Annotated in this window: 56 protein-coding genes (1 of these 56 only partly in view); 39 read left to right on the top strand and 17 right to left on the bottom strand. The window is 66.2% G+C overall.

The features are described 5' to 3' along the window. The 6 genes in view from flhB to SF06_RS04250 are tightly spaced (at most 10 nt apart) and all read right to left on the bottom strand, a layout consistent with a single transcriptional unit that may run on beyond the window. Positions 1-129, bottom strand: the 5' portion of a protein-coding gene (gene flhB / locus SF06_RS04275; protein ID WP_039560119.1) for a flagellar biosynthesis protein FlhB. Its footprint begins 1,014 nt before the window's first position; the window shows 129 of its 1,143 coding nt (coding positions 1-129); its start codon is at positions 127-129; its stop codon lies beyond the left edge, outside the window. Further along, positions 122-922, bottom strand: coding sequence for a flagellar biosynthetic protein FliR (fliR, locus tag SF06_RS04270; protein ID WP_027589656.1), 801 nt, complete (start codon positions 920-922; stop codon positions 122-124). The genes flhB and fliR overlap by 8 nt, the downstream gene beginning before the upstream one ends. A 3-nt stretch (positions 923-925) precedes the next feature. Next, the gene (locus SF06_RS04265) at positions 926-1,198 is read right to left on the bottom strand and encodes a flagellar biosynthetic protein FliQ (protein ID WP_027589657.1); all 273 of its coding nucleotides are present in this window, start codon (positions 1,196-1,198) and stop codon (positions 926-928) included. A gap of 10 nt (positions 1,199-1,208) precedes the next feature. Next, positions 1,209-1,970 carry a flagellar type III secretion system pore protein FliP gene (fliP, locus tag SF06_RS04260; protein WP_407681108.1) on the bottom strand — a complete coding sequence of 254 codons (762 nt, stop codon included), beginning with the start codon at positions 1,968-1,970 and terminating at the stop codon, positions 1,209-1,211. Then, positions 1,970-2,350, bottom strand: a complete 381-nt coding sequence (gene fliN / locus SF06_RS04255) for a flagellar motor switch protein FliN (RefSeq protein ID WP_039560117.1) — start codon at positions 2,348-2,350, stop codon at positions 1,970-1,972. The genes fliP and fliN overlap by 1 nt, the downstream gene beginning before the upstream one ends. Then, the gene (locus SF06_RS04250) at positions 2,347-3,180 is read right to left on the bottom strand and encodes a FliM/FliN family flagellar motor C-terminal domain-containing protein (RefSeq protein ID WP_027589660.1); all 834 of its coding nucleotides are present in this window, start codon (positions 3,178-3,180) and stop codon (positions 2,347-2,349) included. Before SF06_RS04250 ends, fliN begins: the two co-directional genes overlap by 4 nt. A gap of 415 nt (positions 3,181-3,595) precedes the next feature. Here SF06_RS04250 and SF06_RS04245 point away from each other — a divergent pair, with 415 nt between their 5' ends. The 10 genes from SF06_RS04245 (at position 3,596) to SF06_RS04200 (ending at position 12,777) form a co-directional block, all read left to right on the top strand. Further along, complete coding sequence (locus SF06_RS04245; protein WP_081798225.1) at positions 3,596-4,975, top strand: sigma-54 interaction domain-containing protein; 1,380 nt, start codon at positions 3,596-3,598, stop codon at positions 4,973-4,975. A gap of 16 nt (positions 4,976-4,991) precedes the next feature. Next, complete coding sequence (gene fliE / locus SF06_RS04240) at positions 4,992-5,324, top strand: flagellar hook-basal body complex protein FliE (protein WP_027589661.1); 333 nt, start codon at positions 4,992-4,994, stop codon at positions 5,322-5,324. A 19-nt stretch (positions 5,325-5,343) separates the two neighbouring features. Beyond that, complete coding sequence (fliF, locus tag SF06_RS04235) at positions 5,344-6,999, top strand: flagellar basal-body MS-ring/collar protein FliF (RefSeq protein WP_027589662.1); 1,656 nt, start codon at positions 5,344-5,346, stop codon at positions 6,997-6,999. Next, positions 6,996-8,051 carry a FliG C-terminal domain-containing protein gene (locus SF06_RS04230; RefSeq protein ID WP_027589663.1) on the top strand — a complete coding sequence of 352 codons (1,056 nt, stop codon included), beginning with the start codon at positions 6,996-6,998 and terminating at the stop codon, positions 8,049-8,051. The genes fliF and SF06_RS04230 overlap by 4 nt, the downstream gene beginning before the upstream one ends. An 11-nt stretch (positions 8,052-8,062) precedes the next feature. Beyond that, a complete protein-coding gene (gene fliH / locus SF06_RS04225; RefSeq protein ID WP_027589664.1) occupies positions 8,063-8,767 on the top strand; it encodes a flagellar assembly protein FliH in 705 nt (234 codons plus the stop codon). Between the two features lie 6 nt (positions 8,768-8,773). Further along, a complete protein-coding gene (gene fliI, locus SF06_RS04220) occupies positions 8,774-10,105 on the top strand; it encodes a flagellar protein export ATPase FliI (protein WP_039560116.1) in 1,332 nt (443 codons plus the stop codon). Continuing rightward, positions 10,102-10,527: a flagellar export protein FliJ gene (fliJ, locus tag SF06_RS04215; protein ID WP_027589666.1), complete on the top strand. Its 426-nt coding sequence runs from the start codon at positions 10,102-10,104 to the stop codon at positions 10,525-10,527. The genes fliI and fliJ overlap by 4 nt, the downstream gene beginning before the upstream one ends. A 190-nt stretch (positions 10,528-10,717) precedes the next feature. Continuing rightward, positions 10,718-11,287 (top strand): TetR/AcrR family transcriptional regulator, encoded by a 570-nt coding sequence (locus SF06_RS04210; protein WP_039560115.1) that lies wholly within the window; start codon positions 10,718-10,720, stop codon positions 11,285-11,287. A 94-nt stretch (positions 11,288-11,381) separates the two neighbouring features. Next, positions 11,382-12,263: a Tim44 domain-containing protein gene (locus tag SF06_RS04205; protein ID WP_039560114.1), complete on the top strand. Its 882-nt coding sequence runs from the start codon at positions 11,382-11,384 to the stop codon at positions 12,261-12,263. Positions 12,264-12,363: 100 nt separating this feature from the next. Further along, a complete protein-coding gene (locus tag SF06_RS04200; protein WP_027589246.1) occupies positions 12,364-12,777 on the top strand; it encodes an SMI1/KNR4 family protein in 414 nt (137 codons plus the stop codon). 95 nt (positions 12,778-12,872) lie between these two features. Here the strand turns inward: SF06_RS04200 and aguA are convergent, their stop codons facing one another. The 4 genes from aguA to SF06_RS04180 form a co-directional block, all read right to left on the bottom strand. Further along, positions 12,873-13,979 carry an agmatine deiminase gene (aguA, locus tag SF06_RS04195; protein WP_039560113.1) on the bottom strand — a complete coding sequence of 369 codons (1,107 nt, stop codon included), beginning with the start codon at positions 13,977-13,979 and terminating at the stop codon, positions 12,873-12,875. A 1-nt stretch (position 13,980) separates the two neighbouring features. Further along, positions 13,981-14,859, bottom strand: coding sequence for an N-carbamoylputrescine amidase (aguB, locus tag SF06_RS04190; protein WP_039560112.1), 879 nt, complete (start codon positions 14,857-14,859; stop codon positions 13,981-13,983). Between the two features lie 153 nt (positions 14,860-15,012). Then, positions 15,013-15,654, bottom strand: coding sequence for a TetR/AcrR family transcriptional regulator (locus tag SF06_RS04185; RefSeq protein WP_027589249.1), 642 nt, complete (start codon positions 15,652-15,654; stop codon positions 15,013-15,015). A gap of 130 nt (positions 15,655-15,784) precedes the next feature. Continuing rightward, entirely contained in the window at positions 15,785-17,161 is a 1,377-nt protein-coding gene (locus tag SF06_RS04180) for a glutamine synthetase family protein (RefSeq protein WP_027589250.1), read from the bottom strand. A gap of 455 nt (positions 17,162-17,616) precedes the next feature. On the opposite strand from SF06_RS04180, the gene SF06_RS04175 reads away from it, so the two are divergent. From SF06_RS04175 to SF06_RS04145, 7 genes are all read left to right on the top strand, one after another. Next, positions 17,617-18,975: a glutamine synthetase family protein gene (locus SF06_RS04175; protein WP_027589251.1), complete on the top strand. Its 1,359-nt coding sequence runs from the start codon at positions 17,617-17,619 to the stop codon at positions 18,973-18,975. Between the two features lie 44 nt (positions 18,976-19,019). Beyond that, positions 19,020-20,378 (top strand): aspartate aminotransferase family protein, encoded by a 1,359-nt coding sequence (locus SF06_RS04170; protein ID WP_037008451.1) that lies wholly within the window; start codon positions 19,020-19,022, stop codon positions 20,376-20,378. A gap of 160 nt (positions 20,379-20,538) precedes the next feature. After that, positions 20,539-21,636 carry a polyamine ABC transporter substrate-binding protein gene (locus SF06_RS04165; RefSeq protein ID WP_027589253.1) on the top strand — a complete coding sequence of 366 codons (1,098 nt, stop codon included), beginning with the start codon at positions 20,539-20,541 and terminating at the stop codon, positions 21,634-21,636. Between the two features lie 178 nt (positions 21,637-21,814). Then, positions 21,815-22,906 carry a polyamine ABC transporter substrate-binding protein gene (locus SF06_RS04160; RefSeq protein ID WP_052199707.1) on the top strand — a complete coding sequence of 364 codons (1,092 nt, stop codon included), beginning with the start codon at positions 21,815-21,817 and terminating at the stop codon, positions 22,904-22,906. 245 nt (positions 22,907-23,151) lie between these two features. Next, on the top strand, positions 23,152-24,303 hold the full coding sequence (locus tag SF06_RS04155; protein WP_027589255.1) for an ABC transporter ATP-binding protein: 1,152 nt from the start codon (positions 23,152-23,154) through the stop codon (positions 24,301-24,303). A 23-nt stretch (positions 24,304-24,326) separates the two neighbouring features. After that, a complete protein-coding gene (locus tag SF06_RS04150) occupies positions 24,327-25,208 on the top strand; it encodes an ABC transporter permease subunit (RefSeq protein ID WP_162172912.1) in 882 nt (293 codons plus the stop codon). Continuing rightward, positions 25,205-26,077 carry an ABC transporter permease subunit gene (locus SF06_RS04145; RefSeq protein ID WP_027589257.1) on the top strand — a complete coding sequence of 291 codons (873 nt, stop codon included), beginning with the start codon at positions 25,205-25,207 and terminating at the stop codon, positions 26,075-26,077. Before SF06_RS04150 ends, SF06_RS04145 begins: the two co-directional genes overlap by 4 nt. A 155-nt stretch (positions 26,078-26,232) precedes the next feature. On the opposite strand, the gene SF06_RS04140 is transcribed toward SF06_RS04145, so the two are convergent. Both SF06_RS04140 and argH read right to left on the bottom strand, forming a co-directional pair. Then, positions 26,233-27,354: an NnrS family protein gene (locus SF06_RS04140; protein ID WP_027589258.1), complete on the bottom strand. Its 1,122-nt coding sequence runs from the start codon at positions 27,352-27,354 to the stop codon at positions 26,233-26,235. Positions 27,355-27,393: 39 nt separating this feature from the next. Further along, positions 27,394-28,788, bottom strand: coding sequence for an argininosuccinate lyase (gene argH / locus SF06_RS04135; protein WP_039560110.1), 1,395 nt, complete (start codon positions 28,786-28,788; stop codon positions 27,394-27,396). Positions 28,789-28,985: 197 nt separating this feature from the next. Between argH and SF06_RS04130 the strand changes: the two genes are divergently transcribed. The 9 genes from SF06_RS04130 (at position 28,986) to SF06_RS04090 (ending at position 36,756) form a co-directional block, all read left to right on the top strand. Next, on the top strand, positions 28,986-30,047 hold the full coding sequence (locus tag SF06_RS04130) for a sensor histidine kinase (protein WP_027589260.1): 1,062 nt from the start codon (positions 28,986-28,988) through the stop codon (positions 30,045-30,047). After that, the gene (locus tag SF06_RS04125) at positions 30,044-30,787 is read left to right on the top strand and encodes a LytR/AlgR family response regulator transcription factor (RefSeq protein ID WP_039560109.1); all 744 of its coding nucleotides are present in this window, start codon (positions 30,044-30,046) and stop codon (positions 30,785-30,787) included. The genes SF06_RS04130 and SF06_RS04125 overlap by 4 nt, the downstream gene beginning before the upstream one ends. Before the next feature lie 90 nt (positions 30,788-30,877). Then, a complete protein-coding gene (gene hemC / locus SF06_RS04120; RefSeq protein WP_027589262.1) occupies positions 30,878-31,816 on the top strand; it encodes a hydroxymethylbilane synthase in 939 nt (312 codons plus the stop codon). Then, entirely contained in the window at positions 31,813-32,583 is a 771-nt protein-coding gene (locus SF06_RS04115; RefSeq protein WP_027589263.1) for a uroporphyrinogen-III synthase, read from the top strand. Before hemC ends, SF06_RS04115 begins: the two co-directional genes overlap by 4 nt. 72 nt (positions 32,584-32,655) lie before the next feature. Further along, positions 32,656-33,714, top strand: a complete 1,059-nt coding sequence (locus SF06_RS04110) for a uroporphyrinogen-III C-methyltransferase (RefSeq protein WP_081993397.1) — start codon at positions 32,656-32,658, stop codon at positions 33,712-33,714. Beyond that, positions 33,711-34,910, top strand: coding sequence for a heme biosynthesis protein HemY (locus tag SF06_RS04105; protein ID WP_039560107.1), 1,200 nt, complete (start codon positions 33,711-33,713; stop codon positions 34,908-34,910). The genes SF06_RS04110 and SF06_RS04105 overlap by 4 nt, the downstream gene beginning before the upstream one ends. Before the next feature lie 55 nt (positions 34,911-34,965). Beyond that, positions 34,966-35,457 carry a disulfide bond formation protein B gene (locus tag SF06_RS04100; RefSeq protein ID WP_027589265.1) on the top strand — a complete coding sequence of 164 codons (492 nt, stop codon included), beginning with the start codon at positions 34,966-34,968 and terminating at the stop codon, positions 35,455-35,457. A gap of 195 nt (positions 35,458-35,652) precedes the next feature. Next, positions 35,653-36,135 carry an Rsd/AlgQ family anti-sigma factor gene (locus tag SF06_RS04095; RefSeq protein WP_027589266.1) on the top strand — a complete coding sequence of 161 codons (483 nt, stop codon included), beginning with the start codon at positions 35,653-35,655 and terminating at the stop codon, positions 36,133-36,135. 108 nt (positions 36,136-36,243) lie between these two features. After that, entirely contained in the window at positions 36,244-36,756 is a 513-nt protein-coding gene (locus tag SF06_RS04090) for an AlgP family protein (protein ID WP_039607233.1), read from the top strand. 3 nt (positions 36,757-36,759) lie between these two features. On the opposite strand, the gene SF06_RS04085 is transcribed toward SF06_RS04090, so the two are convergent. Then, positions 36,760-37,218: a TIGR02444 family protein gene (locus tag SF06_RS04085; RefSeq protein ID WP_039560105.1), complete on the bottom strand. Its 459-nt coding sequence runs from the start codon at positions 37,216-37,218 to the stop codon at positions 36,760-36,762. Positions 37,219-37,265: 47 nt separating this feature from the next. Between SF06_RS04085 and SF06_RS04080 the strand changes: the two genes are divergently transcribed. Genes SF06_RS04080 through SF06_RS04060 form a run of 5 tightly spaced genes read left to right on the top strand, consistent with a single transcriptional unit; the run spans position 37,266 to position 41,625 of the window. Further along, positions 37,266-39,173 carry an ATP-binding cassette domain-containing protein gene (locus SF06_RS04080; protein ID WP_039560103.1) on the top strand — a complete coding sequence of 636 codons (1,908 nt, stop codon included), beginning with the start codon at positions 37,266-37,268 and terminating at the stop codon, positions 39,171-39,173. Next, a complete protein-coding gene (locus tag SF06_RS04075; protein WP_027590968.1) occupies positions 39,170-39,745 on the top strand; it encodes a mechanosensitive ion channel family protein in 576 nt (191 codons plus the stop codon). The genes SF06_RS04080 and SF06_RS04075 overlap by 4 nt, the downstream gene beginning before the upstream one ends. A 6-nt stretch (positions 39,746-39,751) precedes the next feature. After that, on the top strand, positions 39,752-40,510 hold the full coding sequence (locus SF06_RS04070; RefSeq protein WP_027590969.1) for a TerC family protein: 759 nt from the start codon (positions 39,752-39,754) through the stop codon (positions 40,508-40,510). A 28-nt stretch (positions 40,511-40,538) separates the two neighbouring features. Further along, positions 40,539-41,171, top strand: a complete 633-nt coding sequence (locus SF06_RS04065; RefSeq protein ID WP_039560101.1) for a LysE family transporter — start codon at positions 40,539-40,541, stop codon at positions 41,169-41,171. Between the two features lies 1 nt (position 41,172). Further along, complete coding sequence (locus tag SF06_RS04060) at positions 41,173-41,625, top strand: YaiI/YqxD family protein (RefSeq protein ID WP_027590971.1); 453 nt, start codon at positions 41,173-41,175, stop codon at positions 41,623-41,625. A 6-nt stretch (positions 41,626-41,631) separates the two neighbouring features. Here the strand turns inward: SF06_RS04060 and SF06_RS04055 are convergent, their stop codons facing one another. The 3 genes from SF06_RS04055 to elbB all read right to left on the bottom strand — a co-directional run bounded on the left by SF06_RS04055 (position 41,632) and on the right by elbB (position 43,606). Further along, positions 41,632-42,213 carry an RBBP9/YdeN family alpha/beta hydrolase gene (locus SF06_RS04055; protein WP_027590972.1) on the bottom strand — a complete coding sequence of 194 codons (582 nt, stop codon included), beginning with the start codon at positions 42,211-42,213 and terminating at the stop codon, positions 41,632-41,634. A 167-nt stretch (positions 42,214-42,380) separates the two neighbouring features. After that, positions 42,381-42,842 carry a thioesterase family protein gene (locus SF06_RS04050; RefSeq protein WP_027590973.1) on the bottom strand — a complete coding sequence of 154 codons (462 nt, stop codon included), beginning with the start codon at positions 42,840-42,842 and terminating at the stop codon, positions 42,381-42,383. 104 nt (positions 42,843-42,946) lie between these two features. Then, entirely contained in the window at positions 42,947-43,606 is a 660-nt protein-coding gene (elbB, locus tag SF06_RS04045) for an isoprenoid biosynthesis glyoxalase ElbB (protein WP_039560100.1), read from the bottom strand. A 293-nt stretch (positions 43,607-43,899) separates the two neighbouring features. Here elbB and hemB point away from each other — a divergent pair, with 293 nt between their 5' ends. The 3 genes from hemB (at position 43,900) to SF06_RS04030 (ending at position 48,369) form a co-directional block, all read left to right on the top strand. Then, a complete protein-coding gene (gene hemB, locus SF06_RS04040; protein ID WP_039560099.1) occupies positions 43,900-44,916 on the top strand; it encodes a porphobilinogen synthase in 1,017 nt (338 codons plus the stop codon). Positions 44,917-44,945: 29 nt separating this feature from the next. Beyond that, positions 44,946-47,132, top strand: coding sequence for a polyphosphate kinase 1 (ppk1, locus tag SF06_RS04035; RefSeq protein WP_052199706.1), 2,187 nt, complete (start codon positions 44,946-44,948; stop codon positions 47,130-47,132). A gap of 235 nt (positions 47,133-47,367) precedes the next feature. After that, on the top strand, positions 47,368-48,369 hold the full coding sequence (locus tag SF06_RS04030; protein WP_051587470.1) for a TRAP transporter substrate-binding protein: 1,002 nt from the start codon (positions 47,368-47,370) through the stop codon (positions 48,367-48,369). 27 nt (positions 48,370-48,396) lie between these two features. On the opposite strand, the gene ppx is transcribed toward SF06_RS04030, so the two are convergent. Further along, complete coding sequence (gene ppx / locus SF06_RS04025; RefSeq protein ID WP_039560097.1) at positions 48,397-49,896, bottom strand: exopolyphosphatase; 1,500 nt, start codon at positions 49,894-49,896, stop codon at positions 48,397-48,399. Positions 49,897-50,235: 339 nt separating this feature from the next. Here ppx and trxA point away from each other — a divergent pair, with 339 nt between their 5' ends. From trxA to SF06_RS04000, 5 genes are all read left to right on the top strand, one after another. Beyond that, positions 50,236-50,562 carry a thioredoxin TrxA gene (gene trxA / locus SF06_RS04020; protein WP_027590979.1) on the top strand — a complete coding sequence of 109 codons (327 nt, stop codon included), beginning with the start codon at positions 50,236-50,238 and terminating at the stop codon, positions 50,560-50,562. A 234-nt stretch (positions 50,563-50,796) separates the two neighbouring features. Further along, positions 50,797-52,056 carry a transcription termination factor Rho gene (gene rho, locus SF06_RS04015; RefSeq protein WP_027590980.1) on the top strand — a complete coding sequence of 420 codons (1,260 nt, stop codon included), beginning with the start codon at positions 50,797-50,799 and terminating at the stop codon, positions 52,054-52,056. A 122-nt stretch (positions 52,057-52,178) separates the two neighbouring features. Beyond that, a complete protein-coding gene (ubiD, locus tag SF06_RS04010; RefSeq protein ID WP_027590981.1) occupies positions 52,179-53,645 on the top strand; it encodes a 4-hydroxy-3-polyprenylbenzoate decarboxylase in 1,467 nt (488 codons plus the stop codon). 91 nt (positions 53,646-53,736) lie between these two features. After that, positions 53,737-54,708, top strand: coding sequence for a CDP-6-deoxy-delta-3,4-glucoseen reductase (locus SF06_RS04005; protein ID WP_039560096.1), 972 nt, complete (start codon positions 53,737-53,739; stop codon positions 54,706-54,708). Positions 54,709-54,960: 252 nt separating this feature from the next. Next, the gene (locus tag SF06_RS04000) at positions 54,961-55,338 is read left to right on the top strand and encodes a flagellar basal body-associated FliL family protein (protein ID WP_234702719.1); all 378 of its coding nucleotides are present in this window, start codon (positions 54,961-54,963) and stop codon (positions 55,336-55,338) included. The last annotated feature ends 132 nt before the right edge of the window (positions 55,339-55,470 follow it).

Here is a 55,470-nt window from a genome sequence, read left to right as displayed (position 1 = left end):
GGTGGCCAGCAGCGAGACCATGGTGGCCAGGTCGCGCGACCGGGTGACCTGCCCATCCTCCCTGGCCTTCTGCAGCTTCTGGGGTGTCGCCTGTTCTGTTTTTTCCTGACTGGACTGGTTCTCAGCCATCGAGGCCTCCCGGCAGCAGGATGGCCAGGTTGTCCAGCAGCTGGCGGCTGAGGTTCAGGTAGTTTTCCGGCAGGTGCGGCACCAGCAGCTTCAGACACAGCAGGCCGACCAGGATGGCCAGCGGGAAGCCCAGGGAAAACAGGTTCATGGCCGGCGAGATGCGGTTCAGCAGGCCGAAGCAGAACTGCACCAGGAATAGGCAGAACACCGCCGGCAGGGCGATCAGCAGTGCGGCGGCCAGCACCCAGGCCATGGCGTGCACGAAGGCCTGGAAGCCGAAGTAGTGCAGCCCGCTGCCCACCGGCCAGAGGGTGAAGCTCTTGTGCAGGATGCTGACCACCAGCAGATGGCCGTCCAGCGCCACGAACACCAGCATCAGCAGGATGAAGAACACCTGGTAGACGATCGACGTGGAAGACACGCCGTTCACCGGGTCGTTGTAGCGCGCCATGCCCATGCCCATCTGCGTCGAGATGAGCTCGCCAGTGATGGTGAATACGGCGAAGGCCAGCTGCAGCATCAGGCCCAGCAGCAGGCCGAAGAGGATCTGCTCGATGGTGGCCAGCGCGCCGGCAGGCGACAGCACGTCGATTTCCGGCGCGGGCGGCAGGGTCGGTAGCAGCGCGACGGTCAGTACCAGGGCCAGCAACAGGCGGGCGCGCACCGGCAGCGAGCGCTGGGCGAACAGCGGTGCGATGCTCAGCGCCGCCATGATGCGCACGAACGGCCACCAGAACAGCTGCAGGGCCAGCAGCCACTGGCTGGCCTCGAAAAGTGCCTGCCCGGAATTCATGCCTCAGCCGACCAGCCCGCCTGCCTGGCGGAAGGTCTGGATGAACAGGTCCATCAGCGTGCCGAGGATCCAGTGACCGCCGACCACCAGCATGGCCAGAGTGATCAGCAGGCGCGGCAGGAAGCTGAGCATCTGCTCGTTGATCTGCGTGGCGGCCTGGAAGATCGCCACCAGCAGGCCGCCGATCAGACTCGGAATCACCAGCACGCAGACGATCAGGGCGGTGATCTGCACGGCGTGGCTGATCAGGTCGACGGCGATTTCCGGAGTGAGCACGGCACTACCTCTAGAGGGGCTGCAGGCTGGACGTCAGGGTGCCGACCAGCAGCGTCCAGCCATCCACCAGCACGAAGACCATCAGCTTGAAGGGCAGCGAGATCATCATCGGCGAGAGCATCATCATGCCCATGGCCATCAGCACGCTCGCCACCACCAGGTCGATGACCAGGAATGGCACGAAGATCATGAAGCCGAGCTGGAAGGCCGTCTTCAGCTCGCTGAGCACGAACGCCGGCAGCAGCAGGGTGAAGTCCAGGGTAGTGATGTCGGCGGGGCGCTCTTCGCCGGCCAGGTCGAGAATGGTGGCCAGCGCCGTCTCGTTGGTCTGCGCCAGCATGAAGCGGCTGATGCTCTGCTTGGCCTGGGACAGGCCCTGCTCGAACGTGATCTGGTCGTTCTGGAACGGCTCGTAGGCCTGGGTGTGGATCTCCTGCCAGACCGGGCGCATCACCAGCAGGGTCAGCGCCAGGGCGATGCCGACCAGCACGTTGTTGGGCGGGCTGGACTGCAGGCCCATGGCCTGGCGCAGGATGGCCAACACGATGATGAAGCGCGTGAAGCAGGTCATCAGCATCAGCATCGCCGGCACCAGACCCAGCAGGGTCATCAGCACCAGGATCTGCAGCTTGACGCTGAGCGTCTGGCCGTTTGCCGTGTCGTTCAGGTTGAACAGGGTGATCTCGCCGCCGCCGGCTTCCTGGGCGAATGCCGGAAACGGCAGCAGCAGCGTGACGACCAGAATGCCGGCCACGGCCAGCAGGCGCGCCATCATGGCTTCAGACCGGACAGACCGTTGCTGTTGAGTTCGACGATACGCAGCCCGTAGTTGCCGTTGAGCACCACCACCTCGGCCTTGGCGAAGGGTGCGCCATTGACCTTCACGTCCAGCGGCTCGCCGGCCAGCTTGTCGAGGGCGATGACGCTGTGCACGTCCACGGACATCAGGTCCTGCAGGGTGACTTCGCTGGAACCGACCTCCAGGGTGACATGCACGGGGATCTTGCCGAAGAAGCTCAGGTCCTGCTGGGGCAGGCGCTGCTGCGGCTCGGCGGGCTCGGGGAGGCTGGCAAGCGGCTCGGGATCGTTGAGGCTCAGGTCGGCGTCGCTGATCAGGGTGTCCAGGTCGCTGTTCGACAGGTGTCCGGTCATGGGTTCTTCACACTTTCCAGAGAGGTTAGAAACAGGCTGCCGCTTTCCTCGAAGATGCTGCCGCGGAACAGCGGATGCTGGTTGACGCAGACCTCGACCGGCTCGCGCAAGCGGGTCATCAGAATGTCGCCGGGGCGCAGCGCCAGCACGTCGGCCAGGCTCATCTGCAGCGAGGCGAGCACACAGTCCAGGTGCAGCGGCAGCTGCTTGATCTGTGCGACGGGATCGCAGTCCTGGCGCGGCGCGGGTCGATCGTTCACCTGGCTGGTCAGCTCGTCGACCACGTCGGGATCGAGGAACAGGAACAGCGATCCCTGCAGGCCGCTCGGCGCCTGGTAACGGAACTCCGCGACGTACTCCCAGTGCACTTCCTCGTAGGCGTTCTCGTAGCGCTCCAGCCTGCCGATGGACTTGCCGCCCAGCAGCATGCGCCCGAACAGATCGGCCACTTCCCGGCCCAGGCGCTCGCCCAGGCGCTGTTCGGAAGTGTTCGGCGGCGGCAGCTCGCCGGCCAGCGAAGTACCGCCGTAATAGCTTTCGAGAATTTCCGCCAGCAGGGCGCGGTCGATGGAAAAGCCGATGCGGCCCAGCGGGCTGTTCAAACGCAGCGCGGGCTCGTGCGGATATTCCTCGTGTACGTTGACCTGGATCAATTCCAGGGTGATGCGAAAGTTGCGCAGGAAATAATCGGCAATGATGCGCGGATGTTTGCTGGAACTTTCCTTAATGAAAATCGGCACCTTGTGATAATGCCGGCCCAGCTTGTGCGGCTTGAGGCGGAGCAATTTGTCCGCCGGCACATCATGGAGCACTTTCGGGTTGCCAGTCATGGTGTGGAACATCCTGAATATAAGTAAGCGATCCGTGGTCGGGTCATGCTGTCCATCGGATTCGGGTCTCGGCGCGAGTCGCCGAGCCGCTGGCCGCGCCGTCTCGCCAGGCGCGCCTACCCCATTCCGCAACCCTATCGGCAGGGGTGGCGAAACCTTAAATCAAAAAAGATCAAAAGCCCCCGTTTCATTGATTTTGATGGCGGCTGAGGGTATTAATCGCGTCCGGTACTGGGCACAGTGGCAACTGGCTGCTAGCGTGCCACACTCGCTGCGTAAATTGCAGCCACGACCCGTACGAATAGATGTGCAAAACCTGCCGCCGCGGCAATCCCAGTTTGGCCGTTGGTCTTATTGCGCGGGAAAGAAGGTAGTCGTTGTACGTTCCTGAAACGTGACTTCCCTGGATTGGTATATGCATAACTTCAATGAGCGACCAGCAGCCGCTGAAATAACTTCGCCGGTGATCGGCGTGGTCGGCAGTCGGGACAATCACAGCTATGCATTGCTGCTGCAGCAGTTGCAGGCCGCCGGCTGCGCCGTCGAGCATTTCGCCGAGCTTCCGGCGCCGGCCGTTGCACATCAGGCACGGCTGGACATCCTCTTCCTGTTCGTTCGCGACCTGGATATCGCCGCCCTCGAAGTGCGCCTGCTGCCGCTGGTGAGCTGCCAGCGCCTGCATGTGGTGCCCATCGTCGAGTACGCCGACCAGGCCGTGGCGGCGCGCCTGCTCGAACTGGGCTGCATCGACTACCTGCTGGCGCCGTTCAGCGCCACCCAGGTCACCGCCCTGCTGCAGCGCCATGCCCAGGCCGGGCTGGCGCGCGAGGGCTTCGTCAGCCAGTCGGCCGCCGGCCGGCGCCTGCTGGCCATGGCCCAGCGTGTCGCGCTGACCCGCATGCCGGTACTGATCACGGGCGAAACCGGCACCGGCAAGGAGCTCATGGCCCGCTACATCCACAGCTTCGGTGCGACCTCCGGGGCGCCCTTCGTGGCGGTCAACTGTGCGGCGATCCCCGAGGCGATGCTTGAATCCCTGCTGTTCGGTCACGAGCGCGGTGCCTTCACCGGTGCGGTCAGCAGCCAGGCGGGCAAGTTCGAGCTGGCCAATGGCGGCACCCTGCTGCTCGACGAGATCGGCGAGCTGCCGCTCGGCCTGCAGGCCAAGCTGCTGCGCGTGCTGCAGGAACGCCGGGTGGAGCGACTGGGCGGTCGACGCGACATTGAGCTGGATGTGCGCATCATCGCCGCCACCAACCGCGACCTGCGCGAGGAAGTGGCCCAGGGGCGCTTCCGCGAAGACCTGCTCTACCGCCTCGACGTCCTGCCGCTGCACATTCCGCCGCTACGCGAGCGCCGCGAGGACATCCTGCCGCTGGCGCGCAGCTTCATTCAGCGTTGCGCCCCCCACGAAGACCCCGATCAGTTGCTGACCGAAAGCGCCTGCCAGGCGTTGCTGCACCACGCCTGGCCGGGCAACGTGCGCGAGCTGGAAAACACCCTGCAACGCGCGCTGGTGCTGCGCAACGGCCTGTTCATTCAGCCGGTCGACCTCGGCCTGGCGGTCGCCGAGCCGGCCGCAGCGAGCCTCGCCAGCGCGCCGCTCGAAGGTACCGGCGGGCGGGCCGCGCTTAAAGCCAGCGGCAAACTGGCCGAATACCAACATGTGCTGGACACCATTCGGCGTTTCGACGGGCACAAGGCCAAGGCGGCGCAAAGCCTCGGCATGACCCCGCGCGCCTTGCGTTATCGCCTCAATGCCATGCGCGAGCAGGGCATGCAGATCAACATTTGACCGGCGGGAGACGGGCATGGATTCAATCACACAGGTGCGCATGGACATGCTCACGCGCATGCAGCAGTTCACCAGCGTCGCCCAGGGCGGCGCGGTGCGCGAGGCGCTGCGTTCGGAGGAGGCTCAGCCGGGCAGTTTCGGTGTGTCCTTCGAGCAACTGATTCGCGCGGTGGACGCCGATCAGCACCGTGCCAGTGCCGCCCAGCGTGCCGTGGAGATGGGCGAAAGCGACGACCTGGTGGGCGCCATGGTCGACAGCCAGAAGGCCAGCGTGTCCTTCTCCGCCCTGCTGCAGGTACGCAACAAACTGTCCACCGCCTTCGACGAGATCCTGAAGACGCCGCTGTAAGCGTCACGAGAGCCGACCCGTGCTGCAGAACCTACTGAACAAATTCCACGAGCGGGGCTTGAAGCTCGACCCCCGCTGGTTCCTGGCCAGCCTGGCCGCGGTGGCCGCGATCCTGGCGATGCTGGTGGTCTTCTACCTCTGGCGCGACAGCGAAACGCTGCGGCCCCTGTATGGCAGCGGCGAGACCTATCAGGTTTCCGACGTCATGCAGGTGCTGGACGCCGAGGGCGTGCGTTACCGGGTGCATCCGGTGAACGGCCAGGTGCTGGTCGCCGAGTCGGACCTGGCCCGCGCGCGCATGCTGATGGCCTCCAAGGGCATCAAGGTCAGCCGCCCGGCCGGTTACGAGCTGTTCGACAAGGAAGAGCCACTGGGCACCAGTCAGTTCGTGCAGAACGTGCGCTTCAAGCGCAGCCTGGAAGGCGAGCTGGCACAGACCATCATGACCCTGCGCGGCGTGAACTCGGCCCGCGTGCACCTGGCCCAGGAGGAGAGCCACTCCTTCGTGGTCGGCAAGCGCGCCCCGGCCAAGGCCTCGGTGATGGTGCAACTGGACCCCGGCTACAGCATGGAACCCGACCAGGTCACCGCCATCGCCAACCTGGTGGCCGGCAGCCTGCCCAACCTCAAGCCCGAAGACGTGCACGTTGTCGACCAGTACGGCGTGCTTCTGACCCGCGCCCTGGCGGCCGGCGGCACCGGGCCAACCCAGCAGTGGAAGGCCAACGAGGAGTACCAGAAGAAGGTTGCCAGCAACATCGAGCAGGTGCTGGCACCGGTGCTGGGCCTGGGCAACTACCGGGTCAGCGTCGCCGCTGACATCGACTTCAGCCAACGCGAGGAAACCCAGCAGGTGTACGGTGATACGCCGCGCCTGCGCAGCGAGGTGACCCGTGACGAGCGCACCCTGGACCAGTTGGCCCTGGGCGTGCCCGGCTCGCTGACCAACCGGCCGATCGCCAACGCGCCGAACGCCGAAGGCGATGCCGAGAACCGTGCGGCCACCTCCACGCGCCTGGAAAGCAACCGCCGCCACGACTACGACCAGACCATCACACACATCAAGCACCCGGCCTTCCGCCTGCGCCAGCAGAGCGTGGCGGTGGTGATCAATGCCGACGTGGCGCCCGAGGGCGGCTGGCCGGCCGAGACGCTGACCCAGCTGGAAACCATGGTGCGTACCGCCGCAGGCTTCAACGCCGAGCGTGGCGACCTGCTGGCCCTGAGCACCCTGCCCTTCGCGCCCCTGTCGATCGTGGAGCCGGAGCTGGCCTGGTGGCAGGACGACAAGGTGCTGGAGTGGGGCAAGCTGGGCCTGGCCGGACTGGTCAGCCTGCTGATCCTGCTGTTCGGCGTGCGTCCGGCGATCCGTGCCCTCAGCCCGCGCAAGGACGACGCCGAAGCCGAGGCCGCCGCGGCACAGGCTGCCAGCGCCCAGGCCGCGCTGGTCAGCGACGATTCGCACCTGCTGGCGCCCGCTGCGCCCGAGGCACCGGCTCCCGCCCTGCCGAAGATCTTCAGCGAGCTCAACCCGCTGGCCGAGATCCGCCTGCCGGCGCCCGGCTCGGGTCTCGAGCACCAGATCGAACACCTGCAGATGCTTGCCCTGCACGAGCCCGAGCGGGTCTCCGAAGTGCTCAAGCACTGGATCGGCCGTAACGAGAAGAAAGCATGAGTACGCAAACCAGCGACAGCACCACCCCGAGCGAGCCGACGAGCCGGGTAGTCACCACGAACAGCCTGCCCAGCCCGGTCGAGCAGGCCGCCATCCTCATGCTCAGCATGGACAAGGAGGCCGCCGCCGGCGTGCTCAAGCACTTCTCCCGCGAGGAAATCATCGCCGTCAGCCAGGCCATGGCGCGCCTGTCCAACATCAAGCTGAGCCAGGTCACCGACGTGATCGGCCGCTTCTTCGAGGACTACAAGGAGCAGAGCAGCATCAAGGGCGCCAGCCGCAACTACCTGGACGACATGCTGGCCAAGGCCCTGGGCGGGGAGATCACCCGCACCCTGCTGGACAGCATCTACGGCGAGGAAATTCGCGCCAAGATGTCCAAGCTGGAATGGCTCGACCCCCGCCAGCTGGCCACGCTGATCGCCAGCGAGCACGCCCAGATGCAGGCGGTGTTCATCGCCTTCCTGCCGCCGGGACAGGCCACCGAGGTGCTGGAATCCCTGCCGGTCGAGCAGCAGGACGACCTGCTCTATCGCATCGCCAACCTCAACGAGATCAGCGGCGACGTGATTGCCGAGCTGGAGCAGCTGATCGAGCGCAGCCTCAGCGTGCTGTCCACCCAGGGCTCGCAGGTGCGCGGCCTGAAGCAGGTGGCGGACATCATGAACCGCTTCAAGGGCGACCGCATGCAGATGTTCGAACTGCTGCGCGGGCACGACGAATCGCTGGTCGACAAGATCGAAGACCAGATGTACGACTTCTTCATCCTTGCCCGCCAGAGCCAGGAAGTGCTGCAGACCCTGCTGGAAGCCGTGCCGCTGGAAGAGTGGGTGGTGGCCCTCAAGGGCGCCGAGCCCGAGCTGGTCAAGGCCGTGCTCGGGGCCATGCCGCGCCGTCAGGCGCAGCAGATGGAAACCATCAAGCGCCGCCAGGGCCCGGTGCCGATCAGCCGGGTCGAGCAGGTGCGCAAGGACATCATGTCCATCGTCCGCGAAATGGCGGCCGACGGCGAATTGCAGATCCAGCTGTTCCGTGAACAGACGGTCGAGTGACAGGTGAGCGCATGACGGTACGAGTGATTCGGGGCGACGCCCGTGGTTGGCGCGTCTACCGCTTTCCGCCGCGCCATCGTGGCGTGGCGGCCGGCGACGGCCAGGACGCGCTGACGGCCGATCCGGCCGCGCTGCAGCGCGCGCTGGCCGAGGGTTATCAGGAAGGCCAGGAACGCGGTTTCCAGGAAGGCCGCGACGAGGGCGTCGAAGTCGGCCGCGCCGAAGGCTACCAGCGTGGCCTGGAGGAAGGTCTGGCCAAGGGCCTGGAAGACGGCCGGCTGCAGGGGCGGCGCCAGTTCGAGCAGGCCTGCGCGCCGCTGGACCGCATGATGGAATCCTTCCGCGTGGCGGTCAGCGAATACGAGCGCGGCCGCCGCGAGCAACTGCTGGAAATGGTCGCCAAGGTGGCCAAGCAGGTGATCCGCGTCGAGCTGACGCTGAATCCGGCACAGCTGCTGACCCTGGCCGAGGAAGTGCTCAACACCCTGCCCGGCAATCACGAGGACGTGCAGATCCACCTCAATCCCGAGGAGTGCGCACGCATTCGCGACATCGACCCGGAACGCGCGCGGCGCTGGAAGCTGGTGCCCGACGACCGTCTGGCCCATGGCGAATGCCGCGTGGTCACCTCCGAGGCGGAAGCCGACATCGGCTGCCAGCAGCGCCTGGACGCCTGCATGGACACCCTGGCCGGGCACCTCAAGGTCGAGGACTGATCGGCCATGCTGCTGGACAGTGATGCCCTCGACGAGGCCCTGAAATCCCTCGACAGCGTTCAGTTGGCCAAGGTCAGCGGACGCCTGGTGCGGGTCTCCGGGCTGATCCTGGAAGGGCTCGGCTGTCACCAGCCGACCGGCCAGCGCTGCTACGTGGAGCAGACCGACGGCAGCCTGCTGGAAGCCCAGGTGGTGGGCTTCAACCGCGAAATCACCTACCTGATGCCGTTCAAGAAGCCGCTGGGCCTGGCCACCGGCGCGCGCATCTTCCCGATCCGCGAGGAAGCGCGCCTGCGCATCGACGATTCCTGGCTTGGCCGGGTGGTCAACGGCCTCGGCGAGCCCCTGGACGAGCAGGGCAAGCTGACCGGCCACGACCTGCTGCCGCCGCTGCCGCCGCCGGTCAACCCGCTGCGCCGCCGCCCGGTGGAAGAGCCGCTGGACGTCGGAGTGCGCGCCATCAACTCGATGCTCACCCTCGGCAAGGGCCAGCGGGTCGGCCTGTTCGCCGGCAGCGGCGTGGGCAAGAGCGTGCTGCTGGGCATGATCACCCGGCAGACCAAGGCGGATGTGGTGGTGGTCGGCCTGATCGGTGAACGCGGCCGTGAAGTGCAGGAGTTCATCCTGCACTCCCTCGGCCCGGAAGGCCTGCGCAAGGCGGTGGTGGTGGTGGCGCCGGCCAACGAGTCGCCGCTGATGCGCCTGAAGGCCGCTGATCTGTGCCATAGCATCGCCGCCTATTTCCGCGACCGCGGCCAGGACGTGCTGCTGCTGATGGATTCCCTGACCCGCTACGCCATGGCCCAGCGCGAGATCGCCCTGGCGCTGGGCGAGCCGCCGGCCACCAAGGGCTATCCGCCGTCGGTGTTCGGCATGCTGCCGGAGCTGGTGGAAAGCGCCGGCAACGGCGCCAGTCCAACGGGCAGCCTCAGTGCGCTGTACACGGTGCTGGCTGAGGGCGATGACCACCAGGACCCGATTGTCGACTGTGCCCGTGCCATCCTCGATGGCCACATCGTGCTGTCGCGCAAGCTGGCCGAGGTCGGCCACTACCCGGCCATCGACATCGGCGCCTCGGTGAGCCGCTGCATGGCCCAGGTGTCCGCGCCCGAACACCGCAACGCCGCGCGTCAGCTCAAGGAGCTGTACAGCACCTACGAAAAGATCCGCGAGCTGATCCCGCTGGGCGGTTACACCCCCGGCGCCGATGCGAAGACCGATCGCGCCGTGCAGCTGGCGCCCGCCATCGAGCGCTTCCTGCGCCAGGAAACCGGCCAGGATGCCGACCTCGACTTCAGCGTGCGCACGCTGCAGCAGCTGCTGGGGAGTCGCGGATGAAGGACCAGCTGAATACCCTCGGCAAGCTGGCCGCCATCCGCCAGATGCGCGTGCGCCAGATGCTCGGTCGCGTGCAGTACCAGCGCAACCTGTGCCAGCGCTATCGCAACAACATCAGCGGCCTGGGCCGCCTGAGCGAGTATGTCGGTGGCGCGGAGACCGGACTGCACCGCCTCAACCAGCAGCAGTACAAGACCAACCTGTACAAGATGATCGACCTGCAGCGGCGTGAGCTGGCGACCGCCGAGGAGCACCTGGAACGCCTGCAGAACGACCTGCTGCGCGCCATGCGCAGCGAAAAGGCGCTGGAGCAGTTCATCGACGCCAAGTCCGACGAGTGGAACCGCGAACTGGTGCGCCAGGAGCAGAAGATCCAGGACGCGATGGCCAGTCAGTCCTGGTGGCGCGGTACCGGGACCTAGCGGCAGGCTGGTACGGCGCCCGGCAGGAGCGAATTCATTCGCGAGCTGTTGGGTGCGGCCTGCACGAAAGAGCTCGCGGACAAGTCCGCTCCCACCAAAGCCGTGGCCCACGAAAGCGGCTACCGGCCACCCGTCGCGCTGCGCTGTCGCTCGCGCTTGGCCGACCATACTTGCCGGCGAGGTGATCGCCATGTCCGACACGAGCGCCGCGCTGATTCTCGACACCGCCCTCTCGCTGGCCGAGGCCAGGGGCTGGGAACGCCTGCAGCTGTATGAAGTGGCCGATGCACTGGGCATCGGCATGGACGCCATCGCACGCCATTACCCCGACAAGGACGCCCTGGTCGACGCCTGGTTCGCCCGCGCCGAACAGGCGATGCTGGCACGTGCCCGCGACGAGGACCTGGCAGCCCTGTTGCCCGCTGAGCGCCTCGAGGAGCTGCTGGTGGCCTGGTTGCGAGCGCTTGAGCCGCATCATGCGCTGGCAGGCCAGATGCTGCTCTACAAGCTGGAGCCGGGGCATCTGCACCTGCAACTGGGGGGCCTGCACAGCCTGAGCCGGGTGGTGCAGTGGTGGCGCGCCGGTGCTCGACTGCGGGGTGCGTGGCTGAACCGTATCGGCCAGGAATGCCTGCTCAGTGGCCTGTTCCTGCGCACCTTCTTCCGCTGGCTGCGCCGTCCCGATCCCGACCTGGCCCAGACCCGACGCTACCTTCGCCGTCGCTTCGAAAGCGCCCCGCTGCGCTACCTGCTGCATTGATCGGGCTGTCGCAGCCAGAAACATTCTGCGCTGGCAATCACCTTGGCCACTGGGCAAGATGACGCGCGTGAATCAATCAATAGGGACATCCCTGATGCAGCGTTTTCTCAGTATCGCCCTGGCTTTCTGCCTGGGCCTGACCTTTACCCTGGATGCCGACGCGGCACGTCTGGGTAACAAGAAGAGCTTCGGCTCCGCGCCGTCCCACCAGACCCGCCAGGCCGCTCCCGCCCAGCAGAATCAGGCGCAGGCGCCGGCTGCGCGTCCGGGCGCCGCGGCGCCCGCTGCCAGCGGCGCGTCCAAGTGGCTCGGCCCGCTGGCCGGCATTGCCGCCGGTGGCCTGCTGGCGGCCATGTTCATGGGTGACGGCTTCGAAGGCCTGCAGATCATGGACATGCTGATCTTTGGCCTGATCGCCTTCGTGATCTTCAAGCTGATCGCCGCGCGTCGCCGCAAGGCGCTGGCCAGCATGCCCCAGCAACAGCAGTACGCCACCGCCGGTGCGCCGCCGGTGATGCAGCGCGATGTGCCGAGCGAGGCTGCGGGCACCAATATCTTCGGTCAGTCGATCGGCGCGGGCGCCGCCGCGCCGGTGATCAATGCGCCGGCCTGGTTCAACGAGCAGCGCTTCATCGAGCAGGCGCGCACCCACTTCCTGGCGCTGCAGCAGCACTGGGACGCGGCCGAGATGGACAAGATCGCCGAGTTCGTCACCCCGCAGATGCTCGCCTTCCTGACCCAGGAGCGCGAGTCGCTGGGCGATGGCTTCCAGTCCACCTACATCGACAACCTGAGCGTGGTTCTCGACGGCGTGGACGACAACCCGGACAAGACCGTGGCCACCCTGACCTTCAGCGGCGTGAGCAAGACCTCGCGCTTCGATCAGGGCGAAGCCTTCAGCGAGAGCTGGCGCATGGAGCGCGAGCAGGGCGAGAACCAGCCCTGGTTGCTGGCAGGTATCCGCCAGAACGCGTGATCGATTGGGCAGTAGGAAGACCCGGGCTAGTCCCGGGTTTTTCTTTTGTGCGGCATTCGGGCGCGCTATAAAGCGCGCATTACCCAGAGGAGTCCCATCGATGGAAGATGTCATCGATCAGTTGCGTGAACTCAACGAGCCGGTGCCGGTGCCGCTGGAGCTGCCGGACGAGGAGACCCTGGTGGAGATCCAGGAGCAGATTCTCATCCACCTGCCCTACGAGTTGCGCGAGTTCCTGCTCAAGGTCAGCGATGTGGTCTACGGCCGTCTGGAGCCGGTGACCGCCAGCGATCCGCAGTCGCACACCTACCTGCCGGAAGTGGCCGCCAACGCCTGGGATGCCGGCGTGCCGCGCTATCTGGTGCCCCTGTGCCAGGACGGGCGCGACTACTACGCAGTCGACCCGGAGGGCGAGGTGTTCCTGTGGCGCGAGGACACCGGCGAGCTGGACGACGAGACCTGGGAGTCGGTGTGGCACTGGGTGCGCGATGTCTGGTTGGAGGGTGGGGCGTAAGCCGAAAAGCAGCGCTGTCCGCCCGCATGCCCTGCCTCGACCCGCTGGCGGCCAGAAAAGCGCTGACCGCCCTGCGTCGGGTGGGATTCCCCCAGTCAGCCGGCCCGTTGCGGAGCCGGCTGCTGCTGGGTGATGCAGTGGATGTTGCCGCCGCCGAGCAGGATCTCGCGGCCCGGCACCATCACCACCCGATGCTCCGGGAACAGTCGTCGCAGTAGCTGCTCGGCCTCGGCGTCGTGCGGGTCGTCGAACGAGGGCGCGATGATGCCGCCATTCACGATCAGGAAGTTCACATAGGAGCCGGCCAGGCGGATCGATGGATCGCGGGGCTGGCTGCCGACCGCACGGTCGACGCCGGCGCACTCCTCCTCGGTCGCGTACAACGGGCCTGGGATCGGCATGCGGTGGACCGTAAGCTGGCGCCCTCGGGAATCGCGGCTGCGTTCCAGTACCTGCAGCGCCGCGCGGCAGCGGGCATGGTTGGGGTCGGCCGGGTCGTCCGTCCAGGCCAGCAGCACCTCGCCCGGGCGCACGAAGCAGCAGAAGTTATCCACATGGCCGTCGGTTTCGTCATTGAGCAGGCCTTGCGGCAGCCAGATGATCGTTTCCACCGCCAGGTAATCGCGCAACACGGCTTCGATCTGCATGCGGTTCAGATGCGGATTGCGGTTCGGGTTGAGCAGGCATTCCTCGGTGGTCAGCAGGGTGCCTTCGCCGTCCACATGGATGGCGCCGCCTTCCAGCACGAAACCGGGCGTGGCATAGCGGGCGCAGCGCTCGATGCCCAGCACCTTGCCGGCCACCTGGCTGTCCCGGCTCCACGGCCAGTACAGGCCGCCGTTGAAACCGCCCCAGGCGTTGAAGTCCCAGTCCACGCCGCGTACCTCGCCGGTGGCGTCGATGACGAAGGTGGGACCGGTGTCGCGCATCCAGGCGTCGTCGCTGCTCATTTCCACCAGACGGATGTTCGGCTGATCACCCAGGCGGGCGCTGGCGTTCTCGTACTGGGCTTCGCTGATACCGATGCTCACCGGCTCGAAGCGGGCAATGGCCTGGGCCACGGCGCTGAAGGCGGCCTGTGCCGGCTTACCGCCCAGGCGCCAGTTGTCCGGTCGTTCCGGCCAGAGCATCCAGGTCTGGCTGTGCGGCTCCCATTCGGCCGGCATGCGGAAGCCGTCGGCCCGTGGAGTAGTCAGCGCCATGTCAGGACTCCAGGCTGCCGTCGAGGGTCTTCAGCGCGCCGTACAGGTTCGGCCGGCGATCACGGAACACGCCCCAGGCGCTGCGGATCTTCTCCAGCTCATCCAGATCGAAGCGTTGCACCACGATGCCCTCTTCGGTTTCGTTCAGTTCCTGCAGCTTGGCGCCGAACTGATCGGCGATGAACGAGGAGCCGTAGAAGGTGATGTCGTAGCCGTCCTGCTCCTCGCGGCCGATGCGGTTGCTGGCGATCAGCGGCATCAGGTTGGCGCCGGCATGGCCCTGCTGCACGCGCTGCCAGTGGTCGCGCGAGCTGATGGTGGCGTCGTGGGGTTCGCTGCCAATGGCGGTCGGGTAGAACAGCAGCTCGGCGCCCTGCAGCGCCATGCTGCGCGCGCATTCCGGGAACCACTGGTCCCAGCAGATGCCTACGCCGATCTTCGCATAGCGGGTGTTCCACACCTTGAAGCCGGTATCGCCGGGGTTGAAGTAGTACTTCTCGTGGTAACCGGGGCCGTCCGGGATGTGACTCTTGCGGTAGATACCCAGGTTCCGCCCGTCGGCGTCGAGGATGGCGATGCTGTTGAATCGGGCCCGGCCGGCCCGCTCGAAGAAGCTGATCGGCAGCACCACCTGCAACTCGGCGGCCAGCTTGCTGAAGTGGGCAATGGCGGGGTTCTGTTCGGCTTCGGTGGCCAGCAGCAGGTAATCGGCGTTCGGCTTCTGGCAGAAGTACGGCGTTTCGAACAGTTCCTGAATCAGGATGATCTGCGCGCCCTGCGCGGCGGCCTGGCGCACGAGACGCTCGGCATTGGCGATGTTGGCGTCGCGATCCCAGGAACAGGCCATCTGGGTGGCGGCGACAGTGACGATGCGGGACATGGCGGAAACCTCGCAATCCGGAGACAGGCTAAGCATGGCCCATGAAGGGCCGGTATGGATGGCAGGGATATATAGCCGATAAATATCGGTAAAAGAAGGCCGTCCGCCTGTCTTGGGCGACTAATCGGCAGAAATTAACCGATAAATATCGATCTATGCGCCTGGGGCGCTCCGCTTGCTCAGCCAGGGCGGCAGGTAGAGACCCAGGTAGGCGATGACCACCCGCAGGCCTTCCTCCCGCCAGCGGGACGTGATCTGTCCGTGCAACTGGACCGAGCTGGCGTAGACCCGGTCGGCCAGCTCGATGGCCAGCGCGAAGATGTCGATCTCCTCCGGCAGCGCCGGCAGCACGAAATGGCGCTCAAACAGGGCACGCAGCAGCCGGCCCAGTTCCAGGTCATGCTGCTGGTCGGCCTGGGTCACTTCGCTCAGGCCGTGCTGGGCGAGGATCAGCTGGCGGGCCGCCGCATCCGCGGCGTAGATATCCACCATGCGCTGTTCGAGCTGTGCCGCCAGGTCATGCCAGCTGCGCAGCGTGGCGTGGTCCACGGGAAGGGTGAGCACCTCGCGAAAGGCGGCATGCACCTGGGTGGCCAGCGACTGCAACAACAGCGGCACGTTTGGGAAGAAGTGATAGACCGACGAGGGCGGAATGCCGGCGCGTTCGGCCACCGCGTAGATGCTTAGCTCGGCAACGCCCCCCTCGGCGAGCAGGGCGCGGGCTGCGGCATGGATGGCATTGATGCGCGTCTGGCTGCTGGCGCGGGGCTTGCGGGGAAGCGGGGGGCACGACATGTAAAGGCTCTGTAACTGGGTATTCGAGTGCTGGCAGGGTATCGCCCCGCCGGTCACTGGCTCGACGGGGGCGAATTGTCGGGGAAGCGACCGGGGCATGGTGCGATGCGTGTCGCATTGCCCGGCGGCCTCAGACGGTATGCAGGTACCAGTTGTACTCCAGGTCGGAGATGGAGTGCTCGAATTCCTCCAGTTCGCTTTCCTTGCAGGCGACGAAGATGTCGATGTAGTCGGGGCTGATGTAGCGCGCGAGGATTTCGCTGTCGTCTAGCGCGCGTAGCGCGTCGCGCAGGTTGTTCGGCAGGCTGGGCTCGAGCTGCTCGTAGGAATTGCCCTCGATGGGTTCGCCCGGCTCGATCTGCTGGGTCAGGCCGTGATGCACGCCCGCCAGCAGGGCCGCCATCAGCAGATAGGGGTTGGCGTCGGCGCCGGCTACCCGATGTTCCAGGCGCACCGCCTCGGGGCTGCCGGTGGGCACGCGCAGCGCCACGGTGCGGTTGTCCAGGCCCCAGCTGGGGGCATTGGGCACGTAGAACTGGGCGCCGAAGCGGCGGTAGGAGTTCACGTTCGGGCAGAGGAAGGCCATGGAGGCCGGCAGGGTCTCCAGCACACCGCCGATTGCGTGGCGCAATGCGGCGTTCTGCTGGGGATCCTCACTGGCGAAGATGTTGTTTCCGTCGCGGTCGAGCAACGATATGTGCACGTGCAGCCCGTTGCCGGCCTGGCCCGGATAGGGCTTGGCCATGAAGGTCGTGTCCATCTCGTGGTCGTAAGCGATGTTCTTGACCAGCCGCTTGAGCAGTACCGCGTAATCGCAGGCCTTCAGCGGGTCGGCCACGTGGTGCAGGTTGACCTCGAACTGCGCCGGCGCACTTTCCTTGACGATGGCATCGGCGGGGATGCCCTGCACCTTGGCGCCCTCGAGGATGTCCTGCAGGCAGTCAGCGTACTCGTCGAGGTCATCGATCAGGTACACCTGCGTGGAATGCGGACGCTTGCCGGAAATCGGCGAACGCGGCGGCTGCGGACGGCCATTCACGTTCTCCTGGTCGATCAGGTAGAACTCCAGCTCGAAGGCGGCGCAGACCGTCAGGCCCAGCTCATCGAAGCGGTCGATCACCTGGCGCAGCACTTCACGCGGATCGGCAAAGAACGGCGTGCCATCCAGTTCGTGCATGGTCATCAGCAACTGGGCGGTGGGGCGCTTCTGCCAGGGTTCGTAGCTGAGGGTGCCGGCGATCGGCAGGCACACCCGGTCGGCGTCGCCGATGTCGAGGCCCAGGCCGGTGCTTTCCACCGTGCTGCCATTGATGTCGAGCGCGAACAGCGATGCGGGAAGATTGATGCCTTTCTCGTAGACCTTGGTGAGGCTGTTGCGCTCGATGCGCTTGCCCCGCACCACCCCGTTCATGTCGGCGATGAGCAGATCGACGAACTGGACGTCCGGATGCGCTTCGAGAAAGACGCTCGCCTCGCTGGGGTGAGCGACACGCGGAGGGGGCGACATGATCCGTACCTTTATTGTTAAAAATTTCAATCAGTCTGTGGCCTGGTTGTGAGTCAATCCCAAACCCTCGGGCCTGTCAATAGCCGGAAAAAACGCCCCGCGAGGGTGCGCGAAGGCCATTTTCGGGGCACGCCGGGTGGTCGCGTCAGATCCCTCCAGAGCCCATGGCTCGTGGGTTTCAGCCGGTATTGACGTCGTGTGGGGCGGAAGTTGTGTAAAAAAATGAACAGCGCTAAGCTCGGTAGCAAACCGAACGCGGATACGGATGTGTCCCATGCCCTGCCAGCCACTGAGCGTCGCCAACCCCTGCCACCGGCACCGGGGTGCCTGCTTACCCGTGCCGGCCCGCCTTTCAATTTCGCAACCCCCACGACCCGCGCGCGGCTCGCCAGTCAGGCGTCTGGCCGCGTCACCGCTGAACCGGCAATTTCGGCTCGGCAAAACCTGAGGCCTTTATGAGTACCGACCTCGATCAGCTCACCGACTGGCTGAAAGAACACAAGATCACCGAAGTGGAATGCCTGATCAGCGACCTGACCGGCATCGCCCGGGGCAAGATCGCGCCGACCAACAAGTTCATCGCCGAGAAAGGCATGCGCCTGCCGGAGAGCGTGCTGCTGCAGACGGTCACCGGCGATTACGTGGAAGACGACATCTATTACGAGTTGCTCGACCCGGCGGACATCGACATGTATTGCCGTCCGGACCCCAACGCCATGTTCCTGGTGCCGTGGGCCATCGAGCCCACCGCCATGGTCATCCACGACACCTTCGACAAGATGGGCAACCCCATCGAGCTGTCGCCGCGCAACCTGCTCAAGAAAGTATTGAAGATGTACGCCGACCACGGCTGGATGCCCATCGTCGCGCCGGAAATGGAGTTCTACCTGACCAAGCGTAGCGACGACCCCGATTACCCGTTGCAGGCGCCGGTCGGCCGCTCGGGACGCCCCGAAACGGGGCGCCAGTCGTTCTCCATCGATGCCGCCAACGAGTTCGATCCGCTGTTCGAGGACATGTACGACTGGTGTGAGGCTCAGCGCCTGGACCTGGATACGCTGATCCACGAGGAAGGGCCGGCGCAGATGGAGATCAACTTCCGGCACGGCGAGGCCCTGCACCTGGCCGATCAGATCATGGTGTTCAAGCGCACCATGCGCGAGGCGGCGCTCAAGCACGACGTGGCCGCCACGTTCATGGCCAAGCCGATCACCGATCAGCCGGGCAGCGCCATGCACCTGCACCAGAGTGTGCGCGACGCGCAAAGCGGCAGGAACATCTTCTCCAACGAGGATGGCTCGCCGAGCGAGTTGTTCCTCAGTTACATCGGCGGCCTGCAGAAGTACATCCCCGAGCTGTTGCCGCTGTTCGCCCCCAACGTCAATTCGTTCCGCCGTTTCCTGCCGGATACCTCGGCGCCGGTGAACGTGGAATGGGGCGAGGAGAACCGTACCGTCGGCCTGCGCGTGCCGGAATCCTCGCCGCAGAACCGGCGCATCGAGAACCGTCTGCCCGGTGCGGACGCCAACCCGTACCTGGCGATCGCCGCCAGCCTGCTGTGTGGTTACATCGGCATGGTCGAAGGCCTGCGGCCCACCCAGCCGGTGCAGGGGCGCGGCTATGAGCGGCGCAACCTGCGCCTGCCGCTGACCATCGAGGATGCCTTGGAGCGCCTGGAAAACTGCAAGGCCCTGGAGAAGTACCTGGGCAAGAAGTTCATCGCCGCCTACGTGGCGGTCAAGCGGGCGGAAAACGAGAACTACAAGCGGGTGATCAGCTCCTGGGAGCGTGAATTCCTGCTCTTTTCGGTATAGGTCGCGACGCTGCGGCGCGGGGCCTGGAGAAAGGTGTCGACACGATGAGCAAACAGACCGAACACTGGCAGGCCCTGAGCCGCGACCACCACCTGGCGCCCTTTACCGACTTCCAGGCGCTCAACCGCAAGGGCGCGCGCATCGTGACCCGCGCCGAGGGCGTGTACCTGTGGGACAGCGAGGGCCACAAGATCCTCGATGGCATGGCCGGGCTCTGGTGCGTCAACGTCGGCTACGGCCGCGAGGAGCTGGTCGAGGCGGCCGCCCGGCAGATGCGCGAACTGCCCTACTACAACCTGTTCTTCCAGACCGCGCACCCGCCGGCCCTGGAGCTCGCCCAGGAAATCGCCGCGCTGGCGCCGGCGGGCATGAACCATGTGTTCTTCACCGGCTCGGGCTCCGAGGCCAACGACACCGTGGTGCGCATGGTGCGCCATTACTGGGCAGTCCAGGGCCAGCCCGAGAAGCAGGTGATCATCGGTCGCTGGAACGGCTATCACGGCTCGACCATGGCGGGCGCGAGCCTGGGCGGCATGAAGGGCATGCACGCCCAGGGCGGTTTGCCGATCCCGGGGATCGAGCACATTGACCAGCCTTACTGGTATGGCGAAGGCGGCGCGCTGAGCCCCGAGGAATTCGGCGTCCGCGTGGCCGACCAACTGGAGGAGAAGATCCGCCAGCTTGGCGCCGACAAGGTCGCCGCTTTCATCGCCGAGCCGATCCAGGGCGCCGGCGGGGTGATCGTGCCGCCGGACAGCTACTGGCCGCGCATTCGCGAGATCCTCGCGCGCCACGACATCCTGTTCATCGCCGATGAGGTGATCTGCGGCTTCGGCCGTACCGGCGAATGGTTCGGCAGCCAGTACTACGACCTGCGGCCGGACCTGATGCCGATCGCCAAGGGCCTGACCTCCGGCTACATCCCCATGGGCGGCGTAGTAGTGCGCGACAAGGTGGTCGAGGTGCTCAACCGCGGCGGCGAATTCGCCCACGGCTTCACCTATTCCGGCCACCCGGTGGCGGCGGCGGTAGCGCTGGCCAACCTGCGCATCCTGCGTGACGAAGGCATCGTGGCGCGGGTCAAGGCGCAAACGGCACCCTATTTGCAAAGACGTTGGCGTGAGCTGGCCGCCCACCCGCTGGTGGGGGAGGCACGTGGCGTCGGCATGGTGGCTGCCATCGAGCTGGTGAAGAACAAGGAGACCCGCGAGCGTTATCGGGGACTGGAAATCGGCATGCGCTGTCGTGAGCACTGTTTCCAGAACGGCCTGGTGATGCGCGCGGTGGGGGACACCATGATCATCGCGCCGCCGCTGGTGATCAGCCCGGCGCAGATCGATGAGTTGCTCGAAAAGGCCTTCACCTGTCTGGACCTGACTCTCAAGGAGGTGCAGGGCCGGTAAAAAAGGCTCGAATCGGCCGAGCAGCCAGTTGTATCGACACGGGCTCCTTGCCAGACTTCGCGCGTGCGTAGGCCAGGCTCACCAGGGTGTGTCGCGGCAGTGGGCTCGCTCGCCAGCCACGCCATCTGAGTACTCAAAAAACAATCGGAGCAGTGAAGGCATGAAACTCTTCGGCAAGACCTTTCTCGCGCTATCCCTGACCGCGGCCGTGGCCGGTCTGGCTCAGGCCCAGGAAAAAGTGCTGCACGTCTACAACTGGTCGGACTACATCGCTCCGGACACCCTGGACAAATTCCAGAAGGAAACCGGCATCAAGGTGGTGTACGACGTGTTCGACAGCAACGAAGTGCTGGAAGCCAAGCTGCTCTCCGGTGGCTCGGGCTACGACGTCGTGGTGCCGTCCAACCCGTTCCTGGCCAAGCAGATCAAGGCCGGCGTGTTCCAGAAGCTGGACCGGAGCAAGCTGCCCAACTGGGAGAACCTCGACAAGAACCTGCTCAAGTCCCTGGAAACCAGCGACCCGGGCAACCAGTACTCCTTCCCCTACATGTGGGGCACCATCGGCTACGCCTACAACGTGGACAAGGTCAAGGCCGTGCTGGGTGACGGCGCCCCGGTGGATTCCTGGGACCTGGTGTTCAAGACCGAGAACATCGAAAAGCTGAAGAGCTGCGGCGTGTCCTTCCTCGATTCGCCCACCGAGATGCTGCCGGCGGCGCTGAACTACCTGGGCCTGTCGCCCGTCAGCGAGAGCAGTGCCGATCTGAAGAAGGCCGAGGACCTGTTCCTGAAGATTCGTCCGCACGTGGCCTACTTCCACTCCTCCAAGTACATCTCGGACCTCGCCAACGGCAACATCTGCGTGGCGGTCGGCTACTCCGGCGACCTCTACCAGTCCAAGTCGCGCGCTGAAGAGGCCGCCAACGGCGTCAACATTCACTATCAGATTCCGAAGGAAGGCGCCGGCTCCTTCTTCGACATGCTGGCCATTCCTGCCGATGCCAAGAACGTCGAGAACGCCCACGTGTTCCTGAACTTCCTGCTCAAGCCGGAAATCATGGCGGAAATCACCGATTACGTGCAGTTCCCCAACGGCAACAAGGCGGCTACTCCGCTGCTGGACGAGGCGATCCGCAATGACCCGGGTATCTACCCGCCGGAAGAGGTGATGGCCAAGCTGTACGCCTTCCCCGACCTGGATGCCAAGGTGCAGCGCGCCATGACCCGCAGCTGGACCAAGATCAAGTCCGGCCGTTGATTCATCGGCCGGCTGCTTCGGCAGCCGGCCGTTTTTCCCTGCCCACACCGACATGGCCATAAGGCCAGGAGCGTGACCGTCCGCCCCGCGCTGCATTTCAGGGGCACAGGAGAGCGACCGCCGGTCGCCGTTTCATCATTCTTGCCGCCTCTCGCGGCCCGCGCATGAGGACTTCACCATGCCCCATCGCAGTGCCCTGCTTGTCGCCTGCACCGTCCTGGCTCTGACCGGCACGGCCCAGGCCCAGTCCACGGTCCACGTCTACAACTGGTCGGACTACATCGGCGAAGACACCCTGGAGAATTTCCAGAAGGCCACCGGCATCCGTGCGGTCTACGACGTCTTCGATTCCAACGAAACCCTTGAAGGCAAGCTGCTGGCCGGTCGCTCCGGCTATGACGTGGTGGTGCCCAGCAATCACTTCCTCGCCCGGCAGATCAAGGCTGGCGCCTTCCGCAAACTCGACCGCGACCAGTTGTCCAACTGGAACAACCTGGACCCCGCGCTGCTGCGCCAGCTGGAGGTGAACGACCCCGGCAACCAGTACGCCGTGCCCTACCTGTGGGGCACCAACGGATTGGGCTACAACGTCGAGAAGGTTACGGCCGCCCTTGGCGAGGATGTCGAGGTCGATTCCTGGGCGCTGGTCTTCGAAGTGGAGAACATCAAGAAACTCTCCAGCTGTGGTGTCGCCTTCCTCGATTCCGGGGACGAGATGCTGCCGGCGATGCTCAATTACCTGGGGTTGGACCCCAACAGCCAGAATCCCGATGACTTTGCACGTGCCGAAGCCCGGCTGCTGGAGGTGCGTCCCTACGTGACCTACTTCCACTCCTCCAAGTACATCTCGGACCTCGCCAACGGCAACATCTGCATGGCCGTGGGGTACTCCGGTGACGTGTTCCAGGCCGCCGACCGCGCCGAGGAAGCCGGCAAGGGCATCGAGATCGGCTATGTGATTCCCAAGGAAGGCGCCAACCTGTGGTTCGACATGTTGGCCATCCCGAGCGACGCGAAGAACGTCGAGCAGGCCCACGCGTTTATCAACTACCTGCTGGATCCCGAGGTCATCGCCGGGGTCAGCGACTACGTCGGCTATGCCAATCCCAACCTGGCTGCGCAGGAGCTGATGGACCCCGAGGTGCTGGCCGACGAGGCCATCTATCCGCCGCCGGAAGTGTTGGAAAAATTGTACATTTCGGCCGAATTGCCGCCGACTGTGCAGCGTTTGATGACACGCAGCTGGGCGAAGGTAAAGAGCGGAAAATAAAGCCGTAAAAAGGCGCGTCCAGCGCTGGCCCTGGACGCTGCTCGATGGTTCAATTGCGCCCCTTTGACCGGGGGTGCTCTCGGGGTCTATCGGCGTTGCGAAGCAGCCGAAACGGACCGCGAGGCTTCCGGCCTTTTAACGTGGTACTGGTTGTCTGGGCGCGGAATGCAATGCTGCCGGCGTTCCGCATCGAAACTTAACATCCGACCTGGCGCCACCAGGTAATGTCGGGGGAGTGTGCATATATGGCGGTGGCCTCGAGCGCCTTCAAGAAAGCCCTCAGCGGCGATCAGCAAGCCAAGGAAATTCTGGTCAGGATCGACCGTGTCACCAAGAAGTTCGACGAGACCGTGGCGGTCGATGACGTGTCCCTGACCATCCGTCGCGGCGAGATCTTCGCCCTGCTCGGTGGCTCGGGCTCCGGCAAGTCGACCCTGCTGCGCATGCTCGCCGGGTTCGAACGACCCACCGAGGGGCGCATCTACCTGGACGGCCAGGACATCACCGATCTGCCGCCGTACGAGCGGCCGATCAACATGATGTTCCAGTCCTACGCGCTGTTCCCGCACATGAGCGTGGAGCAGAACATCGCCTTCGGCCTCAAGCAGGACGGTCTACCCAAGGAGGAGATCGCCGAGCGCGTGGCGGAAATGCTGCGCCTGGTGCAGATGAGCCAGTACGCCAAGCGCAAGCCGCACCAGCTGTCCGGCGGCCAGCGCCAGCGCGTGGCCCTGGCCCGTTCGCTGGCCAAGCGCCCGAAGCTGCTGCTGCTCGACGAGCCCATGGGCGCGCTGGACAAGAAGCTGCGCTCGCAGATGCAACTGGAGCTGGTGGCCATTCTCGAGCGCGTCGGCGTGACCTGCCTGATCGTCACCCACGACCAGGAAGAGGCCATGACCATGGCCGAGCGCATCGCCATCATGCACCAGGGCTGGATCGCCCAGGTGGGCAGCCCGATGGACATCTACGAGACGCCGGCCAGCCGCCTGGTCTGCGAGTTCATCGGCAACGTCAACCTGTTCGAGGGCGAGCTGATCGAGGACCTGGAAGACCACGCGATCATCGCCTGCCCGCAGCTGGAGCGGCCGATCTATGTCGGCCACGGCATCAGCACCCGTGCCGAGGACAAGCGCGTCACTTATGCGCTGCGCCCGGAAAAGCTGCTGATCAGCACCAGCATGCCGGAGGTGGAGCACCCGGATTACAACTGGGTGCAGGGCACCGTGCATGACATCGCCTACCTGGGCGGTCACTCCACCTACTACATCCGCCTGGCGTCCGGGATGCTGGTGCAAGCGTTCCTGGCCAACAGCGAACGGCACGTGAAACGACCCACCTGGAACGACCCGGTGTACCTGCACTGGATCGACGACAGCGGCGTGGTGCTGCAGTCATGAGCCTGGCGATGCTGAAGCGCTTCCTGCCCACGGGACGGCATGTCGTCATCGGCATCCCGTTCTTCTGGCTGCTGCTGTTCTTCCTGCTGCCCTTCGTCATCGTGCTGAAGATCAGTTTCGCCGAGGCCGAGGTGGCCATCCCGCCGTACACGGAAATCTTCGTGTGGGCGGAGAACCAGCTGCAGATCCTGCTCAACCTGGGCAACTACGTGTTCCTCAGCGAGGACGAGCTGTACCTGCTGGCCTACCTGAGTTCGCTGAAGATCGCCCTGGTCAGCACCCTGCTGTGCCTGCTGATCGGCTACCCGATGGCCTACGCCATCGCCCGCGCCGACAAGCAGGCGCAGACCATCCTGCTGATGCTGATCATGATGCCGACCTGGACCGCGATCCTGATCCGCGTCTACGCCTGGATGGGCATCCTCAGCAACAACGGCCTGCTCAACAGCGTGCTGATGGGCATCGGGCTGATCGACGAGCCGCTGCAGATCCTCAACACCAACCTGGCGGTGTACATCGGCATCGTCTACTCGTACCTGCCGTTCATGGTGCTGCCGCTGTACGCCAACCTGGTCAAGCACGACCTGAGCCTGCTGGAGGCCGCGGCTGACCTGGGGGCCGGGCGCATCGCCACCTTCTGGAAGATCACCGTGCCGCTGTCCAAGAGCGGCATCGTCGCCGGCTGCATGCTGGTGTTCATCCCGGTGGTGGGTGAGTTCGTCATCCCCGAGCTGCTCGGTGGCCCCGAGACGCTGATGATCGGCAAGGTGCTCTGGCAGGAATTCTTCAACAACCGTGACTGGCCGGTGGCGGCATCGCTGGCGGTGGTCATGCTGGCCATCCTGCTAGTCCCGATCATCCTGTTCAACCGCAACCAGGCCAAGGAACTGGAGGACAAGCCATGAAGCGCTGGAGCTTCTCCAACCTGATGCTGTGGGTCGGGTTGGCGTTCATCTACCTGCCGATGGTCATCCTGGTCATCTACTCGTTCAACGACTCGCGGCTGGTGACGGTGTGGGGCGGCTGGTCGGTGCGCTGGTACGCCAGTCTGCTGGACAACCGCCAACTGATGGGCGCGGTGATGCGTTCGCTGGAGATCGCCCTCTACACGGCCATTGCCGCTGTGGCGCTGGGCACCCTGGCGGCCTTCGTGCTGACGCGTATCCCGCGTTTCCGGGGTCGCACACTGTTCGGTGGCATGGTCACCGCGCCGCTGGTGATGCCCGAGGTGATCACCGGTCTGTCGCTGCTGCTGCTGTTCGTGGCCATGGCCCAGTTGATCGGCTGGCCGGCCGAGCGCGGCATGACCACCATCTGGATAGCCCACACCACCTTCAGCTCCGCCTATGTGGCGGTGGTGGTGATGTCGCGCCTGCGCGAGCTGGACCTGTCCATCGAGGAAGCGGCCATGGACCTGGGCGCCAAGCCCTGGAAGGTGTTCTTCCTGATCACCATTCCGATGATCGCGCCCTCGCTGGTGGCCGGCGGCATGCTGGCCTTCGCGCTGTCGCTGGATGACCTGGTGCTGGCCAGCTTCGTCTCCGGCCCGGGCGCCACCACCCTGCCGATGGAGATATTCTCCGCCGTGCGCCTGGGGGTGAAGCCGGACATCAACGCCATCGCCAGCCTGATCCTGCTGGTCATTTCGCTGTTCACCTTCCTGGCCTGGTACTTCACCCGCCGGGCCGAAGACCGCAGGCGTCGTTCCATCCAGCAACTGCTGGACGAAACGCGCCCCGAGCGCGATCCGCGCCCGCAGCCGGAAGTGGCTTGAGAACGAGGGGGCAGACCTGAAAAGTCTGCCCCCTTTTTCATGCACAAAAGCACAACCTGAAAAACCACCGTAGGGCGGACAGCGACTTCCTGGCCGCCATTGCGCCGGAACGGCGCCCTCGCGGCGCGCTTGGTGGATCGGTGAAGCGCGATTCCCTACGGGGCGCCCCGGGTCCGCCAGAGCAGCGCCGCCAGCAGCAGAAACGCCAGCGACCAGCAGGCGGCGGACACGAGCAGCCAGGGGTACGGATCGGCTCCCAGCGGTACGGGCAGGATGCGTGCCAGGGCGGCCAGGCTGAGCAGCCCGGCGGCGGGGTGGATCCAGGGGACGGCGTTGGCATCGCGCAAGCGATAGAGCAGGCGCGTGCGCGCCATGACCGCCAGGGTCAGGGTGCCGAGTGCGCCGACCGTGATGCCGTGCAGGGCGACGGTCAACGGCAGCACGTCGAACAGCAGTGCGGCACCGAACAGCAGCAGACCGAGCGCCAGCCAGGCATAGCCGAGCAGCAGCACGGCGAGGTCGGCGCGGCGCAGATGCCGCCAGGGCTGCCAGCGCAGCAACCGTATGCCTGTCAGCGCGCCGGCGGCCAGCGTTAGAGCGCCACCCACGGACTCAAGCGAGACCAGCAGGGCCAGCAGTGCGATTCCCAGCAGCACCAGCCCGGACCCTTCCAGGTGCGGTTGCACCCGCGCCTGCAGGTTCCAGCCTTGGCTTTGCGCATGGCCGGCCAGCGCCGGGGCGATGATGCGCCCGCCCATGAAGAACAGCAGGGTGGCCAGCACCAGCAGGGCACCCTGGGCCGGGTGCGGGCTGATCGACAGGCGCGGGTCGAGACTGCCCAGCACGCTGGCCAGGCCAAGGGCGATGACCAATGGCGCGACGGACTGGTTGCGCCACTTCTTCGCCGCGCCGACGAAGCGCGGCACTACCTTCCAGGCCAGCCCGGCCGCGAACAGTGCGGCGCCCAGCATCGACAGCCAGCCAGCGGGCCATAACAGCCAGCCCAGCCGCGCCAGGGCCCAGCCGGCCAGCAGTGCCAGCGTCACCCGTTGTGGTTGCGGGCCGAGCAGGTAGCCGGCGACCACCGCCAGGGCGAAGCCAAACAGCATTTCATGGGCGTGGCCGTAGGGCGTGGCCAACCCGGGTGGGGTGGGTAGCAGGCCGAGCAGGCCGAGCACCGACCAGGGCAGGATCAGGGCCGCATACAGCGCGGCGACGGCAAAGAACCAGGCGTTGGCGAACGGCTGGCGGGGCTTGCGGTCGGCGCGATCGGTCATGGTGGAGGCGGACGGCTTGGCGCCGTCCGCCGGGGCCGATCAGCGTGTGGCCAGCAGCTCGCGGCCGCGCTGCACGGCGGCGCGCACCTGCGCGGGCGCGGTGCCGCCGATGTGGTTGCGGGCGTTCACCGAGCCTTCCAGGGTCAGCACGGCGAACACGTCGTCGCCGATCTGGTCGCTGAACTGGCGCAGCTCGTCGAGGCTCATCTCGGCCAGGTCCTTGCCGGTCTGCACGCCGTACTTCACCGCGTGGCCGACGATCTCGTGGCAGTCGCGGAACGGCAGGCCCTTGCGCACCAGGTAGTCGGCGAGGTCGGTGGCGGTGGAGAAGCCACGGCGGGCCGCCTCGCGCATCACGTCCACGCGCGGCTTGATGGCCGGGATCATGTCGGCAAAGGCGCGCAGCGAGTCGCGCAGGGTGTCGGCGGCGTCGAACAGCGGTTCCTTGTCTTCCTGGTTGTCCTTGTTGTAGGCCAGCGGCTGGCCCTTCATCAGGGTCAGCAGGCCGGTCAGCGCGCCGAACACCCGGCCGGTTTTGCCGCGCACCAGCTCGGGCACGTCGGGGTTCTTCTTCTGCGGCATGATCGAGGAGCCGGTGCAGAAGCGGTCGGGCAGCTCGATGAAGTTGAACTGGGCGCTGGTCCACAGCACCAGCTCTTCGGAGAAGCGCGACAGGTGCATCATGGCCAGCGAGGCGGCGGCGCAGAATTCGATGGCGAAATCGCGATCGGACACGCCGTCCAGCGAGTTGCCGCCGATGGCCTCGAAGCCCAGCAGCTGGCAGGTGATCTCGCGCTGGATCGGGTAGGTGGTGCCGGCCAGCGCCGCCGAGCCCAGCGGCATGCGGTTGACGCGCGTGCGACAGCCCACCAGGCGCTCATAGTCGCGGCTGAGCATCTCGAACCAGGCCAGCAGGTGGTGGCCGAAGGTCACCGGCTGAGCGGTCTGCAGGTGGGTGAAGCCGGGCATGATCACCTCGGCGTGCTGCTCGGCCTGTTCCAGCAGGCCCTGCTGCAGGCGGCTGATCTCGCCGAGGATGGTGTCGATCTCGTCGCGCAGCCACAGGCGGATGTCGGTGGCCACCTGGTCGTTGCGCGAACGGCCGGTGTGCAGCTTCTTGCCGGTGATGCCGATGCGGTCGGTCAGGCGTGCCTCGATGTTCATGTGCACGTCTTCCAGGTCGACGCGCCAGTCGAACTGGCCGGCCTCGATCTCGCCCTGGATCTGCTTCAGGCCGTCGATGATCGCGTCGCGCTCGGCGACGCTGAGCACGCCGGCCTGTTCCAGCATGGTGGCGTGGGCGATGGAGCCCATGATGTCGTGGCGGTAGAGGCGCTTGTCGAAGTCGACGGAGGCGGTGAAACGGGCGACGAAGGCATCGACGGGCTCGCTGAAGCGGCCGCCCCAGGACTGGTTGGTTTTCTCGACACTCATGGAAGGCTCTCGGCTGTTCGCAACGGTCAGGGGGCCGCGCCGGCGGCCTCCCGCAAAGGATGGCGCATGATAGCAGGGTCTGCCGGCGCGCCGCTGCCGCCGGTGGCTGACGAGCCGGTCACGGAACGCCCGGGGCGTCCCTCGATTCGGTGCGCCAGATCGCTGTGCCAACGCGGCGCCCGGGCAACATGAGCGCCATGCGCCTGTTAACCCCGAAACCTGCCCCGCTCGACGATTTCTTCGTGCCCGCGCTCTGCGAGCCGGAGGCGCTGCTCACCCTCGTGTTGCTGGCCGAGCTGCTGGTGCTGGTGCTGGTACTGGCCGAACCGATGACCGTCGGCTTCGACTGGGTGCGCCTGGCCCTGGTCTCGCTGTTCGTGCAGTGGATCGTGCTGCTCTCGGCCGCCGTGCTGTGTCGGCTGCGCCCCTGGCTGGCACGTTGCCGGCCGCTGATCGCCGGTCTGGGGTGCTGCCTGGTGGTGGTGCTGCTGACCCTGGCCTGCACCGCGGTTGCCGAGCAGTACGAGCTGGGCGGCCCGCCCAGCGGGGAGCCGGCGCTTTACCTTCGTCATGCGCTGATCAGCCTGATCATGAGCACCCTGCTATTGCGCTACTTCTACCTGCAGAGCCAGTGGCGCCTGCAACAGCGCGCCGAGCTGCAGGCACGCATCGAGGCCCTGCAGGCGCGCATTCGTCCGCATTTCCTGTTCAACAGCCTGAACAGCATCGCCAGCCTGGTGGTGAGCGATCCGGCCAGGGCCGAACAGGCGGTGCTGGACCTGGCCGACCTGTTCCGCGCCAGCCTGGCCAGCCCCGGCAGCCTGGTCAACTGGCGAGAGGAGGTTACGCTGACGCGCCGTTACCTGGCCATCGAGCACTACCGGTTCGGCGAACGCCTGCAGGTGGAGTGGTGCGTCGATGGGGTGCCGGATGATCTGCCGATTCCGCCGCTGACCCTGCAGCCATTGGTGGAGAACGCGCTGATCCATGGGGTGGCCCCGCGTATCGAGGGCGGCCTGGTGCGCATCGAGGCGCAATGGCGCGCGGGGCGCTTCGAGCTGCAGGTCAGCAACCCGCTGGCGGAGCGGGAGGTGCCGGCATCGCGCGGCACCCAGCAGGGGTTGGCGAACATCCGTGGCCGACTGACGGCACTTTTTGGTCCTGACGCGAGTCTGAGCGTGGAGCGCCGTAACGGACGGCACTTTACCTGTCTACGCTATCCTTGTTTCAGTCTCACGCAGGAAGCCAGAGCCATATGAACGTCTTGATCGTCGATGACGAACCGCTCGCCCGTGAACGTCTGCAACGCCTGCTCGGAGAAATCGAAGGTTATCGCGCGCTGGATGCCGCGGCCGCCAATGGCGAGGAAGCCCTGGCCCTGATCGACAGCCTCAAGCCCGACGTGGTGCTGCTGGATATTCGCATGCCCGGCCTGGATGGCCTGCAGGTCGCTGCCCGCCTGTGCGAAAAGGAAGCGCCGCCTGCGGTCATCTTCTGTACCGCCCACGACGAATTCGCCCTGGAGGCTTTCCAGGTCAGCGCGGTCGGCTATGTCGTCAAGCCCGTGCGCCGCGAGGACCTGGCCGAGGCGCTGCACAAGGCGCAGCGCCCCAATCGCATGCAGCTGGCCGCCCTGACCCGGCCGCAAGCCGGCGGAGGTGGACCCCGCACCCATATCAGCGCCCGCACGCGCAAGGGCATCGAGCTGATTCCGCTGGAACAGGTGCTCTACTTCATCGCCGATCACAAGTACGTGACGCTGCGCCACAGCGGCGGCGAGGTGCTGCTGGACGAGCCTCTCAAGGCGCTGGAGGACGAGTTCGGTGACCGCTTCGTGCGCATCCATCGCAATGCGCTGGTGTCCCGCGAACGCATCGAGCGCCTGCAGCGCACACCGCTGGGGCATTTCCAGCTGTACCTCAAGGGCCTGGATGATCAGGCGCTGACCGTGAGCCGCCGTCATGTCGCCGGCGTGCGCAAACTGATGAGCAACCTGTAGGGCCGGCCGGGCGCTTTCCTTGATCCGCGCCGGTCCAGCCTCCGGCCGCGGCCTGTTATCATGCCGGCAGTTCTCGTTCTGGAATTGCCCATGTCCCGCGAAATCCGCATTGCCACCCGCAAGAGTGCCCTGGCCCTGTGGCAGGCCGAATACGTCAAGGCGCGCCTGGAGCAGGCGCATCCCGGCCTGCAGGTCAGCCTGGTTCCGATGGTCAGTCGCGGCGACAAGCTGCTGGACGCGCCGCTGGCCAAGATCGGCGGCAAGGGCCTGTTCGTCAAGGAACTGGAAACCGCCCTGCTGGAGAACGAGGCGGACATCGCCGTGCACTCCATGAAGGACGTGCCCATGGAGTTTCCGGAGGGCCTGGGCCTGTTCTGCATCTGCGAGCGCGAAGACCCGCGCGACGCCTTCGTTTCCAACACCTTCGACTCCCTGGATGCGCTGCCCGCCGGCAGCATCGTCGGCACTTCCAGCCTGCGCCGCCAGGCCCAGCTGCTGGCCCGCCGCCCGGACCTGAAGATCCAGTTCCTGCGCGGCAACGTGAACACCCGCCTGGCCAAGCTGGACGCCGGCGAGTACGACGCCATCATCCTGGCCGCCGCCGGCCTGATCCGCCTCGGCTTCCAGGAACGCATCCGTTCCTTCATCAGTGCCGAAGACAGCCTGCCGGCCGGTGGCCAGGGCGCGGTGGGCATCGAATGCCGCAGCGCCGACAGTGAGGTGCATGCGCTGCTGGCGCCGCTGCACCACGCCGATACTGCCGACCGGGTCATTGCCGAGCGTGCACTCAACAAGCACCTGAACGGCGGCTGCCAGGTGCCGATCGCCTGCTACGCCATGCTGGAAGGCAACGACCTGTGGCTGCGCGGCCTGGTCGGCCAGCCGGACGGCGGCCGTCTGCTGCGCGCCGAGGCCCGCGCACCGCGCCAGGATGCCGAGGCGCTGGGTGTGCAGGTGGCCGATGCCCTGCTGAAGCAGGGCGCTGCCGCCATCCTGGCCGAAGTCTACGGCGAGGCCGGCCATCCGTGAGCGCCTGGCGCCTGCTGCTGACGCGCCCCGCCGAGGAGTGCGCCGCACTGGCGGCGCAGCTGGCCGAGCAGGGCATTCACGGCAGCTGTCTGCCCCTGCTGGACATCCAGCCGCTGCCGGAAACCCCCGAGCAGCGCAGCCTGCTGCTGGAGCTGGACCGCTACTGTGCGGTGATCGTGGTCAGCAAGCCGGCGGCACGCCTGGGCCTTGAGCGCGTCGATCGCTATTGGCCGCAGCCACCGATCAACCAGCACTGGTTCAGCGTGGGCGCGGCCACCGGCCAGCTGCTGGCCGACTACGGCCTGGACGTCAGCTGGCCTGAGGGGGGTGATGACAGCGAGGCGCTGCTGGAACTGCCAGCGTTCAGCGACGCCCTAAAGGTGCCCAACCCCCGGGTGCTGATCATGCGCGGTGATACTGGCCGGGAATTGCTCGCCGACCATCTGCGCGGCCAAGGTGTGGCGGTGGACTATTTGCCACTCTACCGGCGCCACCTGCCCAACTATGCTTGCGGCGAGCTGTCCCGACGCGTCGCCGCTGAGCGGCTCAATGGCCTGGTGATCAGCAGCGGCCAGGGCTTCGAACACTTGCGCCAGCTGGCCGGCGAGGCCTGGCCGGAACTGGCTCGGCTACCCTTGTTCGTGCCCAGCCCGCGAGTTGCCGAGCTGGCCCGCGCCGCGGGCGCCGAGCAGGTGGTGGATTGCCGTGGCGCCAGTGTCGCGGCGCTGCTTCAGGCATTGCAGGCCCACCGGGCCCCACATGGATAGGACGTACACGTGAGCGAAACCGACGCGCAAAGCCCCGCTCTTCCGGCTCCCTCCGAGCAGAACGAGCCCCGCATGGCTGCCGGCCGTACTGCCCTGCTGCTGGCGATCGCCGCCCTGCTGATCGCCCTGGCGGCTGCCGGAATGGGCGGTTGGAGCTTCTGGCAGGGGCAGCAACTGCAGCGCCAGGCGCAGGCGCAACTGGCCGAGCAGCGCCAGCTGCAACAGGAATGGCAGACGGCCCGTACCGAAAGCGAACAACAGCTGGCGGCGACCGAGAGTGATGTGCGCCAGCGTCTTGAGCAGTTGCCCAGCCAAGAGCAACTGGCCGAACAGCGCCAACTGCTGCAGACCCTGCAGGGCGATCAGCAGCACCTGGCGCAGAGCCTCACCCGCCTGCTCGGCGCCAGCCGTGAGGACTGGCGGCTGGCCGAGGCCGAGCACCTGCTGCGCCTGGCCATCCTGCGCCTGTCCGCCCTGCAGGATGTGCCCAGCGCCATTGCCCTGGTGCAGGTCGCCGATGACATCCTGCGTACGCAGGACGATCCGCTGGGCTTCGCCGCGCGCGGCGAGATGATCAAGGCCCTGGAGGCCTTGCGTGCCCTGCCGCAGCCGGACCGCAGCGGACTGTTCCTGCAACTGGCCGCCCTGCGCGAGCAGGGCGAGCGTCTGCTGCACCAGCCGCCGCAGTTCAGTCAGCCCGCCCGGGAAGCGCCGCAGCAGGCGTCCGAGGAGCGGGTCTGGGAGTACATCTGGCGCAAACTGTCCCCCTACCTGCGCATCGAGCTGAACGCCGAGCAGGAACTGCGGCCGCTGTTGGCCGGGCAAAGCCTCGCGCAGGTGCGCCTGGCCCTGAGCCTGGCCCTGGAGCAGGCGCAATGGGCCGCGCTGAACGGTCAGCCGCAGGTCTACGGCGCCGCGCTGCAGCAAGCCAGCGACGTGCTCACCGGTTATTTCGATACCGCCAACCCCGCCGCACGCAGCCTGCGTCAGCGCCTCGCCGAGTTGGCCGAGCAGCCGGTGAGCGTCGACACGCCCGACCTGCGACCGGCCCTGCAGAGCCTGCAGGCCTACCTGCGTCAGCGCCAGCAGGCGCGCGGCGAGGAACAGCCCGCGACGGAGGAAGCGCCATGATCCGCGCCGTGCTGCTGCTCGCCGTGCTGGTGGCCGGCGCCAGCCTGCTGGGCCTGGCCATCGCCCAGGGCAGCGGCTACGTGCTGATCGCCTACCGAGGGATGCGCTACGAATCCAGCCTGTGGATGTTCCTGGCCCTGCTGCTGGCGTTGTGGCTGCTGGTCTGGCTGGCGCGCCGAGCGCTGCGTCTGCTGGGTGTTTCGGGCGCGCTGCTCAACCCCTGGTCGCGGCGCCACCGCCAGCGGCGCGGCCACAAGGCCAGTGAGCGCGGCCTGCTGGAGCTTGCCGAAGGCCGCTGGCGGCCGGCGCTGCAGCACCTGCGCCTGGCTGCCGAACAGGACCCGCATCCCTTGCCCTATTACCTGGCCGCCGCGCGGGCCGCGCAGCATCTGGGTGACTACGAGGAAAGCGACGCCCTGCTGGAGCAGGCCCTGAACCGCCAGCCCCATGCGGAACTGGTCATCGCCCTGACGCATGCCGAGCTGCAGGAGCAGCGCGGCAACCTGGAAGGGGCCGAGGAAACCCTGACCGCCATGCTCGAGCGCCATCCGCACCAGCCGGAAACCCTGCGCCGATTGCTTGCTGTGCAGCGCCGCCAGGCCAAGCCGGCCGCGTTGCTCGGCCTGCTCCCGGAGCTGCGCAAACACAAGGTGATCGAGGAAGCCGAGTTGCGCGAACTGGAGCGCGAGGCCTGGGCGGCGCGCCTGCGTGAGGTCGGTCGCGGTGGCGAGGCGCAGGCCCTGCGTGACACCTGGCCGCTGCTCAGCAGCAGCCTGCAGCACGATTCGCACCTGCTGGGCCTGTATGCCGAGCAGCTTGGCCGTGCCGGCGCCGAGGCCGAGGCCGAGGCCCTGGTGCGCAAGGCGTTGCGCAGGCAGTACCAGCCGGCCCTGGTGGAACTCTACGGCCGTCTGCGCGGGGCGGACAGCGGCCAGCAGTTGCAGGAAGCCGAACAGTGGCTGAAGGAGCACCCTGACGATCCCGTGCTGCTGCGCGCCCTGGCGCGAATCAGCATTCGCCATCAGCTGTGGGGCAAGGCGCGGGACTATTACGACGCCAGCCTGGCGCTGCAGCGCGATCCGAGGACTTGTGCCGAGCTGGCCCGATTGCTGGCGCGCCTGGGCGAGGGCGAGCGCAGCAACCAGCTGTTTCAGGAGGGGCTGGGAATGCTGGACACCGACGCACGTCATGCTTGAAAAGCCCCGGTGGGTTCCTCTACCGTAGCGACCCTCACAGCCCACCGGTGTCACCATGCTCCACGTCAGTTCCCGCACGCTGTTCCTCGTCGCCTTCCTCGGCACTGTCCTGATCATGCTGGGGGCGCTTTATCTGGAACATGGCGTCGGCCTGGAGCCGTGCCCGCTGTGTATCCTGCAGCGTCTGGCAGTCATCGGTTTCGGTCTGGTCTGCCTGGTTGCCGCCATACACGGGCCGGCGCGCACCGGCCAGCGAGTGTATGCCGCGCTGGCGCTGCTGATGGCAGGCGCGGGTGCCGGGGTGGCCGGGCGGCAGATCTGGCTGCAGCAGGTGCCGGCCGATGAGTTGCCGGCCTGCCTGCCCAGCCTCGACTACATGCTCGAAGCCCTGCCGTTTCAGGAAGTCATCAGCCTGATGTTGCACGGCAGCGCCGATTGCGCCAAGGTCACCTGGACCCTGTTCGGCATCAGCATTCCCGAATGGAGTCTGCTGGCCTTCATTGGCATGATCCTGTTCTCCCTGTATCTGCTGCTGCGTCGCCGTTGATCGGCTTTCCCGCGTTCCCTTTCGCGTCAAGCACCCGCCAAGCCACGGCGCACGCGGCCTGGCGGGAAAACGCGCGTATGAATATTTCCCCGCCCGCGCCTTGAAAGGCGATCGTCCTCAAGCCTACAGTGGCCCGCACACGGGCACCGAAGCCGGTGCGCGTCCTGATGCCGCCATGAGTTATACGAGGTCGACATGCTGGAACGATGCCGAAATGCCCAGGAACGCTGGGGTGGGGTTCATGAGCTGATCGATCGCTGGTTGCGCGAACGGCAGGATCTGGTCACCGAGCTCGCTGGTCTCGGCAAGGGTGTCGAGCCCGGAGCGCAGGGCGCCGAGGCGCTCAGGGGGCTGTGCCAGATCATGCTCGATTACGTGTCGGCCTGGCACTTCGGTGTCTACGAGCAGCTGCTCATCGAGGCGCGCGAATTCAACGACCAGCGTGGCCTGGAAGTGGCCAGCCAGATCCAGCCCCGCATCGAAGCAATCACCGCGCAAGTCGTGGCATTCAACGACCGCTGTCCGGCCGGGCGCTGCGCCAGTGATCCGGCGCTGGCCGGCGAGTTGCAGCAGCTCGGTCGGTTGTTCTGCGAACGCTTCGAGCTGGAGGACTGCCTGATCGAGGTGCTGCACAACGCGCATCGCCAGAAGGCGCAGGCAGTCGCTGGCCATCAGTGACCGGGTTTCATTGCTGCCGGTCAACCCGTTCTGCAATGCCGGCGTGAGCGCCTATGCCCGGCTCCGACGGGCGGCTAGTATGGGCGCATTCATCGCCAGGAGAGCGTCATGGCCGCCAAGAAGAACACCGTGCAAACCCCCCTGCACCTGCTGCAGGAACTGTCGCAGAGTCTGCTCGCGCACCTGGAGGAGGCCTGCATCCTGGCCCAGGCCGATGCCGAGAAGCTGTTGCTGAAGCTTGACCGGCAACGCGCCAAGGCTCAGGAAAAGCTCGAAGCGGCCCGCCAGGCGCTGGAGAAGGCCGCTGCTGCGGGCAAGGCCGGAGCGCAGGCCAAGGCGCGTGCGCGCATCGAGAAGCTCGAGCTGCTGCTGGACGCGCTGAAGGCCAGCGATCGCGACACCCGCAACTACCTGGTTCAGCTCAAGGCTGACATCCAGGACAGCCTGCGCATGGCCCAGCAGGTCGGCAAGGCCGGTGAGGACGCTGCCCAGGCCCTCGCCGCGCGTCAGGAGGCTCCCAAGGCCAAGGCGCCGCGGGCAGTCAAGCCCGCAGAAAAGGCACCCGTGAAGAAAGCGCCGGCGCGCGCGGCCAAGCCCAAGGCGGCAGCGGCACCTCAGTAAGCGTCAGCGCCCGGCGGCCACCGCCAGACGAGTCAGCTCGGCCGCGCAGGTGGTCGGGCTGGCCAGGCGGGTGAGCCATGTCAGGGGCTCGCCCGACGCCTGGGTGGGCCAGTCTGCGCAGCAGGCTTCCAGGCGGCGCAACAGTTCGCGTTCGGCATCCTGTTCGAGTTCGGCCAGTCGTTGGCGCAGCGCGGCCAGCCCGGCATCCTGGCTGGCCGCGACCTTCCAGCGCCGGCGCAGGGTGCGCAGCGGGGCGACCACTTCGTGCTGCCAGTCGGCGGCGACCTCGCGCAACTGCTGACAGCGCCCCGGTGTGCAGATCACGCCGCGCCAGCCCAGCCAGACGGCGCACAGCAACAGGCAGACATCCTCATCGTGCTCGTCCTGCAGACGCAGGCAAGCCGTCTCGACGCCCGGCTGGGCATACAGCTGCACGGCAAAATCCCACAGCGCTTTGCTCATCGGCCCCCCGTTCGCCGACGCAGGAAACTGATAAACTGCGCCGCCTTATGATTCGACTCGAAAAGCTTACCCTACAGCGTGGCCCGCAGCGTCTGCTGAGCGAGGCCGACCTCACCCTGCATCCCGGTCAGAAAGCCGGCCTGGTCGGGGCCAATGGCGCCGGCAAGTCCAGCCTGTTCGCCCTGCTGCGTGGCGAACTGGGCGCCGATGGCGGCGAATGTCATATCCCGGCCAGCTGGCGCATCGCCCATATGCGCCAGGAGATCGACGACCTCGAACGCCTGGCGGTGGATTACGTGCTCGACGGCGACGTCGAGCTGCGCCGCATCCAGCGTGAACTGGCCGCCGCCGAGGCGGCCCACGACGGAACGGCCCAGGCACGCCTGCACACCGAGCTGGACACCGCCGACGGCTACAGCGCCGACGCCCGGGCGCGCAAGCTGCTGGCCGGCCTGGGCTTCGAGCCGGCGCAGATGGAGCGCCGGGTCGGCGACTTCTCCGGTGGCTGGCGCATGCGCCTCAACCTGGCGCAGGCGCTGATGTGCCCGTCCGACCTGCTGCTGCTCGACGAGCCCACCAACCACCTGGACCTCGATGCGATCCTCTGGCTGGAAGGCTGGCTGAAGAGCTACCCGGGCACCCTGCTGCTGATTTCCCACGACCGCGATTTTCTGGATGCGGTGGTGGAACAGATCATCCACGTCGAACAGCAGAAGCTCACCCAGTACCGGGGCGGCTATTCCGCCTTCGAGCGCGCCCGTGCCGAGCGTCTGGCCCAGCAGCAGCAGGCCTACGACAAGCAGCAGGCGCAGCGCGCGCACATGGAAGACTTCATCCGCCGCTTCAAGGCCAAGGCATCCAAGGCCCGCCAGGCGCAGAGTCGTCTCAAGGCGCTGGAGCGTCTGGAGGAACTGGCCCCGGCGCATGTGGATTCGCCGTTCGATTTCAGCTTCCGCGAGGCATTGAAGGTATCCAGCCCGCTGCTGGACCTGGCCGAGGGACGCCTTGGCTACGGCGAGCGCGCGGTGCTCGACAAGGTCAAGCTGCAGCTGGTGCCGGGCGCGCGCATCGGCCTGCTCGGTCCCAACGGCGCCGGCAAGTCGACGCTGATCAAGACCCTGGCCGGCGAACTGCAGCCGCTGGGCGGCCGCCTGCAGCGTGGCGAGAACCTGGCGGTGGGCTACTTCGCCCAGCACCAGCTGGATGCCCTGGACTCCAAGGCCAGCCCGCTGCTGCACCTGCAGCGCATCGCCCGCGACGAACGCGAGCAGACGCTGCGCGATTTCCTCGGCGGCTTCGACTTCCGCGGTGACCGTTGCGACGAGCCGGTGGTCAACTTCTCTGGAGGCGAAAAGGCCCGCCTGGCGCTGGCGCTGATTGCCTGGCAGCGCCCCAACCTGCTGCTGCTCGACGAACCCACCAACCACCTGGACCTGGAAATGCGCCTGGCGCTGACCATGGCCCTGCAGGAATTCGAAGGCGCCGTGCTGGTGGTCTCCCACGACCGCCATCTGCTCAAGAGCACCACCGACCAGTTCCTGCTGGTGGCCGAGGGCCGTGTCCAGGAGTTCGACGGCGATCTCGACGACTACGCCCGCTGGCTGGTGGATTTCCGCGCCCGCCAGCAGCCGGCCAGCGCCGAGCCGGTCGGCGAGCGTACCGACAAGCGCGCCCAGCGCCAGGCCGCCGCCGCCCTGCGCCAGCAGCTGGCGCCACACAAGCGCGAGGCGGACAAGCTGGAAAGGCAGCTCGGCGAGGTGCAGGAAAAACTGGCGGCGATCGAAGCCCGACTGGCCGACCCGCAGCTGTATGAAGCAGTCCGCAAGGACGAGCTCAAGCAGCTACTGGCCGAGCAAAGCACCCTCAAGGCACGCGAGGCGCAACTGGAAGAAGCCTGGCTGGCCTGCCTGGAGACCCTCGAGGCCCTGCAGGCGGAACTGGAGAGTAGTCAATGAAGGAATGGTTGCCGTTGTGGGCTCAGGAGTGGTTCGGCATCCTGGTGCCCGGCTTGCAGATTGTCCTGATCCTGTTCGTCGCCTGGGCGCTGCAGCGCCTGCTGCGGCGCTTCATCGTGCGCGTCGGCGAGCGCTACCGCCTGCCGATGGAATTGCTGATGCCGCTGCGCGGCCTGCTCAGTTGGCTGATCATGGGCAGCGCCCTGCTGATGGTGCTGGAGCGCCTGGGCGTGTCGGCCACCGTGCTGTGGACCGCGCTGACCGGTTTCGCCGCCGTGGCGGCGGTGGCCTTCTTCGCCGCCTGGAGCGTGCTCTCCAACCTGTTCTGCGCCCTGCTGATCTTCACCGCCAGCCCGTTTCGCATCGGTGATCAGCTGGAAGTGGTGGAAAGCGCCGACAAGCCCGGGGTCAAGGGCCGAGTGGTGGACATCAATCTGCTCTACACCACCCTCGAGGATGTCAGCGAGGGCAGTCAGGGCTGCCTGCTGCAGATTCCCAATTCGCTGTTCTTCCAGAAGGTCGTGCGCCGCTGGCGGGGCACGGAACTTTCTACCCTCAAGCGCGAGATCTGATCCCCTATGGAATGGCTGACCAACCCGGAAATCTGGGTAGCTTTCCTGACTCTTACCGCCCTGGAAATCGTCCTGGGCATCGACAACATCATCTTCATATCCATCCTGGTGTCGCGCCTGCCCAGGCACCAGCAGGCCAAGGCACGTTTCTTCGGCCTGGCGCTGGCCATGGGTACGCGCATCCTGCTGCTGCTGTCGATTGCCTGGGTGATGCGCCTGACCAACGACCTGTTCACTGTCTGGGGTGAGGGCATTTCCGGTCGAGACCTGATCCTGTTCTTCGGCGGCCTGTTCCTGCTGTTCAAGAGCACCCTGGAGATCTGGCACAGCGTCGAGGGCGAAGAGGAATCCCATGAGGGTGCCGGCGCCGCCAGGGCCGGCTTCATGAGCATCATTCTGCAGATCGCGGTGATCGACATCATCTTCTCCCTGGACTCGGTGATCACCGCTGTGGGCTTGGTGGAGAACGTGCCAGTGATGGTCGCCGCCATCGTCATCGCCGTAATAGTAATGATGCTGGCCGCCGGCACCATCAGCGAGTTCATCGACAAGCACCCGACCCTGAAGATCCTTGCCCTGTCGTTCCTGATCGTGGTCGGCACCCTGTTGGTGGCCGAGGCCTTTGACGTGCACGTACCCAAGGGCTATGTGTACTTCGCCATGGCCTTCTCGCTGGGCGTCGAGGCGCTCAACATCCGCATGCGCCGCGCCATGAGCCGCAAGCTGCGTGATCCGCTGAAACTCAACAAGGGCCAGCCGGACTGAGTCCGCCTGACCCGCCGGGGACACTGCCATGGCCTGGGAAACCTGGTTCGCCTTCTTCGCCGCCTGCTGGGTGATCAGTCTGTCGCCCGGTGCTGGCGCTATCGCCTCGATGTCCTGCGGCCTGCGCTACGGGTTCTGGCGGGGCTACTGGAACGTGCTCGGCCTGCAGCTGGCGCTGGCCCTGCAGATCGCCATCGTTGCCGCAGGACTCGGCGCGGTGCTGGCGGCCTCGGAGCTGGCCTTCGGGCTGATCAAGTGGTTCGGTGTCGCCTACCTGCTGTACCTGGGCTGGAAGCAGTGGGTCGCGCCGGTGGGCGAGCTGGCCGCCAGCGACACGGCGCGTCCGCTGGGCCGACCGCTGACCCTGGTGCTGCGCGGCTTTCTGGTCAACGCCAGCAACCCCAAGGCGATCGTCTTCATCCTCGCGGTGATTCCCCAGTTCCTCGATCCGCGTCAACCGCTGCTATCCCAGTACCTGATCATCGCCGCCACCATGATCGCCGTGGACCTGGTGGTGATGGCCGGCTACACCGGGCTGGCGGCCCGGGTACTGCGCCTGCTGCGTTCGCCTCGCCAGCAGCGGCTGCTCAACCGCACCTTTGGCGCGCTGTTCATGGCGGCCGCCGCCTTGCTGGCCACCGTGCGCCGGGCGCCGGCCTGACATGCGCATCTGGATCGACGCCGACGCCTGCCCCCGTCCGGCGCGGGACCTGGTGGTCAAGTTCGCCCTCAAGCGCAGCCTGCAGGTCAGCCTGGTGGCCGGCCAGGCGCAGACCAAACCGGCCTTTGCCTGCGTACGCCTGATCGTGGTGCCCAGCGGGCCGGATGCCGCCGACGATTACCTGGTCGAACACGCCGAGCCGGGCGATCTGGTGATCTGCAGCGACATTCCGCTGGCCGACCGGCTGGTGAAGAAGGGCGTCGTCGCCCTCGACCCGCGCGGCCGCGAGTTCGACGAGCGCAACATGGGCGAGCGCCTGGCGCTGCGCAACCTGTTCAGCGATCTGCGCGACCAGGGGCAGATGGGCGGTGGTCAGGCGGCCTATGCCGAGCGTGATCGCCAGGCCTTCGCCAACGCGCTGGATCGCCTGGTGACGCGCCTGTCCCGAGGCTGAGTCGGCTCAGGCGTAGCGTCGGGCATGCTCGTCGATCCGTTGCTGCAGGCGGTACAGCCATGCGAAGCCCTGTTCCCAGCGACGGTGTCCCGACTTCACATTGATATGGCCGACGCCGCTGAGCAGCGTGGCCTCGGCGTACCAGTCGGCGGCCAGTTGCAGGGCACTCGAGGCGCTGGCCGCCGGGTCGTTGTCGGAGGCGACCAGCAGGCTGGGGAAGGGCAGCGGCTGGCGCGGCAGCGGCGCAAAGTTGCGCAGCGGCTGCGGGCATTCGGCGCGCTCCACATCCGCCGGCGCCACCAGCAGCGCGCCACGGACTCGCTCCAGCAGAGCAGGTGATGCCTGGGTTGCCCAGTGGGCGATGGTCACACAGCCCAGGCTGTGGCCGATCAGGATCACCGGGCCGGGCGCCCGCGCGATGGCCTCTTCCAGGCGGCGCACCCAGGCAGCCTGACGCGGCTGCATCCAGTCATCCTGTTCCACCCGGGCGCTGTTGGGCAGCACGCGCTGCCAGTGGCTCTGCCAATGCTCGGCCGGCGACCCCTGCCAGCCGGGAACGATCAGGTAGTGGGGAGTGGAAAGGGACATGGCGCGCCTCCTGACGATTTCTGGCGCCAGTGTAGGGAGCTCTGTTTCGGATAAGAAGGAATAAAAGATTATTTTCTTATGCCTTTGAGGGGTCTTCGTAGGGTGGCTCGCGCTTTAGCGAGCCACCGTGCGCGCCGCGAGGCGCGCTGCCCCTGTGATGCGGTGGCTTACCCGCACAGATAAGTCCCGGTGCCCACCGCGATCAGCACACCGTCCTGGTTATGCAGTTCGCTGCGCACCACTGCCACCTTGTTGCCCTCGCGCAGTGGCACCGCGCTGGCGATGAAGGACATGCCGCGTCCGGGGCGCAGGTAGTCGATGCGCAGGTCGATGGTGCCCAGTCGCGCCAGCCGGGCCATGCGTTCGGCCACCGGTAGCTCGTTCAGCCGTTCGCAGGCGCCAATCAGCGCCATGGCCCCGCCGGCCACGTCGAGCAGCGTGGCGATCGCGCCGCCATGCAGGATGCCCTGCACGAAGTTGCCGACCAGCTCGGCGCGCATCGGCATGCGCATCAGCACCTGCTGGCGGGACAGGCTGTCGATCTCGATGCCCAACTGCTGGTTGAAGGGAATGCGGGTGAAGAACTGGCCGATGGCCGCGTACAGCTCGTCGTTGGAGGATGGATGCATCGACGGCGCTCCGGAAGGCGGAGTGCGCAGGCTCGCCGGAAAGCGGCACCGCTGGCCAGTGGGCTGGCGCAGCGAGCCGGCAGTTTGTCCGCTATGACCTGTGGTCAGCCCTCGGCAAGGATCAGCACCTCGTCGACCAGCTTGTTGATGCCGGTGGCGGCCTCGCTGATGGACTTGGCCAGCATGTAGGCCGGGGTGGTGACCAACTTGTGGCGCCGATCGATCACGATGTCCTCCACCGGGCACTCCTGATGGTGCGCGCCCATCTTTTCCATGGCTGCGGCGGTGTCGGCGTCGTTGCCGATGGTGCACTGCACACCGGCACCGAAGATCTTCGCCGCCAGCGCGGGGGCGATGCAGATCAGGCCGATCGGCTTGCCCGCCTGCGCGAAGGCCTGGGTGCAGGCCAGCACGTCGGGTTGCACGCTGCAGTTGGCGCCGCTGACCGCGAAATCGCTGAGGTTCTTGGCCACACCGAAGCCGCCCGGCAGGATCAGCGCATCGAAGTCCTCGACCCGCGCTTCGCGCAGGTCCTTGATGTTGCCGCGCGCGATACGCGCCGCCTCGACCAGTACGTTGCGTGTGCCATTCATTTCTTCGCCCCGGTAATGGTCGATCACGTGCATCTGCTCGACATTCGGCGCGAAGCACTGGACCTGGGCGCCACGCTGGTCCAGGCGCAACAGCGTGAGCACGCTCTCGTAGATTTCCGCTCCGTCGTAGACACCACAGCCGGAAAGAATGACGGCGACTTTCTTGTGCATGCTGTTCTCCTGTATCGGTTCCTGGATGTGCAACCGCTGTGTCGTAGAGGCGGCGGATGCCGTCATCCTACTGCGTGATTGCCGGGTGGGCGAGTTCCTGCTTGGAGTGCCGGCGGTTGCCGCTGTTGCATGCCGGACGTCGCCGGCGCATGGCTCGACGCAGAGCCTCGGCTGGCCGACAATGGCCGCTCGTCGCGCCCGCCTGTGGGCGCCGTGCGGGCTGTCATCAAACGGTCATGATGATGCCGCTAACTCTTCACACACGCGCCCATGGGGCGCCTGGAGTACCCGCCGTGAGCTACACCCCCGCCGATCGCCTGTTCCCCGCCACCCGCCTGCGCCGCAACCGCAAGGACGAGTTTTCCCGTCGCCTGGTGCGCGAGAATCGGCTGAGCGTGGACGATCTGATCCTGCCGGTGTTCGTTCTCGACGGCGAGAACCGTCGTGAGGCAGTGCCCTCCATGCCCGGCGTGGAGCGCCTGTCCATCGACCTGCTGCTCAAGGAGGCCGAAACCTGGGTTGAGCTGGGCATTCCGGCGCTGGCGCTGTTCCCGGTCACCCCGACCGAGAAGAAGTCCCTGGACGCCGCCGAAGCCTGGAACCCGGACGGCATCGCGCAGCGCGCCACCCGCGCCCTGCGCGCGCGCTTCCCGGAACTGGGGGTGATCACCGACGTGGCGCTGGACCCGTTCACCACCCACGGCCAGGACGGCATCCTGGATGAAGAAGGCTACGTTCAGAACGACGTGACCGTCGATGCCCTGGTGCGCCAGGCGCTGTCCCATGCCGAGGCCGGTGCGCAGGTGGTGGCACCGTCGGACATGATGGACGGCCGCATCCAGGCCATCCGCGAAGCGCTGGAAGTGGCCGGCCACGTCAACGTGCGCATCCTCGCCTACTCAGCCAAGTACGCCAGCGCCTACTACGGCCCGTTCCGCGACGCGGTGGGTTCGGCCGCCAACCTGGGCAAGGGCAGCAAGAACACCTACCAGATGGACCCGGCCAACGGTGACGAGGCGCTGCACGAAGTGGCCGCCGACCTTGCAGAGGGTGCCGACATGGTGATGGTGAAGCCCGGCCAGCCTTACCTGGACATCGTCTGGCGCGTGAAGGAGACCTTCAAGGTGCCGACCTTCGCCTACCAGGTCAGCGGCGAGTACGCCATGCACATGGCAGCCATCCAGAACGGCTGGCTGAGCGAGGCGGTCATTCTCGAATCCTTGGTCGGATTCAAGCGTGCCGGGGCCGATGGCATCCTCACCTACTTCGCGGTGCGTGCCGCGCAATTGTTGAAACAACAGGGGCAATAAGCCCCCCAGCCGATCAGCAGGGAACCGAGATGAACACCGACGTTTCTATCGACAGTACAACCCCGGAGCGTGTTGACGGGGTCGAGGCGCCGCAGGTCGACGCGCTGCCGGTAGCACCCGAGCCGCCTGTGGCGACGGTGACCAACCTGGACGACACCAGCCTGTACATCCACCGCGAGCTGTCCCAGCTGCAGTTCAACATCCGCGTGCTGGACATGGCGCTGGACGAGTCCTACCCGCTGTTGGAGCGTCTCAAGTTCCTGCTGATCTTCTCCAGCAACCTGGATGAGTTCTTCGAGATCCGCGTCGCCGGCCTGAAGAAGCAGGTCAACTTCGCCCGCGAGCAGGCCGGTGCCGATGGCCTGCAGCCCCACCAGGCGCTGGCGCGCATCGGCGAGGTGGTGCACGAGCAGGTCACCCGCCAGTACTCGATCCTGCATGACGTGCTGCTGCCCGAGCTGGCCAAGCAGCAGATCCGCTTTATCCGCCGCCGGCAGTGGAACACCAAGATCAAGGCCTGGGTGCGTCGCTACTTCCGCGAGGAAATCGCGCCGATCATGACGCCGATCGGCCTGGACCCGACCCATCCGTTCCCGCTGCTGGTCAACAAGAGCCTCAACTTCATCGTCGAGCTGGAGGGCGTGGACGCCTTCGGCCGCGACTCCGGCCTGGCCATCCTGCCCGCGCCGCGCCTGCTGCCGCGGCTGATCCGCATTCCCGAGGAGGTTGGCGGCGCAGGCGACAACTTCGTGTTCCTGTCCTCGATGATCCACGCCCATGCCGACGACCTGTTCCACGGCATGAGCGTCAAGGGCTGCTACCAGTTCCGTCTGACCCGCAACGCCGATCTGGCGCTGGACGAGGACGTCGAGGACCTGGCCCGTGCATTGCGCGGTGAGCTGCTGTCGCGCCGCTACGGCGACGCGGTGCGCCTGGAAGTGGCGGACAACTGCCCGGCACATCTGTCCAACTACCTGCTGCGCCAGTTCAACCTGGGCGAGGGCGAGCTGTACAAGGTCAACGGACCGGTCAACCTGACCCGGCTGTTCAGCATCACCGGCCTGGACGGCCATCCGGAGCTGCAGTACACGCCGTTCACGCCGAGCATTCCCAAGGCGCTGCAGAACGCCGAGAACATCTTCAACGTGGTGGCCAAGCAGGACATCCTGCTATTGCACCCCTACGAGTCGTTCACGCCGGTGGTCGATCTGCTGCGCCAGGCGGCCAAGGACCCCCATGTGCTGGCCATCAAGCAGACGCTGTACCGCAGCGGTGCCAACTCGGAGATCGTCGACGCGCTGGTGGAAGCGGCGCGCAACGGCAAGGAAGTCACCGCGGTGATCGAGCTGCGCGCGCGCTTCGACGAGGAGTCCAACCTGCACCTGGCCGGTCGCCTGCAGCAGGCCGGCGCGGTGGTGATCTACGGCGTGGTGGGTTTCAAGACCCACGCCAAGATGATGCTGATCATGCGCCGCGAGAACGGCGAACTGGTGCGCTACGCCCACCTGGGCACCGGCAACTACCACGCCGGCAACGCGCGCCTGTACACCGACTACAGCCTGCTGACCGCCGACGCGGCGCTCGGCGAGGACGTCTCCAAGCTGTTCAGCCAGCTGATCGGCATGGGCAAGACCCAGCGCATGAAGAAACTGCTGCACGCGCCCTTCACCCTGAAGAAGACCCTGCTCGACCTGATCGCCCGCGAGACCCAGACGGCCAGCGAGGGCAAGCCGGCGCACATCATCATCAAGGTCAACTCGCTGACCGACCCGAAGATGATCAAGGCGCTCTACAAGGCCAGCCAGGCCGGGGTGAAGATCGAGCTGATCGTGCGCGGCATGTGCTGCCTGCGCCCGGGCATTCCCGGGGTCTCGCACAACATCCAGGTGCGTTCGATCATCGGCCGCTTCCTGGAGCACAGCCGGGTGTACTACTTTCTGGCCGGCGGCGAGGAGCAGCTGTTCCTGGCCAGTGCCGACTGGATGGAGCGCAACCTGGACCGCCGCGTGGAGACCTGCTTCCCGGTGGAAGGCAAGAAGCTCAAGCTGCGGGTCAAGAAGGAGCTGGAAACCTACCTGGCGGACAACACCGGCAGCTGGATCCTGCAGCCGGATGGTCGCTACGTGCGCAACACACCCAGCGGCAATGCCCACCCGCGCAACAGCCAGATCCAACTGCTGGAGCGCCTGGCCAGCCCGCAGCTGCCCGTGCTCTGATCGGCGCCGGAGCCATGACGTCAAACCGTTGCCGCATTTTGTGATGCGGTCGATGGTTTGATCGCGGCGGTTGCCGAACACTCTCGCCCCGTTGCGCGCGGCGATCCCGCGGGCAACGGTCGCGATCGGCAAGGCTTCGGGCAGGGTAGCTGTGGAGCGGGTCGATCCCCTCATTCATCGTGGCTGCGGACAGGGGAAGGTCTTTGTCGGCTGCGCTGAACAAGTGCCTTTATCCATGCACCGTATCGTTCCACCGCTCCATTGCCTGCTGCTGGGGCTGTTTCTGGCCCTGCCGGCCAGCGCCCAGGATGGCGAGCCCATCCTCATCCGTTTCGCTCACGTGGTCGCCGACGACACCCCGAAAGGCAAGGGCGCGTTGCTGTTCAAGCAGCTCGCCGAACAGCGCCTGCCGGGCAAGGTGAAGGTCGAGGTCTACCCCAACTCCACGCTGTACGGCGACGGGGACGAGATGCAGGCGCTGCTCGATGGCAAGGTCGAGCTGCTGGCCCCCTCGCTCTCCAAGTTCGATCGCTACACCAAGAAGCTGCAACTGTTTGACCTGCCGTTCCTCTTCGACGATGCCGAGGCGGTGAAGCGTTTCGGTCGGCGCGAAAAGAGTCGCGAACTGCTGCGTTCCATGGTCGGGCATGGCATCAGCGGGCTGGCCTACTGGAGCAACGGACTCAAGCAGCTGTCGGCCGACCGTCCGCTGCTGCTGCCGGCCGATGCCCGTGGTGTCAGCTTCCGAATCCAGAATTCGGCGGTGCTGCAGAGCCAGTTCGAGGCGCTGGGCGCGCAGCCGGTGCGCCTGGCCTTCGGGGCCATGTACCAGGCTCTGGAAAGTGGCCAGGTGCAAGGCGCGGAAAACCCCTGGTCGAACATCGTCAGCCAGAAGGTGCACACCGTGCAGTCGCACATCGTGGAGAGTAACCACGGCGTGCTGCACTACATGCTGATCACCAACACCCAGTTCTGGAACGGCTTGCCCTATGCGATCCGCGTCGAACTGGACGGCATCGTCGAGGAAGTCACCCAGGTGGTGAATGCCGAGGCCGAGGCGCTGAACGCGCGTGACCGCGCGCGGATCGTCGCCAGCGGCAAAACCAAGCTGATCACCCTGAGCGCGGAGCAGCGCGCGGCCTGGCGCGAGGCGATGCTGCCGGTCTGGAAGCTCTACGAGGACGAGATCGGCGCCGATGTGATCCGCGCCGCGCTGGCCGTCAACCGCAATCGCTGAGCGGCCGGGGCAGGCCCCGGCTCGGCTTCAGTGCACGCTCAGGCGGTACTCGATGCGCTTGAGCCAGTCGGCTTCCTGGGCGAAGTCCGCGCGGGTCAGCGGGTTGGCGGCCAGCCAGCCCTCGGGGAAGTGCAGGTCCAGATGGCGTTCGCCCGCCTCCAGGCGCACCCGGGGCATTTCCTGGGTGCCACGGATGTGGTGGAAGAGGATGGCGAAGCGCAGCAGGATGCACAGGCGCACGAGGGTATCGGTGTCGCCATCGGCTTCCTGGAACTTGTCCAGCGGAATGTTGCGGCGGTGACCGCGCACCAGCAGCGCCAGGTGCAACTGGTCCTGGCGCGAGAAGCCGGCCAGGTCCGAGTGCTCGATCAGGTAGGCACCATGCTTGTGGTAGTGGTAATGAGCGATGTCCAGGCCGACCTCATGCACCCGGGCCGCCCAGCCCAGCAGCTCGCGATGCCAGTCCTGATCGAGCTTCCAGGCGCCCGCCACCTGCTCCAGGGCTGATAGCGCCTTGCTCTTCACCCGCTCGGCCTGCTCCTGGTCCACGTGGTAGCGCTCCATGAGCGCCGACAGGGTGCGCTCGCGCACATCCTCGTGGCTGTGGCGGCCGATCAGGTCGTAGAGCACGCCTTCACGCAAGGCGCCTTCGGAGTGGGTCATGTGCTGCAGGCCCAGGGCGTCGAAGATGGCTTCGAGAATGGCCAGGCCGGCCGGGAAGATGGGGCGGCGGTCCGGCTTGAGCCCCTCGAAATCGATCTGCTCGACGCTGTCCAGCTTGAGCAGGCGCCGCTTGAGCCAGTCCAGGCCTTCGGCATTCACCTCGCCGTTGCCGCGTTGTGCGGCCTGGATGACTTGGCCGATGGCGCGGATGGTGCCGGAGGCGCCCACCGCTTCCTGCCAGCCGTGCCGACGCAGGCCGGTTTCGATGCTCATCAGCTCCAGGCGCGCGGCGGTATAGGCCTCGGCGTAACGGGCCGTGCTGATCCGGCCGTCTGCGAAGAACTGCTTGGTAAAGCTGACGCAGCCCATTTGCAGGCTTTCCCGGGTCAGCGGCTCGAAGCGCTGGCCGATGACGAATTCCGTGCTGCCGCCACCGATATCGGCGACCAGGCGGTTGCCGTTCATGTCGGGGAAGGTGTGCGACACGCCAAGGTAGATCAGGCGCGCCTCTTCGATGCCGGCCACCACTTCCACGGGGTGTCCGAGCAGCGCTTCGGCGCGCCGGATGAACAGGTTGCGGTTGCGCGCCACGCGCAGGGCATTGGTGCCGACGATGCGCACCGCGCCCTGCGGCAGGCCATGGATCAGCTGGGCGAAACGGGCCAGGCAGTCGAGGCCGCGCTGCATGGCTTCCTCGGTGAGGTGGCGGCGTTCATCGAGGCCGGCGGCCAGCTGGACCTTTTCGCCCAGGCGCTCGAGGATGCGGATTTCGCCCTGGTCGACACGGGCCAGCACCATATGGAAGCTGTTCGACCCCAGATCGATGGCGGCGATCAGGGGGAACTGCTCTTGGACGTTGGACATAACGGTAGTCTCGGAAAAAAGCCGGGCAATCCTGCCATGTGATCATGGCAGAGCCAACGTCGAGTGTTGGCGATGGCCGCCGCGGCCCGTTGAGCGCGCCGGCCACGGCGACGGGTTGCGAGAGGGCTCCGCGTTGCGGCACGCCGATTCGGCGGGCCGGTGGCCGCCTGGCGTGCCTGCGGCATCCGGTCGCGGGGCTGTGGGGCGTTCGTCCCGTGCGCAGAGATTGGCGAGGCCGCCATGACCCATAGTCAGAGTCAATCGCCGTCGCCTTCCAGATGTGGCCGGGGAAGGCTATCATACGGCCCACTTTTGCCTTGTCCGATCACGGAGACTTCCATGAGTGAGTTCATCACCAACGTCAGCGATGCCAGCTTCGAGCAGGACGTGCTCCAGGCGGACGGCCCTGTGCTGGTTGACTACTGGGCCGAGTGGTGCGGTCCGTGCAAGATGATCGCGCCGGTTCTGGACGAGATCGCCCAGACCTACCAGGGCAAGCTGAAGGTCTGCAAGCTGAACATCGACGACAACCAGGAAACCCCGCCGAAGTACGGCGTGCGCGGTATCCCGACGCTGATGCTGTTCAAGAACGGCAACGTCGAGGCCACCAAGGTGGGCGCCCTGTCCAAGTCGCAGCTGGCTGCCTTCCTGGACGCCAACCTGTAAGCGACGCGTGATGAAAAAGCCCTGCCGTTCGGCGGGGCTTTTTGCTTTACGGGCTGGACGCCTGTCCTTGGCCGATGGTAGATTCGGCACCGCTGTTTCTTTCGCAGCTCCCCGCAAGCCGTCGTCGACGCATTTAGCATTCGTATCTGCACGCGATTTCTGGTCGCCTTCTCCGACGCGGCTCACAAGCTCGATGCTTGTCCCATCCCTACCGCATACAACTTCGTCATTCCTATGAATCTGACCGAACTCAAGCAAAAGCCGATCGCCGAACTGCTCGACATGGCCGAACAGATGGGCATCGAGAACATGGCCCGTTCGCGCAAGCAGGACGTGATCTTCGCGCTGCTGAAGAAACACGCCAAAAGTGGCGAGGAAATCTCCGGTGACGGCGTGCTGGAAATCCTCCAGGACGGCTTCGGCTTCCTGCGCTCGGCCGACTCGTCCTACCTGGCCGGCCCCGACGACATCTATGTCTCGCCCAGCCAGATCCGTCGCTTCAACCTGCGCACGGGCGACACCATCGTCGGCAAGATCCGTCCTCCCAAGGAAGGCGAGCGCTACTTCGCGCTGCTCAAGGTCGATTCGATCAACTTCGACCGCCCGGAAAACGCCAAGAACAAGATCCTGTTCGAGAACCTCACCCCGCTATTCCCCAACCAGCGCCTGAAGATGGAAGCCGGCAACGGTTCCACCGAGGATCTCACCGGCCGCGTCATCGACCTCTGCGCCCCGATCGGCAAGGGTCAGCGCGGTCTGATCGTCGCCCCGCCCAAGGCGGGCAAGACCATCATGCTGCAGAACATCGCGGCCAACATCACCCGCAACAATCCCGAGTGCTACCTGATCGTCCTGCTGATCGACGAGCGCCCGGAAGAAGTGACCGAGATGCAGCGCACCGTGCGCGGCGAAGTGGTCGCCTCCACCTTCGACGAACCGCCGACCCGCCACGTGCAGGTTGCCGAAATGGTCATCGAGAAGGCCAAGCGCCTGGTCGAGCACAAGAAGGATGTGGTCATCCTGCTCGACTCCATCACCCGCCTGGCGCGCGCCTACAACACCGTGATCCCCAGCTCCGGCAAGGTGCTGACCGGTGGTGTCGACGCCCATGCCCTGGAGAAGCCCAAGCGCTTCTTCGGCGCCGCCCGTAACATCGAGGAAGGCGGCAGCCTGACCATCCTGGCCACCGCCCTGGTGGAAACCGGCTCGAAGATGGATGAAGTCATCTACGAAGAGTTCAAGGGCACCGGCAACCTGGAGCTGCAGCTGGAGCGCCGCATCGCCGAGAAGCGCGTGTTCCCGGCCATCAACATCAACCGCTCCGGCACCCGCCGCGAGGAGCTGCTGACCGCCGATGACGAGCTGCAGCGCATCTGGATCCTGCGCAAGCTGCTGCACCCGATGGACGAGATCGCCGCCATCGAGTTCCTGCTCGACAAGCTGAAAGACACCAAGACCAACGACGAATTCTTCATGTCCATGAAGCGCAAGTAAGCGTTCGGTCCAGGTAGCCAAAAGGCCGGGCTTGTCCCGGCCTTTTGCTTTTTCAGCGGTTTTGTAACACGGCGGCCAACGGTACACTGCGGCCCCCGACCCGCCCCCAGCGAGGCCCAAGCATGCAGTATCGCGATCTGCGCGACTTCATCACTGCCCTGGAACAGCGCGGCGAGCTGAAACGCATTCAGACGCCGGTGTCGCCCGTTCTGGAAATGACCGAGATCTGCGACCGCACCCTGCGCAAGGGTGGCCCGGCGCTGCTGTTCGAAAAGCCCGCCGGCTTCGACATGCCGGTGCTTGGCAACCTGTTCGGCACTCCCGGTCGCGTGGCGCTGGGCATGGGCGCCGAGGCGGTGTCGGAACTGCGCGAGATCGGCAAGCTGCTCGCCTACCTCAAGGAGCCCGAGCCGCCGAAGGGTTTCAAGGACGCGCTGGGCAAACTGCCGCTGCTCAAGAAGGTCATCAGCATGGCGCCCAAGGTGCGCAAGGACGCCGCCTGCCAGGAAGTGATCCTGGAAGGTGACGACGTCGACCTGTCCCGCCTGCCCATCCAGCACTGCTGGCCGGGCGATGCCGCGCCGCTGATCACCTGGGGCCTGACCATCACCAAGGGGCCGAACAAGGAACGCCAGAACCTCGGTATCTACCGCCAGCAGGTGATCGGCCGCAACAAGGTGATCATGCGCTGGCTGAGCCATCGCGGCGGCGCGCTGGATTACCGCGAGTGGTGCGAGAAGTATCCGGATCGCCCGTACCCGGTGGCCGTGGCGCTGGGCGCCGACCCGGCGACCATTCTCGGCGCGGTGACACCGGTGCCGGATACCCTCTCCGAATACGCCTTCGCCGGCCTGCTGCGCGGTTCGCGCACCGAGCTGGTCAAGTGCCTGGGCAGCGAGCTGCAGGTGCCGGCCGGCGCCGAGATCATCCTCGAAGGGCATATCTACCCGGGAGAGATGGCCGACGAAGGCCCCTATGGCGATCACACCGGCTACTACAACGAGGTGGATCGCTTCCCGGTGTTTACCGTCGAGCGCATCACCCACCGCAAGGATCCGATCTACCACAGCACCTATACCGGTCGTCCGCCGGACGAGCCGGCGATCCTCGGCGTGGCGCTCAACGAAGTGTTCGTGCCGATCCTGCAGAAGCAGTTCCCGGAGATAACCGACTTCTACCTGCCGCCGGAAGGCTGCTCCTACCGCATGGCGGTGGTGACCATGAAGAAGCAGTACCCGGGGCATGCCAAGCGGGTGATGCTCGGCGTGTGGAGTTTCCTGCGCCAGTTCATGTACACCAAGTTCGTCATCGTCACCGACGACGACATCAACGCCCGCGACTGGAACGATGTGATCTGGGCCATCACCACGCGCATGGACCCCAAGCGCGACACGGTGATGATCGATAACACACCCATCGACTACCTGGACTTTGCCTCGCCGATTTCTGGCCTGGGCTCGAAGATGGGCCTGGATGCCACCCACAAGTGGCCGGGCGAGACCAGTCGAGAATGGGGCCGCGTCATCACCCGCGATGAGGCTGTCGTGCGGCGCGTCGACGAACTCTGGGCGAGTCTGGGCATCGACTGAGCGGACGCAGAGCCGCCATAGCACAACCTGAATCGGTGTCGCGGCCGGCAACGTCCGTGGCCCCGGTCGTATTTCCCTGCGAGAAACTGCCTTGAACGTGACTGTCCAACCCTCCGGCGTGGTGCTGGAGGTTCAGCCTGGCGAGTGCATCCTGGATGCCGCCCGGCGCCTGGGCCTGGAATGCCCTCAGAGCTGCCGCAACGGCAATTGCCACATCTGCGCCGCCACGCTGCTGCGCGGCCGGGTGCGCCAGCGCGACGCCGAGCTGACCGCCGGCGAGGTCCTGCCCTGTGTGGCGGTGCCGCTGGCGGACTGCGAACTGCTGTGGCCGCTGCTGCTGGCGCCGGGCACCCTGCCGGTGCGCGAGATGAGTTGCCAGCTGATCGCCTGCGAACCGCTGGGTGGCGACGTGTACCGCCTGCGCCTGCGCGCGCCGGCCGGCAAGCCGCCACGCTACCACGCCGGGCAGTATGTGATGCTGCAGCGCGAGGATGGCGATTGGTCGGCCTATTCGCTGGCGTCCGCGCCGCACCAGGGCCGCGAGCTGGAACTGCACATCCTGGCGCGCGACGAGCAGCCGCGTGCGCTGCTGACGTTCATCGAACGCAGCGGGGTAGCACGGGTCCAGCTGCCGTTCGGCGATGCCTGCCTGGAGCGCCTGCCGGAGGGTCCGCTGCTGCTGATCGCCGCTGGCACCGGCCTGGCGCAGATGTGCGGCCTGATCGAGCATTGCCGTGCCTCCGGCTTTGCCCATCCGCTGCACCTCTACTGGGGGGTGCGCAGTCCCGAGGACTTCTATGCGCTGCCGCAGTGGGACGAGTGGCAGCGCACGCCCAACCTGATCTTGCACCGGGTGGTCAGCGACCTGTGCGGCTGGGAAGGGCGCTGCGGGCTGTTGCACGAGGCCGTGCGGGCGGACTTCCCCAGCCTGTCCGGACTGCACGTCTATGCCAGCGGCTCGCCGGCGATGGTCTACGCCACCCTGGATGCGCTGGTGGAGGCCGGCATGGCGCCGCAGCAGATGCATGCTGATGTCTTCGCCTATGCGCCGCGTCCGGCCTGAGGGCCGTAACGCTTTTCTTGTCCGCCATCGCGCCGGCGCGGCGCGCCTGGCGGCCCGCAGGGTGGGTCGATAAGGCGACCCACCCTGCGGAGTCCTGGACGCCGTCCGAAAATTGACGCGGGCAGCCGCCGCCGCCGGGCCAGCCCGGCGAAGCCTCGCGGAATGCCACGCGCCACGAGCTGGCACGCTAATAGCTAGGCAAGCCGTCAACGCCAGAGGAGTTTGCTTGTGAAATCGCTTATCGCCGCGCTGATGCTGCTGGGTCTGTTTGCCGCTCCGGTGCAGGCTGCCAAGGAGTACGATCCCAGCAAGGTTCTGTATGTCGAGCTGCGCCCGTCGCTGGTCGGCAACTACGGGGATGGCCCGCGCCCGCGCTTCTACAAGGCCGACGTGGCCCTGCGGGTCACCGGCACCTTTGCGCAGGCGCGCCTGGAGCACCACCAGGCTCTGATCCGTAACGAGCTGATCATGCTGTTCGCCGCCGTGCCCACGGGCGGCATGGACAGCCTGGAAGCCAAGGAGCAGCTGCGCCAGAAGGCGCTGGAACGCATCCGCGCCGTCATCGAGTACGAAGAAGGCTACCCGCTGGTCGAGGACCTGCTGTTCACCAACCTGATCGCCCAGCCCTAATTTGCACGGTGGTGACAGGTTGAAATCCCTCCCTGTGGGAGATTCTATGTTGCCCTGCAAGCGCTTTTAGGCAGTTCGAGGGATGTAATCCTCCCGCTTCTTCATCAGGGCAAAGGCGATCCTGGCTAGGTT

The organism is Pseudomonas flexibilis (genome assembly GCF_000802425.1).
GTDB lineage: Bacteria > Pseudomonadota > Gammaproteobacteria > Pseudomonadales > Pseudomonadaceae > Serpens > Serpens flexibilis.
Note: the sequence above shows the minus strand (reverse complement) of the source record. Positions and strands in the feature narration are given on the sequence as shown.

Bases quoted from the DNA above. Each gene is read 5' to 3' on its own strand.
- SF06_RS04155 (WP_027589255.1), top strand. From the start codon at position 23,152: ATGGCGGTGGCCTCGAGCGCCTTCAAGAAAGCCCTCAGCGGCGATCAG.
- SF06_RS04100 (WP_027589265.1), top strand. From the start codon at position 34,966: ATGCTCCACGTCAGTTCCCGCACGCTGTTCCTCGTCGCCTTCCTCGGC.
- SF06_RS04095 (WP_027589266.1), top strand. From the start codon at position 35,653: ATGCTGGAACGATGCCGAAATGCCCAGGAACGCTGGGGTGGGGTTCAT.
- SF06_RS04230 (WP_027589663.1), top strand. From the start codon at position 6,996: ATGAGTACGCAAACCAGCGACAGCACCACCCCGAGCGAGCCGACGAGC.
- SF06_RS04110 (WP_081993397.1), top strand. From the start codon at position 32,656: ATGGCTGCCGGCCGTACTGCCCTGCTGCTGGCGATCGCCGCCCTGCTG.
- SF06_RS04055 (WP_027590972.1), bottom strand. From the start codon at position 42,213: ATGTCCCTTTCCACTCCCCACTACCTGATCGTTCCCGGCTGGCAGGGG.
- aguA (WP_039560113.1), bottom strand. From the start codon at position 13,979: ATGGCGCTGACTACTCCACGGGCCGACGGCTTCCGCATGCCGGCCGAA.
- SF06_RS04145 (WP_027589257.1), top strand. From the start codon at position 25,205: ATGAAGCGCTGGAGCTTCTCCAACCTGATGCTGTGGGTCGGGTTGGCG.
- SF06_RS04000 (WP_234702719.1), top strand. From the start codon at position 54,961: ATGCTGCTGGGTCTGTTTGCCGCTCCGGTGCAGGCTGCCAAGGAGTAC.
- fliR (WP_027589656.1), bottom strand. From the start codon at position 922: ATGAATTCCGGGCAGGCACTTTTCGAGGCCAGCCAGTGGCTGCTGGCC.
- SF06_RS04070 (WP_027590969.1), top strand. From the start codon at position 39,752: ATGGAATGGCTGACCAACCCGGAAATCTGGGTAGCTTTCCTGACTCTT.
- trxA (WP_027590979.1), top strand. From the start codon at position 50,236: ATGAGTGAGTTCATCACCAACGTCAGCGATGCCAGCTTCGAGCAGGAC.
- fliE (WP_027589661.1), top strand. From the start codon at position 4,992: ATGGATTCAATCACACAGGTGCGCATGGACATGCTCACGCGCATGCAG.
- SF06_RS04205 (WP_039560114.1), top strand. From the start codon at position 11,382: ATGCAGCGTTTTCTCAGTATCGCCCTGGCTTTCTGCCTGGGCCTGACC.
- ppk1 (WP_052199706.1), top strand. From the start codon at position 44,946: ATGAACACCGACGTTTCTATCGACAGTACAACCCCGGAGCGTGTTGAC.
- SF06_RS04075 (WP_027590968.1), top strand. From the start codon at position 39,170: ATGAAGGAATGGTTGCCGTTGTGGGCTCAGGAGTGGTTCGGCATCCTG.
- SF06_RS04090 (WP_039607233.1), top strand. From the start codon at position 36,244: ATGGCCGCCAAGAAGAACACCGTGCAAACCCCCCTGCACCTGCTGCAG.
- SF06_RS04185 (WP_027589249.1), bottom strand. From the start codon at position 15,654: ATGTCGTGCCCCCCGCTTCCCCGCAAGCCCCGCGCCAGCAGCCAGACG.
- argH (WP_039560110.1), bottom strand. From the start codon at position 28,788: ATGAGTGTCGAGAAAACCAACCAGTCCTGGGGCGGCCGCTTCAGCGAG.
- SF06_RS04165 (WP_027589253.1), top strand. From the start codon at position 20,539: ATGAAACTCTTCGGCAAGACCTTTCTCGCGCTATCCCTGACCGCGGCC.
- SF06_RS04175 (WP_027589251.1), top strand. From the start codon at position 17,617: ATGAGTACCGACCTCGATCAGCTCACCGACTGGCTGAAAGAACACAAG.
- SF06_RS04085 (WP_039560105.1), bottom strand. From the start codon at position 37,218: ATGAGCAAAGCGCTGTGGGATTTTGCCGTGCAGCTGTATGCCCAGCCG.
- SF06_RS04200 (WP_027589246.1), top strand. From the start codon at position 12,364: ATGGAAGATGTCATCGATCAGTTGCGTGAACTCAACGAGCCGGTGCCG.
- fliP (WP_407681108.1), bottom strand. From the start codon at position 1,970: ATGGCGCGCCTGCTGGCCGTGGCCGGCATTCTGGTCGTCACGCTGCTG.
- SF06_RS04160 (WP_052199707.1), top strand. From the start codon at position 21,815: ATGCCCCATCGCAGTGCCCTGCTTGTCGCCTGCACCGTCCTGGCTCTG.
- fliJ (WP_027589666.1), top strand. From the start codon at position 10,102: ATGAAGGACCAGCTGAATACCCTCGGCAAGCTGGCCGCCATCCGCCAG.
- SF06_RS04210 (WP_039560115.1), top strand. From the start codon at position 10,718: ATGTCCGACACGAGCGCCGCGCTGATTCTCGACACCGCCCTCTCGCTG.
- SF06_RS04060 (WP_027590971.1), top strand. From the start codon at position 41,173: ATGCGCATCTGGATCGACGCCGACGCCTGCCCCCGTCCGGCGCGGGAC.
- SF06_RS04105 (WP_039560107.1), top strand. From the start codon at position 33,711: ATGATCCGCGCCGTGCTGCTGCTCGCCGTGCTGGTGGCCGGCGCCAGC.
- rho (WP_027590980.1), top strand. From the start codon at position 50,797: ATGAATCTGACCGAACTCAAGCAAAAGCCGATCGCCGAACTGCTCGAC.
- fliI (WP_039560116.1), top strand. From the start codon at position 8,774: ATGCTGCTGGACAGTGATGCCCTCGACGAGGCCCTGAAATCCCTCGAC.
- SF06_RS04140 (WP_027589258.1), bottom strand. From the start codon at position 27,354: ATGACCGATCGCGCCGACCGCAAGCCCCGCCAGCCGTTCGCCAACGCC.
- SF06_RS04050 (WP_027590973.1), bottom strand. From the start codon at position 42,842: ATGCATCCATCCTCCAACGACGAGCTGTACGCGGCCATCGGCCAGTTC.
- fliH (WP_027589664.1), top strand. From the start codon at position 8,063: ATGACGGTACGAGTGATTCGGGGCGACGCCCGTGGTTGGCGCGTCTAC.
- SF06_RS04125 (WP_039560109.1), top strand. From the start codon at position 30,044: ATGAACGTCTTGATCGTCGATGACGAACCGCTCGCCCGTGAACGTCTG.
- SF06_RS04065 (WP_039560101.1), top strand. From the start codon at position 40,539: ATGGCCTGGGAAACCTGGTTCGCCTTCTTCGCCGCCTGCTGGGTGATC.
- SF06_RS04080 (WP_039560103.1), top strand. From the start codon at position 37,266: ATGATTCGACTCGAAAAGCTTACCCTACAGCGTGGCCCGCAGCGTCTG.
- SF06_RS04170 (WP_037008451.1), top strand. From the start codon at position 19,020: ATGAGCAAACAGACCGAACACTGGCAGGCCCTGAGCCGCGACCACCAC.
- fliN (WP_039560117.1), bottom strand. From the start codon at position 2,350: ATGACCGGACACCTGTCGAACAGCGACCTGGACACCCTGATCAGCGAC.
- SF06_RS04030 (WP_051587470.1), top strand. From the start codon at position 47,368: ATGCACCGTATCGTTCCACCGCTCCATTGCCTGCTGCTGGGGCTGTTT.
- elbB (WP_039560100.1), bottom strand. From the start codon at position 43,606: ATGCACAAGAAAGTCGCCGTCATTCTTTCCGGCTGTGGTGTCTACGAC.
- aguB (WP_039560112.1), bottom strand. From the start codon at position 14,859: ATGTCCCGCATCGTCACTGTCGCCGCCACCCAGATGGCCTGTTCCTGG.
- SF06_RS04180 (WP_027589250.1), bottom strand. From the start codon at position 17,161: ATGTCGCCCCCTCCGCGTGTCGCTCACCCCAGCGAGGCGAGCGTCTTT.
- ubiD (WP_027590981.1), top strand. From the start codon at position 52,179: ATGCAGTATCGCGATCTGCGCGACTTCATCACTGCCCTGGAACAGCGC.
- ppx (WP_039560097.1), bottom strand. From the start codon at position 49,896: ATGTCCAACGTCCAAGAGCAGTTCCCCCTGATCGCCGCCATCGATCTG.
- hemC (WP_027589262.1), top strand. From the start codon at position 30,878: ATGTCCCGCGAAATCCGCATTGCCACCCGCAAGAGTGCCCTGGCCCTG.
- SF06_RS04245 (WP_081798225.1), top strand. From the start codon at position 3,596: ATGCATAACTTCAATGAGCGACCAGCAGCCGCTGAAATAACTTCGCCG.
- SF06_RS04250 (WP_027589660.1), bottom strand. From the start codon at position 3,180: ATGACTGGCAACCCGAAAGTGCTCCATGATGTGCCGGCGGACAAATTG.
- SF06_RS04130 (WP_027589260.1), top strand. From the start codon at position 28,986: ATGCGCCTGTTAACCCCGAAACCTGCCCCGCTCGACGATTTCTTCGTG.